This is a genomic window from Zhongshania antarctica (genome assembly GCF_014202945.1).
In the GTDB taxonomy this organism is placed as follows: Bacteria; Pseudomonadota; Gammaproteobacteria; order Pseudomonadales; family Spongiibacteraceae; genus Spongiibacter; species Spongiibacter antarcticus.
Window position 1 is genome coordinate 346030 of sequence record NZ_JACHHW010000005.1, and the last position, 57671, is coordinate 403700.

Sequence of the window (57671 nt, forward strand, 5' to 3'; positions counted from 1 at the left end):
GCGACCGCGAATTTCAAATACCCGCACCCCCAGCTGCTCTTCCATTTTTTGAATGGTATAGGTCACCGCCGACTGACTTTTATGCAATACCTCAGCAGCGCGGGCATAACTGCCTTCGTCCACCACGGCTAAAAAGCAGTGCCATTGCTCAAGACTGGTTCTAGGTCCGCTCATATATCAATAATCTTGATTGTTTATACCAATAAATTGCGCTTTTTAAACAACTTTATCAATAGTTTAATGAGCCCAACAGAAAGTAATTGTCCACGATCAACAGGAGTTACCCCTTTATGAAAACTATCCTTCAGATTAATAGCAGTTTATTCGGCGAGCAGGGTCAGTCCAGCAAAATGGCCAATGACTTTGTAGACAGATTACAAGCTAATAGCGAAGCCAGCGCATTAATTCGCCGCGACCTACACGCCAAGCCACTGCCGCATCTTGACGGCCAGCGCTTTACCGCATTCACCACGCCCGCAGCCGAGCGCGACGCCGCCCAACGCGCGGTGGTTGCCGAGTCCGACGCGTTAATAAATGAATTGCGCGACGCCGATATAATCGTGCTCGGCATGCCGCTTTATAATCTAGGCGTGCCGTCTACCTTTAAGGCCTACATCGACCACGTTGCCCGCGCCGGTGAAACCTTTCGCTACACCGCGAATGGCCCAGAAGGTCTGCTACAAGACAAAAAAGTGTATATTTTTGCCGCGCGTGGCGGTAAATACGAAGGTACGGCCATGGATACCCAAACCGCCTACCTGCGCCATATTCTCGGTTTAATGGGCATTAAAGATATTGAATTCGTCTATGCCGAAGGCCTAAATATGGGTGGTGATGTTGCCGAAAAGGCTCTGGCGGACGCTCAGGAACTCATCCGCCAAAAGGCGGCCTGACCCCAATATTTTATAAGCAACAAAGTAATACCCGTGTTTAAGAATGCCGCACAGCAAGCCTCTCAGGAGCAACATGATGACTACCCGCAGCGTATCTCGAATCATACCGGCCCAAGCCACCTCAGACGGCGCGGGCGTTAAGCTCAAGCGCAGTCTTGGCCAGTCGAACAGTGCCCGTCATGATCCGTTTCTCATGTTGGACGAGTTCTTTTCTGACGAGCCTGCCGACTATCTTGCAGGTTTTCCGTCGCATCCCCATCGCGGTTTTGAAACCGTGACCTATATGCTCGACGGCCACATGCTCCACGAAGACCACCTCGGTAATAAGGGCCACCTTAAAGACGGCGGTGTGCAGTGGATGACTGCCGGAAGAGGGGTGATTCATTCCGAAATGCCCCAGCAAGACGCGGGCCGGATGCGGGGTTTTCAATTGTGGATCAACCTCCCTGCGGCAGAAAAAATGCGGCCCGCTCACTACGAGGATATTCCCGCGAGCAAAATTCCCCGCCATCAACTCGCCAACGGCGGCGAGGCAATTTTGATTGCTGGTCAGTGTCAGCTCGACGGGCAAATCGTGCGCGGGTATATCAATGGCCTAGATGGCCAAAGTCTAAGTACCGATCCGATCTACATCGACCTTCGGCTTAAATCAGGGCAGCGCAGTCACATTGTCTTGCCGCCCGCGCACAATGCCTTTATTTATGTGTATGAAGGTGAAGCTGTCATCGCCGAAAAACCTGTGGCCAGCACCAGCAGTGCACTATTGAGCCTGGGCGAGGAATTAAGCATTAGCGCCAACGGCGATACCCGGCTATTGCTCTTGGCCGCCCGCCCGATAGGCGAAACCATTGTGCAATACGGCCCCTTTGTAATGAACAGCAATGAGGAAATAGAACAGGCCATGCGCGATTACCGCGACGGCGTGCTGACCAGCGGTTAAACTCGCTACAATACAAAACTGCGCGCAGCGGCTAAACTTTATAGGGCGAAACTCTGTCGTAATAGTAACAAGGAGAACGCGATAAACACTGCGCCATTGTCAAATATAAGCGTAAGCTAAACTATTGCGTTGGGCGCAGTGGCTGCATTGCGCTCACCAAGTCAGCCTTATCATAAAATAGGAGTGAATCATGACTAGCTCAATGCTCGTTAAAGACGTGATGAAATCGCCGTCGCCAGCTGTGAAACAGGGCACCGACCTTGGCGAAGTGGTGGAAACACTGCTGAAGTTTGGCGTGTTCGGTTTGCCTGTCGTAAATGATCAACGCGAGCTGGTAGGTTTCGTCTCAGAACAAGACTGCATTCACTCAGTATTAGTCAGTAGCTATCACTGCGAAGGCGCACCGATTGTTGACGACGTAATGAGCCGCGAGGTTTTAGCGGTTGATGCCGAATCGTCTATTATTGATCTTGCTCAAAAAATGGGCAAACTTAAGCCCAAATCTTACCCTGTCACCGAAGACGGCAAGCTGGTTGGACTCATAACGCGCAGTGCCATTTTGGCCTCGCTGTGGGCCAATCGCGCCAGCTGCGATATTCCCAATGACAAGCAGTAAACGCTAGCGCTACGCTCATCTCGGTGGAGCTCAGCCACATACAAGTCAACGCGACCGTGGGTGCCAATACGTACCATACCCACTCAGGAGAGGACGCTATGCAGAGCCTCAACCCGACGCCTCGCGCTTTTCTAAACGTAAGCCCACCATGCCAAATTCTGGATAGCTAATGCAGGGCGTCAGCGAAATTATAGTGTTCACCGCCGGCGCTGGCGCCTGTATTCCACTGGGGGGCTATATCGCCCGCCACACGCACTTTCATCGACAGTGGCTAGCGCGTGAATTCCGCCACGCCGTCATTGCCCTCGGTGCCGGTATTCTTCTCGGCGCCGTTGCCATGGTACTGGTGCCAGAAGCCCTATACCACCTAGGTTATGCACCTTGGGCAACGCTTTTGCTACTGGGCGGGGGCCTGCTGTTCTACAGCTTAGAGCGCTACTTGGACATCCACCGTCACAACGCACCGCAATTTACCGGCATGTTACTCGATTTCATTCCGGAATCTCTCGCCCTCGGCGGCCTCGCCGCCGCAGGAGCAGACAGCACCTTATTACTCGCCGTGCTGATTGGTTTACAAAACTTGCCCGAGGGCTTTAACGCCTACCAAGAACTGTGCGACGCCAAATACCCCGCCAAAAAAGTACTGCTGGTCATGCTCGCCCTCGTGCCGCTGGGCCCTATTTTCGGCCTAAGTGGCTATTATTTTCTCGGCGAGCTGCCCCAAGTACTCGGCGCGATTCTGCTCATTGCTAGCGGCGGTATTTTGTACCTGATTTTCCAAGACATTGCCCCGCAGGTGCCCTTGCGCAAACATCGCGGACCACCGCTGGCGGCCGTCGTTGGTTTTGCTTTGGCCATGTTAGGCAGTATGCTTAGCCATTAAATTATTCTGTACTGGTGAGTATTCGCTCAAGCCGAAAGGTCGAAGACCCATGCATCACCAGCCCCAATTAACGAGTCAATTTATGCGATTGTTTTTCCCTCTACTGGCGCTCACGTTATTTATGGCACTCAGCGCCTGCGGCACCTCAAACTACGATCAATCTCGCGAGTGGCGCCTGCAAGAGTGCGAAAAAGTGCTCGACGACCACGACCGCGCCCAGTGCAAAACCAATACCCCACACTACAATTAGTATTACCACCACCTATAGCGACCATTCCAATAAGCAATGTTGACAGTGAACAAATGGTGTTAAGCTCAAGGCTCGCAATACGCCTTCAAATAACACCCTTGGGAAAAGAACATGGCTGAATATAAATACGATATCGTGGTTTTTGGCGCCAGTAGCTTTGTTGGCGAAATACTGTGCAACTACCTCGCCGGCTGTAAAGAGGAGCCCGCACTCCGCTGGGCCATTGCTGGGCGCTCCGCCGGCAAGCTAGAAGCCGTCAAAGCCAAAATCGGCAAAACCGACCTCGATATCATTATTGCTGACGCGAGCGACGAATCCGCCTTGCGCGCGCTGTGCAGCCAAACCCGCGTAGTTACCACAACGGTAGGCCCTTACGCCTTATACGGCGAAACCCTTGTTAAAGTCTGCGCCGAAACCGGCACCGACTACTGCGACCTCACCGGCGAAGTACAGTGGATTCGTCAAATGGTAGAGCGCTACGACAGCGTCGCCAAAGCCTCTGGCGCACGCATCATCAACTGCTGCGGTTTCGACTCTATTCCCTCTGATCTTGGCGTGTTCTATACCCAGCAACAGAGCCAAGAATTATTCACCGAAAACTGCAATAAAATTCAAATGCGAGTTAAAGCAGCCAAAGGCGGCTTGTCTGGCGGCACCTTTGCCAGCCTTATCAATGTGATGAAAGAAGCCGCTGGCAACCCGGCACTGCGCAAAGAAATGGCCGATCCCTATTCGCTGTGCCCCGGTGAAACCGACAAAGCCCGCCAAATCAATCCAAACCTCGCCCAGTTTGATTCGTTATCAAACAGCTGGACCATTCCGTTTATTATGGCCGCAATAAATACCCGCGTTGTTCAACGCTCTAACTTCTTACTAAAGCAGGCCTACGCCAAACCCTTCTTGTATGACGAAGCGATGCAGGTCGGTGAAGGCTTAGGGGGCCGACTTCGGGCCGCGGCCATCGGTGGCGGTCTCGCTGGCTTTATGGTCACCGCCAGCCTCAAACCCGGGCGCTGGGTCTTAGAACGCTTACTGCCCTCGCCAGGTGAAGGCCCCAGCCCAGAAGACCAACAAAATGGCCACTACGATCTGCGCTTTTACGGCAGCACCGCCAAGGGTAAAACCCTCGTATGCAAAGTTACCGGCGACCGCGATCCAGGCTATGGCTCGACCGCCAAAATGCTTGGTCAAGCCAGTATCTGCCTCGCCCGCGATATTGATAAAAATGAAGTCGGTGGCGGCCTGCTAACCCCCGCCAGCTGCTTTGGTAACACGCTAATAGAACGCCTAAAAGCCTATTCAGGTCTGAGCTTTAGTGTTATTGAGTAAATAATACTTAGCGCTCCATATTGATTCGCAGATTTAACGGCGCCCCAGCACCTCTATGGCGGTGGGGCTTAGTCCGCGGGAAAATCATTTCCTACCTTGACCTTGCTCCCCAATTACTCTTTTTAAGATATGCTTGCTTATCCGTCAGCGCCCGGCTGTTAGGGACAAAAGAGGCTCAGATATTTATGTCAAATCAAGGAGAATTAGAGCATGAGGTTTTCTGAGTAAAACATTTGCACGTTTACGTTTTACCCTTCACTTTAATGTATGAATAAAATTTCTTTAAGAGGATAACCATGGGCTGGAAAACATTGATTAAAACCTTCCTCTTTCTAATCACAATTTTGTCCAGCGTGATGACTTACGCCGACCCAACCTGGATTGATGTGCGTAGCGAATTTGAGCATCGCTTAGACAGTATTGATGGCGACGTACGCATTTCGCACACCGAGATTGTTCAGGAGGTGAGTAAACGCTTTCCCGATAAAAGCACGGAAATTAAATTGTATTGCCTTAGCGGTGGGCGAGCAGGAAAAGCAATGTCTGCGCTAGAGCAAGCGGGCTATAACAATATTAGCAATGCAGGCGGCATTAGCGATGCGCGCGAGCAGCGCGGCCTGCAATAAGTGAGCATTCTTATAGGCCCAGCGCTGCGATCTTTGCGGTATTTAAATACAGACTGCGCGCTTAGCCGAACGTACCCGCGTCGCGCTCGCTCACCCAAAGCAGGGCTTCGTCTTTTTGCAGCGGAATGAAGTGTTCAATCTCGATATTTGGATATACCCGCTTTACTAGCTCGGTACCGCGATTAAACCAGCGCGGTTCGCCAACAATAGCGGTGCGGGTAAGACGATCTATATACTTGCTTAAGAATTTAAATTCTTTAAACAGGCCTCGTATCGTAAAGCCGTCGAAATGTTCAAGTTCGATGAGCACACCCAAATATTCTTCGCTGACGAGCTTGCGCTCGACCTCGGCTAAGATGGTTTCAATATCGGTGTGATTGACCTTGCCGGATACCCTGACGCCCACAACATGGGCGAAGGGAAGGGGTAACAACTCCAGCATTTCTATTCCTCCATAAATTCATTACTGCAAGTATAGGCTCGTTGCAGGGAAATGCGTTCCCCAAGGTGTAACTTTTACCGTTTATCCCCTACTCACCGCGCAATAACTTTCTTTTAATGGTCTTTGCGGCCTTTACCGTCGCGGGGGTCAATTAATGAAACCACGTGAATTTCATCCTCGTGGGCCAGCGCCTGCTCACCGAGGCGCGGGCTATTCACACGGGTTGTCGGCTCCTCTATTTTACCGGTGTCGTCACGAATCGATTCTTTGAATCCGCAGCGAACGCACTCACGAATTTGTTCGAGATCGGATATGCGGTACATCACGGTCTTATCCATTTCTGCGCATTTGGGGCAGACTGCACCGGCAATAAAGCGACGCTGATTAAATACAGTAGCCATGAAATTACGCTCCTTTACCGGCGGTAATACCGGCGTGACGCAAGAGTGCGTCATTGGCTGGCGCCCGGCCCCGGAAATTTTTAAACAATACTGCGGCCTCTTCGGAGCCGCCGCGCTCAAGTATTTCACGACGGAATTTTTCGCCGACCTCCCGGTTCATTACGCCTTGTTCTTCGAACAGCGAGAACGCGTCGGCAGACAATACTTCTGCCCATTTATAGCTGTAGTAACCCGCTGCGTAGCCGCCCGCAAAAATGTGGGAAAAACTATTTTGGAAACGGTTGAACTCCGGTGGCTGACTCACGGCCACCTGCCTGCGAATACCATTGAGCACGGTATCCACTTCCGCCTCGGCGTGGATTTCAGACTGCATGTGCAGGCTAAAATCAAAGAGCGAAAATTCAATCTGCCTAAGCATCTGCATGCCTGACTGGAAGTTTTTAGCCGCGAGCAGCTTATCGAGCATGTCGACAGGGAGCGCCTCGCCACTCTGGTAATGAGCGGAGATATCGGGAATGACCGATTTCTCCCAGCACCAGTTCTCTAGGAACTGGCTAGGCAGCTCTACCGCGTCCCAAGCCACGCCACTAATACCCGACACACTTAAACAATCAATTTGAGTCAGCATGTGATGCAGACCATGACCAAACTCGTGAAAGAGGGTGGTCACTTCATTGTGGGTCAGTAGTGAAGGACGCTCGCTGGTTGGCGGTGAAAAATTACACACCAAAAACGCGACTGGCTGCTGCACTGTGCCGTCGTCTAGGCTGCGACGGCCGCGCGCATTGGCCATCCAAGCGCCGCCGCGCTTATTATTGCGGGCGTAGAGATCTAAATAGAAGTGCGCCAGTACCTCACCACCCCGAGAGATGCGATAGCACTGACCGTCCTTGTGCCACAGGTCTACGCCGTCAACCGCCGCGATGTCGATATCAAACAGCTGGCCGGTGATGTTGAATAAACCGCCAATGACTTTCTCGGCGGGGAAGTAAGGGCGCAACTCTTCTTGGGAGATCGCAAACGAGACTTCTTTTAATTTTTCACTAAAATACGGCACATCCCAGGCTTGCATATCTTCAACGCCACGGCTCGCAGCAAAGGCTTTTAACTCTGCGTATTCACGCTCGGCCATTCGTTTGCTGGCAACCGCCAGCTCCTCTAAAAATGCGATTACCTGGCTATTGGACTCCGCCATTTTACTGGCCAGCGAATAAGCCGCGTAATTTTCAAAGCCCAGCAGTTTTGCCTGCTCTTGACGCAACTGCAGAATCTCTAGCATCAACGGGCCGTTGTCCCACTTACCCGCGTGGGGGCCAAGTGCCGAGGCGCGAGTAACATAAGCTTGGTATAACTCTGCCCGCAGCTCGCGATTGTCGGCGTATTGCATAATGGGCAAGTAGCTAGGGATGTCTAGGCTCAGGCGGTAACCGCTAACACCTTTTGCGGTAGCCGCTTCGCGCAGATTATCCAACACCGTGGTCGGCACCCCAGCTAAGTCGTCGGCGGATTCAATGAGTTTTTCCCAGCCGTCGGTGGCATCGAGCACGTTGTTTGAAAACGCCGTCGACAGTTCGCTGAGCCGCTGGGCTATGGCCGAAAAGCGCGCAGCGGCATCGCCCTCTAGCGCTACTCCCGACAGCGTAAAGTCGCGGAGCATATGGCGAATAGCCTGCTGACGGGGGCCGCTCAAGCTGGCAAACTCAGCGCTTTCTGCCAAGGCTTTAACCCGTTCAAATAAGGGTCTGTTCTGACCCATTTCGCTATTATACGCGGTAAGTAACGGCAGGCAGGCACTGTAAGCACTACGCCAGGCATCGCCACTGAGTACGCTGTGGCAGTGACTGAGAGGTGCCCAGAAACGGCCAATTTTGTCGTCTACCTCTTCTAGCGGCGCCATTAAGTTCTGCCAGTTAGGCGCTGCCTCGCAAGCAACCACCGCTGCCACCGCTTGGCGCGAGGTATTTAATAGCTGCTCGCAGTCGGCGGCTAATTGCTGGGGGTCGAGACTGGAGAACAACGGTAAACTATTGGCAGTCATAACAACTGAAACCCTGTAATAATGGTAGTGAATACGACCAGTGTAACAAATCAACCGGCCGCTTAGCGCTTGTATTAGCGGTGATAGCTTAAATAATAGATGGAGATCATTTGATGATTTACAAGGCCGAAAATTACCTGCGCCGCTTTGAAGAGCACACACCTAAACTTGGCGATAAGGTATTCGTCGACCCCAGTGCAGTGGTGATCGGTGATGTTGAAATTGGCGCCGACAGCTCAATTTGGCCCAATACCACAGTGCGCGGCGACATGCACCGCATCCGCATTGGCGCCCGCAGTAGCATTCAAGACAACAGTATTTTGCATATTACCCACGCTGGCCCCTATAACCCCGAGGGTTACCCGCTGACGATTGGCGACGAGGTGACTGTCGCCCACAGCGTTACCTTGCACGGGTGTACGATTGGCAACCGGGTATTGATCGGCATGGGCAGTATCGTGATGGATGGCGCGGTAATTGAAGACAATGTGGTACTGGGCGCCAATTCTTTAGTGCCACCGGGTAAACGCTTAGCCAGCGGCTGGCTATATGTGGGCAGCCCCGCCAAAGCGGTGCGCGAACTTAGCGAGGGCGAACTCAACTATTTTAGTTATAGCGCCAGCAATTACGCCAATCTCAAAGACCGTCATATTGCTGAGCTATCTCGACCTAAATGATAGCGCGACAAGTTCTAGTCTGAACGAGGGGTGTTAGAACACCCCTGCGTCGTAAGCCAAGTAGGCAATATAGGCAACGTAGATACACAGCAGACCACCGCCTTCGAGGCGCGAGATGCGGCGCGCCTTGCTCGGCCCTCGGGCCACTAAAAAGAAGATACCCGTTAGCAATAGCATTACTGGGTAGTCTCGGCTCATAACGGCCGCGTCTATTGGACCGGGCGCCAAAACACCGGGAATCGCCATTACCCCAAGGAGGTTGAATAGGTTGGAGCCAACCACATTCCCAATGGCGATATCGTGTTCGTTTTTACGCGCTGCCGCCACCGAAGCCGCCAGCTCGGGCAGACTGGTACCAATGGCCACCACGGTCAGACCAATAATTAAATCGCTCAAACCAAAGAAGTGGGCGATATCCACCGCCGACCAGACCAATAAGCGCGCGGAACCAATCAACAGAATGAGCCCGAGCAATAACCAACCCAGCGCCGCTTTGATACCCATGTCTTTGGGTATCTCCGCCTCAAATTCCGCCTCGATACTGTCACCGCTGCTGTGCTTTGCCTCCCACAACTGACGCAGGATCACCGCCGCAAAGCCAAACAGTAAGATGGTGCCATCCATGACGCCAAGGTCGCCGTCACGCATTAAAAAGTAACCCGCAAGCATGACGATGATGAGTAGTGGAATCTCTCTGCTAATCAGTTTCGACTGGACGTTTAGGGGAATAAGCAGGGCGGTCAGACCTAAGATCAACGCGATATTGGTAATATTAGAGCCCAGTGCATTACCCACCGCCAAACCAGCCTGACCGTCGCTCGACGCGATGGCCGACACCAACATTTCTGGTGCCGAGGTGCCAATACCCACCACCAAAATACCGATAACCAACGGCGATATGCCAAGAATATTAGCGGTTGCTGAGGCGCCAATAACAAAACGGTCTGCACTCCAAACCAACAAAACCAACCCAATAATCAGGGCGACTACAGTAACTAACATAAAACGATTTCCAGAATTTACTTCGTTGCCGCGCTTACGCCGACAGGGATTGACGAATTAACTCAATAACCGGTTTGGTGTCCGGCCGCACACCGCGCCAAATACAAAAAGACTCGGCGGCCTGCTCAACCAACATACCCAGACCATCGGACACCGCCCACGCCGTTTCACCCGCTGCCCAGCGCATGAAAGGCGTTGGTGCGGCGCCGTACATCATGTCGTAGGCGCAGCCATCGTTGCTGAGAATATGGGAGGGCAGGGGCGGTAGGTCACCGCTCATACTGGCACTGGTACCATTAATGATTAAATCAAACTGTGCACTGGCAAGCCCTGCGTAACTGCCGCCGGCAATTTTGCCCAGTTTTTCAAACTGTTGCGCCAATTTTTGGGCTTTTTCTTCGGTTCGATTCGCGATTAAAACATGGCTTGGCCCCTGCTTTAATAGCGGTCCCAGAATGCCTCGCACCGCGCCGCCCGCGCCCAGCACCAAAATTCGGCGGTCTTGCATGTCCCAGCCTAAGTTGTCGTGAATATCACGCACCAAGCCAACACCGTCGGTATTGTCGCCATAGATGGTGCCGTCTTCTTGAATGGCCAGGGTGTTCACCGCGCCCGCGCGGCGAGCGCGGCCACTGAGCTGGTCGGCAAACTCAAAGGCGTCGAGCTTAAAGGGTACGGTAATATTTAAGCCCTTGCCGCCGTGCTCAAAAAACTGGGTGGCTACTTCAGCAAATCGCCCCAACTCAACTTTGTGGGCGCGATAATGCAATTGCTGGCCGGTTTGCTCAGCAAAGGCCGCGTGGATCTGCGGCGATTTGCTGTGCTTAACGGGATTTCCGTACACGGCGTAATGATCTATTTTATCCATAAAAAAAGGTACTGCCTTTTATTTTTGGCTTCGAATTTTTAAGCTGGCACTGCCAAATACCGCTATTGTGGAGTTAGCCAATCTCGCACGGGCAAAAACTGCGACGTCAGCGCCGCTTCGGGGCTGCTGTCTTCGGGCTGCCAATTATACTCCCATCTCACCAAGGGTGGCAGCGACATCAAGATTGACTCCGTACGACCGCCGCTTTGCAGGCCAAATAAGGTGCCGCGATCACACACCAAATTAAATTCAACATAGCGGCCACGACGATACAACTGGAAGTCGCGCTGACGCTCTCCCCACGGCGTGTCTTTACGACGCTCTACAATAGGCACATAGGCCGCAGTGTAGGCATTGCCGACCGCCTGCATAAATTCAAAGCAACGCTGAAAGCCACCTTCGTTTAGATCGTCAAAGAACAGGCCGCCGACGCCGCGCGCCTCTTGGCGGTGGGGCATATAAAAATACTCATCGCACCATTTTTTATAGCGCGGATACACGTCCTCACCAAAGGGCGCACAGGCGTCGAAAGCCGTCTGGTGCCAATGCTGGCAGTCATCCTCGTTACCGTAGTAAGGGGTTAAGTCAAAACCGCCGCCAAACCACCACACCGGTGCCTCACCGGGCTTTTCGGCAACAAAGAAACGCACATTGGCATGACTGGTCGGCACATGGGGATTGAGCGGGTGCATCACTAGAGATACGCCCATGGCCTGATAGCTGCGCCCCGCCAGCTCTGGCCGGTGGGCGCTAGCGCTACCGGGCATGGCATCACCCTGCACATGGGAGAAATTCACACCGCCTTTTTCAAACACGGCGCCGTTGGTAATCACCCGGCTACGACCGCGCCCCCAGTCGTCTTCAACGAAATCAGCCTCGCCGTCGAGGGCACTCAACTGCGCGCAAATGCGGTCTTGTAACGACAAAAAAAACTGCTTTACTGCTTCAATATCAACGTCTTGCATTACTGCTCCCCAGCGACTCAGCTAATCGCCATATTCTCAGCCACCACGTAAAACCTGCCCAGTAAGCGCATCGCGAATACCGGTGGGTTGGGCTAGGCCGCCAGTGCGGCCGGGTAAATAATAATCTACTGCCGAACGGAAGTAGCGCTGCACCGCTGTTTGGCTGCGGGCAGGCTCTAAGCCAGCAGGATTAGCCGACGTAGAAACCAAACAGGTATTGGCCGCCTGACAAAGCGCCACCGTGAGAGGATGATTACTCACCCGAATGGCTACACTGTGATGATTGCCGCGAATCCACTCAGGTGCCCAGCCCGCATCAGGCACCACCCAAGTATTTGGCCCAGGCCAACTGGCCATTAACATTTCTTGTACGTCGTCAGGCAGCAACGGGATGACACCCTGGAACCGTGAAACATGGTCAGCAACCAATACCATGCCCTTGGCCGGATCGCGCTGTTTTAATTGCAATATCCGCGCCACGGCAGACTGACTCCAGGGCACGCAGGCCAGACCCCACACCGCTTCAGTCGGGTGGGTAATCACTTTTCCCGCGCGCAGCAAAGCCGCAGCGCGACGCAGACGATATTGGGCAGGCAGAGGTGTCATGATTAATCCGCAATAAAGGCAATAAGAGAGAATAACGGCGCTGTAATGCGGCGAAAGTATACAGGTTTTTCGGCCAGGCATTTTGAATAAATGATGACCGCCTAATTGGGCTAACTAGCGGCTGCGCTGCCAAGCACCCCGAAATTGCTCTACCCAGCCTTCAACTTCTAGGTCACTTAGTAAACTCAGTAATTCCGAAATTGGCAGACCTAGATTGTGGGCGAGGGTGTCAATGTCGACAGGCTCAAAGCCCAGCGCTTGGTATACTGGTGAGCTGGTTTCAATATCGACAGCACTGGCATTTGCGGTATGACCACTCGCTGATGACGGCGCGCTTTCGAGCCAGCCAGCAAACTCTTCTAAGATATCGTCAAGTTGCTCTACCAGCTTTGCACCCTGCTTAATCAGGCTATTGCAGCCACGACTGGCGGGGTTGTGGATAGAACCCGGTATCGCGAAAACCTCACGGTTTTGCTCCAGCGCCTGTCGCGCGGTAATTAACGAGCCGCTGCGCAACGCTGCCTCGACCACTAAAACACCCAAACTCATACCGCTAATAATGCGATTGCGGCGAGGAAACTGGTGCCGCATAGGCGGGCTACCCAGTGGCAACTCGCTAATTAACAAACCCTCATGAGCAATCCGCTCATACAAGCTGGCGTTGCTGCGCGGGTAACACTGATCCACTCCCGTTCCCAAAACCGCAATAGTAGAACCAGCGCCAGCCAAGGCGCCACAGTGGGCGGCGCCGTCGACGCCCAGCGCCATACCGCTCACAACGGTCATGCCCACGTCGCTCAAGGCTCTGGCAAAGGCCTCGGCATCGCTGCGGCCTGTGCGGCTAGGACGGCGACTACCCACCAGCGCAAACAGCGGATTTTTTAACAACTCACTGCGGCCCCTAAAATACAATAAAGGCGGGGCGTCGTAGATTTCATTTAATAGTGGCGGGTAGTTGTCACTGTGCCTGCACAAGATACTGACCTTAGCGCGCTGTAAATCAGACTGCAGATCTTGCCCCGCTTGGCGCCGCGCCAAAACGCGATTGAGTTTATCGAGATGCTGATTGCTTAATGACAGAGAGATGCGCGCGTCTGGCGGTAAATTTAATAGGTCACGGGGGTTTGCGGTGTGCGCAATGACACGTCGAAAGGCCGCAGGGGGCAGTTTGAGGGTTTGCTGAGTGAGCAACCACAGGCAGGCAAGATCATCCACTGTCGCATCCTTGCGATCTAAAGCTTGAGCAGCGCACGCCGCCCAAGCACTTCACATTACGGGTTTTTGACTTTATCACCCACTTTGAGCGGCTCTTCTGCTTTTAAGACCAAGCCATAGCTAACTTTATCAAAGCTGCGGAACACCATCAGCAAGCCAGCGCGCACGTCTGGCGCTTTGACTCGCTCGTTGGTCACTGGGTCAGTTACCACCACGCCGGTGGTGTAAATTGCCATCACATCGCCGGGCACAATTTGATTGCGCTCGCCTAAGTTCAAGGTCACCACGTCCATGCTGCCGATCTGCGTTAAGCCACCTTCAACCGCAATGATAAAGCCATTGCTGTTATCAACCGGTGCTTTTGGCTCAAAACGGGCATGCAACTGGCGAACCTCAAGGGGCATAAAGCGGTCGGCGCGGCGAATTTCTTGGGTGCTGCGGTTTAGGGTGAGGGTAGCCACGTCTTTTTCCGTTGCCAGTAGATTCGCCGTGCCGATATCCGTCGCCTCAACACCAAGGATCTCGCCAGTTTGCGGGTCGATATAAACTTGACCACGACGATAGATACCGTAGGTATCGTCACCACTGAAATCACCTCGTCCTAGCACTTGGTCGCCAGCACCCGCCACAATATTGCCGCGTTTACCCGCCAGTACATAGGGCGCTGCAGCGAGTTCCTCATCAGTCACCACCCGGCTACGGGTGAGGAAAGGGGCGATAACATCCAGCGGAATAGCCGGAATAGCATCTTTAATATCAGCAATCCGCATTTGCGGCGTCAGCTTAACAATGCCATCGTCCGGCCCAGGATTGCGCACCAGCACCGGTTTGCCATCGATCCACATCAGTTTTAACACGTCGCCAGGGTAGATAAGATGCGGGTTTTTAACCTGGGGGTTGTAGTGCCAGAGCTCCGGCCAATACCAGGGGTCGTTCAAAAACATCGCCGAAATATCCCACAGGGTATCGCCCTTAACCACTACATAGGTTTGTGGATGCCCGGCCTTTAAGGAAAGCACGTCTCCAGCCTGGGCAAACGCCATCATCAGGCCAAGACAGACTCCCAATACCGTGTTCTTCATAATCGCTTCCTATAGCACTCTAGATCTGGTCGCCAATCAGCCCGCAAAATCGCAAGTATCAGGCATTTATTAAACGCTCGCTGTATAATATAGAGGATACTCTGCAACAGGCGAATGATTTGTGGAGTGTAATGTGCACTCAATCATCATCTTAGCAATACTTACACAACTTACACGAGAAATGGTCACAAACTGTTATGGCTGTACTTGAAATCCTCGAATTTCCCGATCCAAGACTGAGAACTGTCGCAAAACCGGTTAAAACGGTCGATGATCGCATCCGCAAGCTGATCGACGATATGTTCGACACCATGTACGAAGCGCCCGGCATTGGCCTCGCGGCCAGCCAAGTCAATGTACATGAGCAAATCGTTGTTATCGACACCAGCGAAGACCGCAGTGAGCCTCTGGTGTTTATTAACCCAGAGATTAGCGTATTGGATCACGACACCTTCCAATACGACGAAGGCTGTTTGTCGGTACCCGGTTTTTATGAGACCGTCGAGCGCCCTCAGCACATTCGGGTCAAAGCCCTAGATCGCAATGGCGACGCCTTTGAGATGACGCCAGAGGGCTTGCTCGCGGTGTGTATTCAGCACGAAAACGACCACCTGCTGGGCAAGCTGTTTGTCGATTATATATCGCCGCTCAAGCGCAACCGCATTCGCGGAAAGATGGTCAAGCTCCAAAAGCAAAAAGCCGCGGACAAAGCATGAGTACACCGTCGTTACGACTGGTGTTTGCCGGCACCCCCGAGTTTGCCGCCCGTCACCTGCAGGCCTTGATTGATGACGGCCACCACCACATTGTGGCCGCATACACCCAACCTGATCGGCCTTCTGGGCGCGGTAAAAAGACCCAGCCCAGCGCCGTGAAGCAGTGCGCCGCGGCCGCTGGGATTCCGGTGCTGCAACCCGCCAATTTCCGCGACGCGCAAGACCGCGACTTACTTGCCAGTCACAATGCCGACCTTATGATTGTGGTCGCCTATGGCCTATTGCTCCCCCAAAGTGTGCTCGATATACCAAGACTAGGCTGCGTGAATGTTCACGGTTCACTGCTACCCCGCTGGCGGGGCGCAGCGCCTATTCAGCGCGCCATTGAGGCGGGTGACGTCGAGACCGGCGTGACCATTATGCAAATGGACGCCGGTCTCGATACCGGCGCCATGCTCAGTAAAATCAGTTGCGCCATTAACCCTCAAGACAGCGCCGCCGATTTGCTTGAGCGCCTTGCCGATTTGGGTGGCCCAGGTCTTGTCGCCACCATTACAGCACTCGCTGAGGGCCGCGCCAAACCTGAGGCCCAAGATGATAGCCTGAGTAATTACGCCGCCAAAATAAGCAAGGCCGAAGCGGAGATTAACTGGCAGCTCGACGCCCTGAGTATAGACCGTAAAATACGCGCCTTTAATCCGTTTCCCATCTGCTATACACGCTTCGCTACCAGCCAACCAGATGAGCGGATAAAAATCTGGCGCGCCCAGCCAGAAAGCGTTATTCCACAAGATAAGCCTGCCGGAGCAATTATCAGCGCAGATAAAGCCGGTATCGTCGTTGCCTGCGGCGACAGCTGCCTGCGTATTCTTGAATTGCAAATGCCCGGCGGAAAAATTCTCGCCGCCAAAGATGTACTTAACTCCCGCGCCGAGCAATTCGCCCCCGGCACCTTGTTTGCCAGCCAAGGCACCCTATGAAATGTCCTAGAGTCGCGGCCGCGCGCTGCCTCGCCAGTATTGCCCAAGAGGGCAGTTCGCTGTCTCGACAATTACCGCGCGAGGAGCAAGATCTCGATCCCGGCCAGCGCTCACTCTACCGGGAGCTTTGCTACGGTACGCTGCGTCATTACTGGCGCTTAGACGCGGGGCTCAAACCGCTGTTTAGCAAGGGCCTCAAGCCCAAAGACAGCGATGTTAAAATGCTGATTTTAATCGGCGCCTATCAGCTTTTTTACACGCGAATCCCCCCTCACGCCGCCATTAACAGCGCAGTAGAAGGTTGTCGCAGCCTCGGCAAAAAATGGGCTGCGGGCATGACCAACGCCATACTGCGCCGCTGTCAGCGCGAAAAAGACACGCTGTTTACGGACTTAAAGCCCGCGGCCAACGCCGCTTTTCCGGCGTGGCTCTACCAGGCACTTGCCCAAGCATGGCCAGACCAGCTGGCCGACATCATCAGCGCCAGCAATGCCCACCCGCCGTTTTGCCTGCGCCTCAATCGCCAGCATCAAGAGCGCGACGCCTACCTGCTTGAGTTAGCCGCACTCGACATGACCGCCAGCCCCTGTGAGTTTGCGCCCTACGGCATTCGTCTGGAGCAAGCCTGCGGCGTGGACAAATTACCCGGCTTTTTTGATGGTCATATCAGCGTCCAAGACGAAGCGGCCCAGCTCTGTACCGAGTTACTCGATTTACAGGCCGGTCAGCGCGTCTTAGACGCCTGCGCTGCCCCCGGCGGCAAAACCGGCGCAATACTCGAAGCCCAGCCCGCATTGAGCGAAGTCCTCGCCCTTGATATAGACGAGCAGCGCTTAAGCCGCATAAGCGAAAATTTAGCCCGCCTGCAGCTCAACGCAACCTTGGTAGCCGCCGATGCCGCCAACCTCGACCACTGGTGGGATGGCAAGCACTTCGATCGCATCTTACTGGACGCGCCGTGCTCTGCGGTCGGGGTTATTCGTCGCAACCCTGACATCAAGTTGAATCGCATGGTTAGCGATATAGCACCGCTGTGCCGCCTGCAGGCGAGCTTGCTCGACAGTTTGTGGCAGTGTTTAAGCCCCGGCGGCTTATTTCTTTACGCCACGTGCTCATTGCTACCCGCAGAAAATGAAGAGCAAATTAGCGCGTTTCTCAGCCGGGAGCCCAGCGCTGAACTCGTTCCGCTTAACGTTAATTGGGGCGTAGATCGCAATGGTTGCCGACAGCTGTTCCCTCAGGATCAGGGCCACGACGGATTTTTCTACGCCCTATTGCGGAAAAAACTGTAAACACGGCTATTGAGTGCCACACTAGAAGAACACACAATTAGTGCATAACAGCGACAGCGCAGGCGATAGCGAACAATGAAAATCATCATACTTGGGGCAGGGCAGGTCGGCGCAACTCTGGCCGCAAACTTGGCCAGTGAACACAATGACATTACCGTGGTAGATAAAGACCCGGATCGCCTGCGTGAACTGCAAGACCGCCTCGATATTGGCACAGTAACCGGCCAAGCTTCGCACCCCGATGTACTGGAGCGCGCCGGTGCCGCCGACGCGGATTTATTGATTGCCGTCACCAACAGCGACGAGATCAATATGATCGCCTGCCAGGTTGCCTACACCTTGTTTCGCACCCCCACCAAGATTTCGCGAATTCGCTCCAACTCCTATACCAGCGTAGAAAAATTGTTTGGCAACGATGCAATTCCGATCGACGTTTTTATCAGCCCAGAAGAGCTGGTCACCCAGTACATCAAGCGCCTATTGCAGTATCCCGGTTCCCTCCAGGTGCTGGACTTCGCCGATGGACTCGTTCAGCTTGTCGCCGTTAAAGCCTATTACGGCGGCCCAATGGTCGGCAATGAACTGGCCGCCATTCGGGAGCATATGCCCACCGTCGACACTCGCGTAGCCGCTATTTTCCGTCGCGGCACCGCCATTATGCCCAGTGGCGATACCGTGGTTGAAGCGGGTGATGAAGTGTTTTTTATTGCCGCTAAAAAGAACATTATGCCAGTGATGAGCGAGCTGCGCCGCCTCGATACGCCGTATAAACGTTTGGTGATTGCCGGTGGCGGTAATATCGGTGAGCGCCTGGCCAGAGCAGTCGAGAGCCGCTACCACGTTAAAATTATTGAGCGCAGCTACGATCGCTGCCGCGCCTTGTCTGAACAATTATCTAAGGCCATTGTGCTGCACGGCAGCGCCTCTGATCACGACTTACTCGCGCAAGAAAATATTGAAGAAACCGATGTCTTTCTCGCGCTAACCAATGATGATGAAGCCAATATCATGTCATCACTGCTGGCAAAGCGGATGGGCGCGAAAAAAGTGATTACGCTTATCACCAATCCCGCCTACGTCGATTTAGTGCAGGGCGGCGATATTGATATTGCGATTTCACCTCAGCAAATCACCATTGGTAGCCTGCTCACCCATGTGCGACGAGGCGACATATACAATGTGCACGCGCTGCGCCGCGGCGCTGCTGAGGCCCTAGAGATCATTGCTCACGGCGATAGCCGCTCCTCAAAAGTGGTCGGTCGCCGACTCGATGAAATAGTGCTGCCCGAAGGTGTGAGTATTGGTGCCTTGGTGCGCGGCGAAGAAGTACTTATTGCTCACAGCCACCTGCAAGTGGAACCCGAGGATCACTTAATTCTGTTCTTAGTCGACAAAAGTAAAATTAAGTTAGTCGAAAAACTTTTCCAAGTCGGGTTTAGTTTCTTCTAATGATTACGCGCCCCCTCAAAGCCCTATTAGGCAAAGGCAGCTCATGCATCTGAGTATTATTTGCCGAATTATTGGCATGTTGCTAATGATATTCAGCCTGACAATGGCCGTGCCCGCGCTGCTGTCTATTGTGTTTAGCGACGGCGCATTGAACGCCTTTGTTTGGGCTTTTACACTGACCTTCTGCTCTGGGCTGCTGCTCTGGGTTGGCAATTTAAAACAACGCCAAGAACTCAGTATCCGCGACGGCTTTTTAGTGGTGTCGCTATTCTGGACCGTACTGGGTTTGTTTGGGGCATTACCGTTTTACCTCGCCGACAACCCCGGTCTGTCGATTAGCGAGTCGGTGTTCGAATCAATTTCTGGTCTTACTACCACTGGCGCTACGGTAATTACCGGGCTCGATGAATTGCCAATTTCTATTTTATTTTATCGGCAATTTTTGCAGTGGCTGGGGGGCATCGGCATTATTGTTATTGCCGTTGCCATTCTCCCTATACTGGGCATTGGTGGCATGCAGTTATACCGAGCTGAAACCCCTGGCCCAGTCAAAGACAATAAACTCACGCCGCGCATAACCGGTACCGCCAAAGTATTATTCTTAATGTACTTAGCCCTAACCGGCGTGTGTGCGCTGGCCTACTGGCTGGCGGGAATGAGTATTTTTGACGCAATAAGCCACTCTTTTTCAACCGTGGCAATAGGCGGGTTTTCTACCCACGACGCCAGTATGGGCTATTTTAACAGTCCACTTATTTTGATGATTTGCAGCGCCTTTATGCTCTTTGCCGGGATGAGCTTTACCATTCATTTTCACGCCTGGCGGGGCCGCTCTTTAAAACAGTATTTTCAAGATTCTGAAACCAAGTTTTATCTATCGGTGATCGGTATAGCCATTCTCACGATTTCGGTTTATCTGTTTTTTAGCGGCACATATTCTTTAAGCGACAGCATTGTGCATGGTATTTTTCATACCGTTTCAGTGGCGACCACTGCCGGTTTTGGCGCTGAAGATTTTTCAATATGGCCCAGCTTTTTACCGGTCGCGGTCATTATGTTGTCGTTTATGGGCGGTTGCGCAGGCTCAACTGGCGGCGGCATGAAAGCGGTTCGCGTCATGTTAGTTGCCAAACAGGGCATCCGCGAAATGAACCAGCTTATTCATCCCAGTGCAGTAATACCGCTAAAAATAGGTACTCACCGCGTTGAATCGAAAGTCGTTAGCGCGGTATGGAGTTTTGTCGGGGTATATATGATTTCGTTTATCATTATTACCTTGGCCATGATGGCTTGCGGGCTAGACTCCCTCACCGCATTTTCGGCAACGGCTGCCGCCATCAATAATATGGGGCCTGGCTTGGGCGAGGTTGCAGCAAGTTACCGCAGCGTGAACGATGCCGGAAAATGGATTCTGTGCTACGCCATGTTGCTTGGTCGCTTAGAAATATTCACCTTACTGGTATTATTAATGCCGGCATTTTGGCGGCGTTAGTGAATGGCTGAATACCGCGATGCACTAACAAGCAAAACGAAGTGGAATTTACGCCATCAACAGCGCAGTATGCCCGCATCCGCATGCAGCGTGTTAGAACAACATCGCAACCTACTTCCCGCTACGGGGCGAGCGCTAGACATTGCCTGTGGTTTAGGCGGCAATGCGGTTCTCCTCGCCCAAGCTGGGCTGCTATGCGACGCCATGGATATTTCAGATATCGCTGTTTCACGCTTAAACGCTTATGCGCAAAACCATTCATTAGCAATATCAGCCAGCCTCGCCGATATTGAAAACGATGACTTTACCTTAGCGGCCGAACAATACGATGTTATTGTGGTGAGCTACTTTCTGTATCGGCCACTGTTTTCAATCATTGCTACTGCACTAAAACCCGGCGGTTTATTATTTTATCAAACCTTTTCCAACACCGCTGACCGGCTTCAATGTGGTCCCAAAACCCCCGATTTTTACTTGCAAGAAAGGGAATTGCTATCACAGTTTAAGGGCCTAGAAATACAGTATTATCATGAGGGTGAAAATACCAATAGTGCAAAAACCAGTTTTGAAGCAGCCCTCGTCGCGCGCAAACCGCGCACAAAAATATCTATTTAATGAGTAATTGTTTTTTTACTAGGTGAATCATGGGGTATCTTGTTTTAACCATAAGCTTGTTAGTGTCGGTCGCCTTAGCGGCAGCGAGCTATTTTGGTTTAAAAACTGCTTATCAACCTGCATTGCTCGCGCTTGCGGTTCTTACTACCTGCACTTTACTGTTAAGCGCAGCACTTAGTGTTTACGTCGAAATATTGCGGCGCCGCGCAGCGACACTTCACACCGAAAACCACAAATTGACTGTCCTCCTTGAGCATGGTTCTTCGGCGATGCTGCTCCTCAACACCGACTTCTTGCCCGAATATATAAATTATCGCCACCCCACTTTAGAAAAACTGAATGCGGAGCATTCCGGTGACCTCATTAACGTCCAAAAGTGGAAAAAATACCTCGCCTCAGAAACACGACAACGAATTCGCGAGGCTATAGCAGAAGGAGTAGTTTGGCAGGGCGAATTACGTTTCGACAATTCAGAGCAAGATCATTATCTATCGACAAGTATTTCGCCGGTCTTAAATCGCGCAGGTGAACTCAGTAAAATTGTCGTGTGCTGTGAAGACATTTCTGAACACAAGGCCATTGCTGACCGCCTGTTTATTCGCGAACACTACAATGTATTAACCGGCTTACCGAATCGTCAATTTGCGCTGCGCAGTCTGCATGCGGCAATTGATAAATGTGCTGCGCAACAGCAAGAATTTATCTTAATTTATATTGATTTAGATCGAATTCGTTACATCAACGAATCCTTAGGTCACCACGTTGTCGACAAGATTCTTATTGAGACCGCCGAGCGCCTGCGACGCAGTGTGCGCGACGAACATATTCTTGCCCACCTCGGGGCAGATGAATTTTTAATTATTCTCGACGCTGACAGCTGCAAAGATGAAGCCAGCATCCAGGTCGATAGCCTGCTGGATCGCTGCCGTGCGCCTTTTTATGTGCAGCAACACGAAGTCACTATCTCGGCGAGTATCGGCCTCAGCCAGTACCCAAAAGATGGCAGCGATGCCAACACCCTCATGCGCCGCGCGGAAGCCGCCATGTTCGACGCGAAAAATCAGGGCGGCGGTCGCTTCAGTTTTTACAGTGAAAGCATGAGTGACCAGGCTGACCGACGCTTAGAGATGGAGCACCAGCTACGCCATGCCATCGCCCGAAATGAGTTTGAACTGTATTATCAGCCCGTCATTAATCTTCGCGACAATCAGTTAGTCGGCGTTGAGGTATTGCTGCGCTGGAATAATGAAAATCTGGGGCAGCCAGGCCCCGATGAGTTCATCCTTATTGCCGAGCACAGTGGCCAAATAGTGACTATAGGCAATTGGGTGCTAGAGCAGGCCTGCCAGCAAATCATGGCGTGGTCACGGGCGGGCTTCCCAGCCCTGAGTGTCGCAGTAAATATCTCGAGTAAGCAATTTATCGACGGCGATATTTTAGCGAGTGTCGGTCACGCGCTAAAACAAAGTGGCTTGCCGGCTGCACAACTTGAACTGGAGATCACCGAAGGTTTATTACTCAACGACACACCGACTATTCGCGAAATATTCAAACAACTAAAAATGCTCGGCGTGCATTTATCTCTAGACGATTTTGGCACCGGTTACGCCTCCTTGAGCTACCTCAAGCGCTATCCCTTCGACACGCTTAAAATTGATCGCAGCTTTGTTAAAGATATTGATAACTGCCAAGACAGCATTACCCTGACCAACGCCATAGTCGCGATGGCTCACAGTTTTGGTATGCGGGTGATTGCGGAGGGGGTCGAAAATTTAAATCAGCGCCGTATTCTTCGCGATCGGCATTGCGATATGGTACAGGGCTACCTGTATTCACCCGCCTTACCGGCCGATGACTTTCTAGATTGGGCAAAACGCTATAGCGAAATGCAGCATAGCAAGCATATATAAGCGCAGCGACCGGGCTGGTAAATTCAACGTACTTGCATCAACAGCTGTATTTATATACAGTATCAAATAACCGATAAATACCGTTCAACAAGTAAACGAGGTGGAGTATGGCGGTAGTAGCGAAGTGGATGTGTGATAGGGACAATAGTATGTTTGACAACAAAAAAGACGCTGACGCCTATGACAAAATGCTGGAATTGGCAGAAGGTTTCGCCGCCTTACTGCAACAGCATATACCGAGTGTTGATGAGGCCCAGGCAGAAGAGTTTGGTATTTTTCTGTCCAAAAACAAAGAGGCGGTAATGCAAGCGTGTAAAGGTAGGGTAGAGGCGCTGAGCGAAATCGACAGCGACGCCACCCCCAGCAATGTTAGCCCACTTGCGGCCCAAGCTTAAATATCAGCCTGTAGCGCAGCTAAATTAGCTGCGCTTTGTCTTTGTCGCTAGTGCTTGCGGCTGTCTTTAATCAGCTCGTAAGCCGCCTGAATCTCTTGGGCTTTTTCAGTCGCAATTTTCATCATATCTTCCGGCACGCCCTTGGCAATCAATTTGTCAGGATGGTGCTGGCTCATCAATTTTCGGTAGGCGCGCTTTATTTCAGCATCGGTCATTACCTCCGTTACCCCAATCGCCTTGTAAGCCGCCTGTAATTCACTGGCGCTGCTGCGCGCCGATTGCTGACCACCAGCGCCACGACCGTGAAACTGACGCTGGGCCATCGCCATATCCAGTAAACGCTGAAAGTCCCGTGCTGACACGCCGAGATAGCCAGCAACCCGCAATAAAATTGTTTTTTCAGCTGAATCAACTTCGCCGTCAGCCAAGGCCATCGTCAATAAGGCTTCCAGCAACATTTGCCGCAGCAAAGGCTGGGTTCTCGCCACCAACATAAAATCGGATATTTGCGGTTCTAATTCAAATTCGTCGGCGCTGCCTTCTTTAAATAGGGTAATCGCCTCCTGACGCCGTGCCCCAGTCAAGCCAAACTGGGCGATAATGGCTTCAGCCTGAGCCACTTCAGATTCACACACTCGGCCATCGGCCTTTGCCACATGGCCCATCACCCTAAAGACGGTTTCAAACAACACGCCCTGTATACGTTCACGTTCGGCGCCATAATTAAAGCCCATGGCTTGTTTCAGGCCGCGATCAAACATCACCCCGACACCAAAGCCCAAGAGCGCAAACAGTGGGCCGCCCATTAAAAAGCCCAAAAATGCGCCTATAAATTTTGCCATTGCCATCATTCCTATTAAATCTAAGGGCCGATCATAACAAGTCGGTATGGCCGTCGGCTAGAATCATCCTTAGCCTTAGCCCACAGCCTCGCAACTCTGTATAATTCCTGTCTTTGTTTATTTAATGGGGAAGACCGTGAGCAAGGCAGACGTCAGCACCTTTCAAGGGCTAATCTTGGCATTGCAACAATACTGGGCCGAGCATGGCTGTGTGTTATTACAGCCGCTGGACATGGAAGTCGGTGCGGGCACCTTTCATCCCGCCACCTTTTTACGCGCTATTGGCCCTGAGACATGGAATGCCGCCTATGTTCAGCCCTGTCGTCGTCCCACAGACGGCCGTTACGGCACCAACCCCAATCGCCTGCAGCACTATTATCAGTTCCAGGTGATTATGAAACCCTCGCCAGCCAATATTCAGGATTTGTATTTAGACTCCCTGAAAATGCTTGGCATAGACCCCCAAGTGCACGACATTCGCTTTGTTGAAGACAACTGGGAATCGCCAACCCTCGGTGCCTGGGGCTTGGGTTGGGAAGTGTGGCTAAACGGTATGGAAGTCACCCAGTTTACCTATTTCCAACAAGTTGGCGGTCTCGAGTGCTATCCCGTCAGCGGCGAGATCACCTATGGCCTAGAGCGCATTGCTATGTACCTGCAGGGCGTGGACAGTATTTACGATTTGGTATGGACCAAAGGGCCTGCGGGGGACGTTACCTACGGTGATGTTTTCCACCAAAACGAAGTGGAGATGTCGCACTTTAATTTTGAAGAGGCCGATGTAGAACAGTTGTTTGCGCAATTTGACCACTGTGAAGCCGAAAGCGAGCGCCTGATAGAAAAAGGGCTGCCCTTACCGGCATATGAAATGGTTATGAAAGCTTCCCATGCCTTTAACCTCTTAGATGCCCGCCATGCAATTTCTGTTACCGAGCGCCAGCGTTTCATCCTAAGAGTGCGAAGCTTAGCCCGCGCCGTTGCCCAAGCTTATTTTGATGCTCGTCAAAAACTTGGTTTCCCACTTGCCCCGGCGCATCTGCGCGACGAAGTACTAGCTGCCGCCGAGGAGAAAAAATAATGAGCGCACGCGATCTATTAATCGAAATTGGTACAGAAGAACTGCCGCCAAAAGCTTTAAAAACCCTGTCCGCGGCGTTCAGCGAGAGTATTTCTACGCAGCTCGCCAGTAAAGAATTAGGCTTTACACATTTAAAGAGCTTCGCCACACCACGTCGTTTGGCCGTGTTAATTAGCGACTTGGCAGAGCGCGCGCCGGACCGTGAAATTGAGATTTGGGGGCCACCGGCGAAAGTCGCCTTTGACGCAGCCGGCAAGCCAACCAATGCCGCAATTGCCTTCGCAAAGAAAAATCAGCTCAATAGTGATGAGCTGCAAAGCCATATTGCCAATGATGGTAAACAGGACAAGCTTTGCTATCGCAGTCGCGTTAGCGGTGCTATGAGTAAAGACATTCTTGGCGAACTCATCAGCACCGCGCTGGCGAGCCTGCCTATTGCGAAGCGCATGCGCTGGGGTTCTTCACGTGCCGAGTTTGTTAGGCCTATCCACTGGCTGTGTATTGTTTACGGTGACGAGGCTATCGCGGAAACTATTTTTGACTTGCACGCCGACAGACTCACCCGTGGGCATCGCTTCCATTGCAATGAAGCGTTATATATCAACAACGCGGCCGACTATGAAACTATTTTGCGCGAGCAGGGTAAAGTCATTGCTGATTACGATGTTCGTCAACAAGGCATCCGCCAACAAGTCATTGCCTTGGGTGAGAGCTTGGGCGGTAACGCCGTCATCGACCCCAAACTCTTAGATGAAGTAACCTCCCTAGTTGAATGGCCAGTGGCCTTAGCGGGAAGCTTTGAAGATCGCTTTTTGAAAGTGCCACCAGAAGCGCTTATCTCCTCGATGAAAGAGCACCAAAAATATTTTCATGTTGTAAATACTAACGGCGACCTTATGCCGAACTTTATAACCGTGGCGAATATTGAAAGCCGCGATCCGCAGAAGGTTATTGACGGCAACGAACGTGTTATACGTCCCCGTCTAAGCGACGCCGCTTTCTTCTTTGAAACAGATTGTAAAATCAGCCTTGAAAGTCGTCGCGAGCGTCTGCGCAATATTGTTTTTCAAGCAAAGCTCGGTACGATCTTTGATAAAACTGAACGTGTTGCCGCATTGAGCGCAGCGATAGCCAAACTCCTTAACAAAGATCCCAGTAACGCGGTGCGGGCAGCCACGCTGTGCAAAAGCGATCTTGTCACCGAGATGGTACTTGAGTTCGACGACCTGCAAGGTATCGCCGGCTACTACTACGCACGGAACGACGGTGAAGCCAACGACGTTGCCCTAGCAATGAACGAGCAGTATATGCCGCGCTTTGCCGGCGACACCTTACCAACAACGCTCACGGGTACTGTTGTAGCCCTCGCAGACCGGCTTGATACCATCTGCGGTATTTTTGGTATTGGTCAAATTCCCACTGGCTCCAAAGACCCCTTTGCACTGCGACGCGCATCGCTCGGCGTCTTAAGACTGATTACTGAAAATCAACACGATCTCGATTTAAAGCACTTAATCGATCTAGCCATTGCACAACACCAAACGATTAGCGCCAGCGATAAGCTCAGCGCTACCGTTCTCAATTATATTCTCGAGCGCTTAAAAGCGGGCTACGAAGACAACGGCATCACCGCCGAAGTGTTTATGGCGGTCAGCGCAAAGCAACTGAGCAAGCCTCTGGATATTGATCAGCGTGTTAATGCGGTGCAGGCCTTCACCAAACTACCCGAGGCCGCTGCACTTGCCGCCGCCAACAAACGCGTGTCCAATATCTTGGCCAAGGCGGAAGGGCAGCTGCCAGGCCAAATCGACACCAAATTATTGGTGGAGGCGGCGGAGCAAACTCTCGCGCAGCAGCTCAATGAACAGCATGCCATTGTCGCGCCACTCTTTGCTGCGGCACGCTTTGAGGAAGGCTTAAAGTCGCTCGCTGGCTTACAAGCCGCCGTCGATGACTTTTTTGACAAAGTTATGGTGAACGCTGAGGACCCCGCCTTAAAAAATAACCGTTTAGCGTTGCTCACGCAGCTACAGGGCTTATTTCTTGAGGTGGCAGATATATCCCAGCTAGTCGCAAGTAAGTAAAACGTGTAGCCCCGTTATTTTCTTGGGTGGGGGGCTAGTCGAACCGGGTATTTTGCAGCTTAAGGACAGAATTTTTAATGACGCTTTTAGCAAATGCACTCTGCGCGATACGTTCGGCGCTGTTTTTTCTTGGCTTAGGCTTAGTCACTATTTTTATAAGCCTGAGCGGTATACTTTTTACATGGTTTTTACCCTTCCACATACGCGGTCGCTATTTTGTTTTAGGAAATGCCGCCATTATCTTTTTACTGAGGGTCTGCTGCGGTGTAAAAACCGAAGTACATGGCAGCTTACCGTCAGATCGCCCATTCGTCGCCATGGCCAAACACCAAAGCCAGTGGGAGACGTTTTACCTACAGTGGTGCCTATTCCCCGTTGCTACCGTGGTGAAGCGCGAACTCTTGAGCATTCCTTTTTTTGGTTGGGCACTGCGCTTTATGAATGCCATAGGCATAGATCGCAGCAATCCGCGCTCCGCTATGAGGGAACTTAACGCCAAGGGTTTAAGCCGCCTAAGAAACAATTATAGCCTGCTAATTTTTCCTGAAGGCACCCGCACCTTGCCCGGAGTTCGCGGCCACTACGCCCGCAGTGGCGCTAGTATAGCTATTGCCGCTGGTGTACCGGTTTTACCGATCGCACATAACGGTGGCTTGGTTTGGCCTACCAAAAGCCTGCTAATTCGCCCGGGGACAGTCACACTAGTGATTGGCGACGCAATTCCCAGTACAGATCGCGAAAGCCGCGAACTCACTCTAGAAGTAGAGAACTGGATTGAGGGCCAATGCGCAAAAATGCCGCCGCGGTGACAAGCTTAAACGTCACCCTTCTAAAAAAACGACAAGGGATTCAATAGCGAATAAAGGGAAGTAAATGAGAAAGGGCTAGCGCTAAAGCCCAACCTAAGAACAGGTTGGGCTTTAAGACGGTTTTATATATCGAGGTTAGCCACCTTTAAGGCATTGGTTTCGATAAACTCACGACGTGGCTCAACATGGTCACCCATAAGGGTCGTAAATATCTGATCTGCTGCAACAGCATCTTCAATAGTCACCCGCAACATACGCCGCGCATCCGGGTCCATGGTAGTTTCCCACAATTGCTCGGGGTTCATTTCACCCAAGCCTTTATAGCGTTGAACATTGAGTCCGCGTTCAGCCTGCGCCATAAGCCACGTTATCACCTCATCAAACTCGGTGACTTCAAGACGCTTTTCACCACGCTGAATATAGGCACCTTCTTCGAGTAGACCATTAATACTTTCTCCCAAGCCAAGAATCGCTTGATAGTCGGCGGACTTGAAGAAATCACGCCCCAAGAGATAGTGATCACTTACACCATGAGAAATAATATCCACACCTGGCAAGAAGATATGCAGCTCTGGATCCTCCATGATTCGAACATCATAGCGGTGCTGCTGGTCTTTCTGCTCCAGTTCAACCGTCACTTCGGCCAAACCCTCGCACCATTTTGCGACCACTGCGCGATCAGCTAAATCTTCAACAGCTAAACGGGGGAGATAGGTAAGTTCTCGCAATATACCAGCTGGATACAAACGTGATAGACGCTTAATAATGCCATCGATTTTACGATACTGTGTAATTAGCTCCTCTAAGCCTGCGCCGCCAATGGGCGCTGCCTCGGGGTTCACATAAAGGGCCGCGCCTTCAAGTGCATTCTGTGTTAAATAATTTGCGAATGCCGGCTCATCTTTTAAATATTGATGCTGTTTTCCCCGACCAATTTTAAATAGCGGTGGCTGAGCAATAAAGATATGGCCATTTTCTATTAAAGACGGCATTTGTCTAAAAAAGAACGTAAGCAAGAGGGTACGGATGTGAGACCCATCGACGTCAGCGTCGGTCATGATAATAATACTGTGGTAACGCAGCTTCTCGAGATTAAACTCGTCCTTGCCGATACCGCAGCCCAATGCGGTAACGATAGTACCGACTTCGACAGAAGAGATCATTTTATCGAAACGCGCTTTTTCTACGTTCAATATCTTACCTTTAAGCGGTAATATCGCCTGGGTGCGGCGATCACGCCCCTGTTTTGCTGAGCCACCCGCCGAATCACCCTCGACCAGATACAGTTCGGAGAGGGCAGGGTCTTTTTCTTGGCAGTCTGCCAATTTACCCGGTAAGCCTGCGATATCCAGTGCGCCCTTACGACGCGTCATTTCACGTGCCTTACGCGCAGCTTCGCGAGCCCGTGCGGCGTCCATCATTTTCTGTACAATCAATTTGGCTTCGTTGGGGCTTTCCATAAGGAAATCACCAAATTTAGCCGTCATCGCTTGCTCAACAATGGTTTTTACTTCGCTGGACACGAGCTTGTCTTTGGTTTGTGACGAAAACTTAGGATCAGGAACTTTAACTGACACAACAGCGGTAAGGCCTTCACGTGCATCATCACCAGTAGTCGCAACTTTAGCCTTTTTAGCCAAGCCTTCGCGTTCAATATAGGTGTTCAAGTTTCTGGTTAAACCCGCGCGAAAGCCCGCCAAATGGGTGCCACCATCACGCTGGGGAATGTTGTTGGTAAAGCAGTAGAGGTTTTCCTGGAAGCCATCATTCCACTGTAACGCCACTTCTACCACGACGCCGTCTTGCTCTGTAGTGAAGTGGAATACTTTATTAACAGGTGTTTTATTCGTATTCAGGTATTCCACAAAGGCGCTTAGTCCGCCCTCATAGCAAAAGCTTTCTGTCTTACCGTCCCGCTCATCAAGTAACTCTATCTTAATGCCAGAGTTAAGGAAGGCCAGCTCTCGAATTCGTTTAGCCAAAATATCAAAATGGAATTCAATATTCGTAAAGGTAGCGGCCGATGGTTTAAAGCGAATTTCAGTACCGGTTCTTTCCGTATCACCAATAACTTTCAGTGGCTCTTGGGGAACACCGTGCTTATACAGCTGCTCATGTACTTTTCCGCCACGACGAATCGTCAGCATCAGCTCTTCAGAGAGCGCATTTACAACGGAGACACCCACACCGTGCAAACCACCAGAGACTTTATAGGTGTTATCGTCAAATTTACCACCGGCATGAAGCACCGTCATGATGACTTCTGCGGCGGTAACGCCTTCATCGTGCATCTCCGTGGGAATTCCACGGCCGTCATCCGATACCGAGATAGACTCATCGGCATGAATTACCACGCGAATTTTACTGCAATGACCCGCTAACGCTTCATCAATTGAGTTATCCACGACCTCAAACACCATGTGGTGCAAGCCTGACCCGTCGTCTGTGTCCCCGATATACATACCAGGGCGTTTCCTTACTGCATCCAAGCCTTTAAGTACTTTGATACTTGAAGAATCGTAAGCTTTATTCTCAGTCATTTATAAAACCTCTTACGCCTGACGAGCAGGCGAGAACTTATTGTTGTACTGCAGCACAGACTGCCAATTTCTTTCACCAAGCTAAACACCATCTGTATTTAACCTGACACACCTCGATTAACGAACTTATAACCTTAATTACATTAACGGCGTTACAACGCCATGTTCCACGTGAAACCTTTTCAAGGGCTTGTCGCGACACCAATCATTATGCAGGTCTGACTTCTTTACAGCTGTCGCAAACACCTGAACATCTAAATCTACCAGCTCGGAAAAAACGGCTCTACACCGCCCCTCATCGAGCTCTGCCGCCAAGTCGTCAATCAAAAACACTGTTGAAATACCTTGATCCAACAGTACTTTTGATTGCGCCAACTTTAGCGCACAAACGATGGTCTTAATCTGCCCTCGAGACAAAACCTCCCCAGCCCTGAGTTTGCCGCACTTTAAATCGATATCTGCGCGATGTGGTCCATTACGAGTAAAACCCGCGCGGAGGTCTTGAGCCACTTCCTCTTTCAATACCTCGGTATAGCCACGTACTTCACAATCCTTCCATCCGCCAAAGAACTCTAAACTCAGCGCGGGCATTGAATCTGGCATCAAATCATCCAGACCTGAAAAGATCGCACTGTTACGCAAAAGTTGGCGATATACGCCATCAAAGGCTATCGCTAACTCATCAAAATGACGCAGCCGCGCAGCCGTGATAAGCGCCGCTGTCGTCGACAGCTCAGCATCCCAAGGCGCAAGTGCTGCAGCATCTATATTACCACGTCTGAGCAGAGAATTACGCTGTTGTAGCGCCTTCCTATACCGCGGCCACAACTCAAAAAACCCTGAATGTTTCACGTGGAACACACCCCAGTCTAGGAATTGTCGCCGCACACCGGGACTCCCTTCGAGTAACTCAAAACTCCCGGGATTAATAACTTGAACAGGAAGCACCCCGGCCAACTGACCTACCGACCCAAGCCTCTCTCCATTAACCTTAACAAGAACTAAATCCTGTCGAGATCGCCGCACACCTATCGAGGAGATACCTTCTGCCGGTTGTTGAGCACTATTAAGACTACGCCCAACTGCATCAAATTCCCCGCGAACTGTTAAGGCGTCTTGATCAAATGAAATAACGGTTTGCATCTTTCGAGAACGAAAGGAGCGAGTGAGCGCCAAGGTGTGTATGGCCTCCAATATACTCGTCTTCCCACTACCATTTAGACCGTGTATAAAATTGAAATCCTGGAAATCGATCAAACTGGTCGATTTTAAATTTCTAAAACTATGAATGTTGAGTTTACGTATACGCACTTAAATCAACACCAAAGACGAGAATTTCATACGAAAGGGAAGGGTAGGGCGCTTACAGCGCCCCTTTTTAATGAAAGCGGCAGATAAAATATCACGGTGCAACGAGAGAACAATAGGCCTCACTTAAAGCCGCATAGGCATCACAACGTACTGACAATCGCTGCCATCGGACTCCTCAACCAACGCCGAGCTATTAGCGTCAGAAAGCGAGAACTGGGCGGTCTCCCCGTGAATTGCCGACAGCACATCCAGCAAATAGCTTACGTTAAAGCCAATTTCAAGATTTTCACCTTGATAGTCAACTGCAACGGTTTCCTCAGCCTCCTCTTGCTCAGGGTTATTGGCAACGATCCGAAGCTCACCATTGCTTAGCAACATCCGAATACCACGGTACTTCTCATTTGAAAGTATCGCCGTTCTTGCAAACGCCTGACGCAGATCCGCGCGCGAACCCAAGACCACCTTAGTACTACCGCGAGGCAAAACTCGCTCATAATCTGGAAACTTGCCGTCAATAAGCTTAGAGGTAAAGGTAAAATCTTTCGTAATAACACGAATATGATTACTACCGACGATAACTTCAGCCTCTTCCTCTTCATTAATCAATAAACGCGCTAATTCCACTACCCCCTTGCGCGGAACAATAACCTGGGCGCCTTGCTCTACGTTAATATCGCCGACATAGGTCGCCATCGCCAAGCGGTGGCCATCGGTAGCAACTAAGCGCAACTGTCCATTGGTGAGCTCGAATAACATGCCGTTTAAATAATAACGGACGTCCTGCTGTGCCATTGCGAAGCTAGTGCGCTCAATTAAACGCTTTAACTCCCCTTGTTTTAACTTAAATACCTGACCACCCTTCGCTTGATCTACACTGGGAAAGTCATTTGCGGGGAGGGTAGAGAGCTGAAAACGGCTACGCCCGGACTTTATAATTAACTTTTGATCGTCTAGCTGCAGACTAATATCAGAGCCGTCGGGGAGCGCTTTACAAATATCTACCAGCTTTTTCGCTGGTATGGTGATTTCACCAAGGCTTTGTATCGCGCCTTCAGGCAACTGAACCCGACCAATAAGCTCAACCTCGAGATCGGTCCCCGTAAGCGCCAACTCTTGACCCGCTAAAACCAGCTGAACATTCGCCAGAATGGGTAGTGTTTGACGGCGTTCAACTACACCAGCAACTAAATTTAGGGGCTTAATCAACGCTTCCCGCGAAATCGAAAATTTCATGCTTTCGGTTCCTGTTCTTTATAATAAATCTCAAGGTTGGTGGCCTTAAAACGACTTCCCACCAAAAACACCCGACCATTGTATTACTTTATTATATAAAGCCACTTTAAGACATCAGCTTGTAAGCAGGCGGATCAAATTTTGATAATCTTCTCTCATATCGCCGTCGGTTTCCCGAAGTTCTTTGATCTTTCTGCATGCATGCAAGACGGTCGTGTGATCCCGACCACCAAAGCCCTCACCAATTTCAGGAAGACTGTGGTTTGTTAATTCTTTAGACAGCGCCATAGCAACCTGCCTAGGCCGCGCAACCGAGCGACTCCGACGCTTGGACATTAAGTCCGCCATTTTAATTTTGTAATACTCAGCGACGGTGCGCTGAATATTATCCAAGCTCACTTGCTTGTCTTGCAGCGCCAATAAATCTTTCAACGATTCTTTGATTAAAGGAATATCAATAGGCTTAGCCATAAATCGCGAACTCGCGATAACGCGCTTAAGCACGCCCTCGAGCTCCCGCACATTAGACCTTACGCGCTGGGCAATAAAAAACGCGGCGTCTGACGGCAAGTCAGTCTTATCCTGTTCCGCCTTTTTCATTAGTATCGCCACACGGGTTTCTAATTCAGGCGGCTCTACCGCCACCGTAAGCCCCCAGCCAAAACGAGATTTAAGGCGTTCCTCTAGGCCCTTAATCTCTTTGGGGTAACGGTCGCAGGTCAATATCATTTGCTGACCACCTTCTAACAAGGCGTTAAACGTGTGGAAAAACTCTTCTTGCGAGCGGTCTTTGCCGGAAAAAAACTGAATATCGTCTATTAATAATGCATCTACCGAACGGTAATAACGTTTAAATTCATTTATTGCATTCAATTGCAGGGCCTTCACCATATCGGCCACAAAGCGCTCCGAATGCAAATAAACGACCTTGGCATTCGGGTTTTGCTGCATCAGCGAGTTACCAACCGCATGCATCAAATGGGTTTTCCCTAAACCCACACCGCCATACAGGAACAATGGGTTATAGCCCCGACCAGGGTTACTAGCTACTTGGCTGGCTGCTGCTCGAGCCAATTGATTCGACTTACCCTCAACAAACGTATCGAAGGTATAACCCTCCATTAGCGAGCTCTGGTGCCGTATACCGCCCTCAACTTCTACTTGCCGCTGACCACCTATATTTTGCGACGAAGTAATAATCGCCGGCGCTTGAGGTCTCGCTATACTGGAGTCTGGCTGTTGATGCTGCTGATGCGCAGAAACACTCGGGGGGCTTTGTCGCGAATCTGGCGAATAACCGCCGACAACGTGGGCGCCCTGGATAAACGGCTGAGCAGATAACGGCGCATTTTGACGAACGGCCGTATTGCGTGACTGGGCGGACTGACGATCTATAACCCCCAGCTCAACGCCCATTTTACGATCAGCGGGGGACAATTCTGCGACTAGCTCAATAATGCGCGCAAAAAAACGGTCGTTCACCCAATCTCTGACAAAGCGGTTAGGCGCAGAGAGCGAAATCAGATCGCCAGCAAGCTCAACCTGTAATGGCCTAATCCAGGTGTTAAATTGCTGCGCTGGCAATTCGTCTTGCAAATGTGCAATACATTTCTGCCAAGTAGCTTCCGACAACGCTGTTCTCCAAAATAGTATAGAAAAGGCAAAAAACCGCTTTTAGGTTTTTATTAGCAGCAAATATCTAGGTGCATCGGCATTGTACAGGCTTAGCTATTGCAACAAATAAAGCGAATTTTATGAGCTGGTATTCTACCCCTCACAAACAAAGTTATCCACACAATATCATAAATATTATTTCGCACCTCAAGAAAAACTCCTTCCTATTCAATACGATAAGTAGCAAGCAAGGCACTTCCAACAAAAAACCACCCAATTACCCACTCTGTGGATAACTACACAAAACCACTGTGGATAAACTCTGAACAAGTTGTGCTCAACTATTAAAACAATAAATATCCAAAAGCATCGCGCCAACCACGACAAAGCATTGCTATTAAGTCTAATGTCCACTAAAATTCGCGATCCGATTTTTCGCTGTATTGGGCTTACAAACTCAAACAGCGCCGACTGCGTAAGTCGGCTAATTTAGTCAAGGTCAGAGATCATGAGCAAAAGAACATTTCAACCAAGCAATCTGAAAAAAGCCCGTAACCACGGTTTTCGTGCACGCATGGCTACCAAAAACGGCCGTAAGCTGATCAACCGCCGTCGCGCTAAAGGCCGCGCGGTACTGTCAGCTTAAATTTTAGACCTGTAATATCACTGGCAACGCAGTGAATTTTCAATTTGAAAAAGCACTGCGCCTGCTAAACGCCAGCGAATACCAAGCGGTGTTTGATGAGTCGCGCCTGAAAGTTTCTTCTGCTGAAATATTGTTTTTAGCGCGGAAGAACAATCTGGATCGACCGCGACTGGGTTTAGTGATTGCGAAGAAAAATGTGCGCTTGTCCGTTCAGCGCAACAGGGTAAAGCGCAACGTCAGAGAAACCTTCAGGCATAATCAAGCTAATTTGAAGGGTATAGATGTCATCGTGCTAGCTCGACGTGGTCTTGACCAGCTTGATAACACCCAAATGCAAGAAATCTGTAATCAGCTTTGGCTGCAATTAGAAAAACGAGCTGAAAAGCGCTTCCGTCAGCGAGAGGGTTAAATACTATGCAGCGGTTGCTTATCGCCTGCATTTCGTTCTACCGCCGGTTTATCAGTCCGCTGATGGCTCCGCACTGTCGTTTTTATCCCAGCTGCTCCAGTTACGCCATCGACGCGATAAAGCACCACGGCGCACTCCGTGGGGGCTATTTAGGTATTAAACGTCTGCTTCGCTGCCACCCCTTTAGCCGCGGCGGCTACGATCCTGTACCATCCTGCCACTGTCATCCAACCGAACTCAAACTTTCAAGGCATTCAAGCAATGATTGATATTCAGCGCTATCTCCTTATCGCCGCCATCGCTGCCCTCTCTTTTATGTTATTGATTGAGTGGAAAAATTTTGAGGGGCCAGAAACCGTAATTGCCAGCTCCGCCGCGGCGAATAAGACCGCATCACCGGTAACGAGCACTGGTGATAGCGATCTACCGATTCTCAATCAAAATACCGAAAACAACAGCTTAGCGCCAACCGCCAACAACAGCAGCGGTTTCATAACAGTCAGCACTGACGTCCTAAATATTAAGATCGATCTGCATGGCGGCGATATTGTCTACGCTGGTTTACCTGCTTACACGGCTAATCTGGAATCAGACGAGCCTTTTGTTATTCTCGAAAGCAATGACACCCGCGATTACATCGCGCAAAGCGGCTTAATTGGTCAAAATGCGACGGATACTTCTAAGGGCCGTCCACAATTTATTGCCAACACCGACAGCTACCAGTTAGCAGACGGTGGTGAATCCATTAATGTTGATCTTCATTATCAATACAGCGATCAAATCAACATCGTCAAGCGCTTCCATTTCAAGCGTGGTGAATACCTGATTAAAATTGAATACCTGATCGACAACCAAAGCGATTCAGCATTTCAGGCAAGCTTCTTCGGTCAGTTAAAGCGGGGCAATAGCACCGACCCTAGCGTTGACGGTGAAGGCGGCATGTTTGCGATGAAGCCCTTTATGGGCGTCGCTTATGCCGACAATGAAGACAAATACACCAAATTGGCCTTCGGTAAAATGCAAGACAAGCCATTGAAGACCGCTGTTAATGGCGGTTGGATCGGCATTATCCAACACTATTTCTTAAGTGCATGGGTACCCAACCCTGAAAGCGTTAACGAACTCAGCACCATTGTCACCAAACAGGGTATAAACATCGCTCGGGTTACCAGCGCTGCAGTTACCGTTGAAGCCCACAGCCAAGGCAGTGTCGCCGCGTCTTTTTATACTGGCCCAAAAGATCAGTATCGCTTAGAAGAAATCTCACCCGGCTTAGAGTTAACCGTAGACTACGGCTTCCTGTGGTGGATTGCGCAGCCCTTATTCTGGCTACTTACCAAAATTCACGGTGTGCTTGGCAACTGGGGTTTCGCTATTATTGGCTTAACCATGTTAGTAAAAGCCGCCTTTTTCCAGCTTAATGCCAAAGCCTTTACCTCAATGGCCAATATGCGCAAAGTTCAGCCAAAGCTGGTAGAACTTAAAGAGCGCTATGCCGACGATCGCCAAAAGCAGTCGCAGGCCATGATGGAGCTTTATAAAACTGAGAAAATAAACCCTCTTGGCGGCTGCTTACCAATGGTCGTGCAAATGCCGGTATTTATGGCCCTATACTGGGTCTTAATGGAAAGCATTGAGCTCCGCCACGCGCCGTTCATTTTGTGGATTGACGATTTATCGGCAATGGACCCTTATTTCATTTTGCCTTTAGTGATGGGCGTGTCCATGTTCATTCAGCAGCGCCTCAATCCGCCGCCACCAGACCCAATGCAAGCTAAAATCATGCAGTGGATGCCGGTGGTATTTACCTTTTTCTTCCTCTTCTTCCCCGCAGGCTTAGTCTTGTACTGGGTGGTTAACAACACCTTATCGATTATTCAGCAGTATTTTATTACCAAACGTATTGAGAAGAGTGGGCTACCCACCCGCTGATAGCCGCTATGCAAACGAGCTATCAAGATACGATTGCCGCAATCGCCACGCCGCCCGGAAAGGGTGGTGTGGGCATTGTTAGGGTATCTGGCCCTCAAGCCCAAGAAATTGGCCACCGCCTACTTGGCAAAGCAGACCTAAAACCGCGCTACGCCCACTACGGTAGTTTTTATGAAGCTAGCGATGACGGCCCGCGCAGTCTAGATCAAGGCATCGCGCTTTATTTCCCTGGCCCAAACTCCTTTACTGGCGAAGACGTGCTTGAGCTGCAAGGTCACGGTGGCCCAATTATTCTTGATTGCCTGCTGCGTGAAGTCATCAAAGCTGGCGCCAGAATGGCAAGGCCGGGCGAGTTTTCAGAGCGAGCGTTCCTCAATAACAAAATTGACCTCGCCCAGGCAGAAGCAATCGCCGACTTAATCGACAGCGCATCAGAACAAGCGGCCCGTCAGGCCGTACGGTCCTTAGAAGGTGAATTCAGCAAAGAGATAAACCAGCTAGTAGAGGCCATTACCCAGCTTCGTATCTATGTTGAAGCCGCAATCGACTTCCCTGAAGAGGAAATCGATTTCATTAGCGATGGCCGAGTCGCCAACGAACTCAGCAACATAAAACATAATCTTGAGCGCGTTTTCGCCTCAGCCAAACAAGGCAGCATCCTCCGCGAAGGCATGACGGTTGTCATCGCCGGCAGGCCCAATGCCGGTAAATCCAGCCTTTTAAATGCGCTCGCTGGCAGAGAATCAGCTATCGTCACCAATATCGCGGGCACCACTCGAGATGTTCTCAGAGAAAACATCCTCATAGATGGCATGCCCCTGCACATCATTGATACCGCTGGTTTGCGCGACAGCGAAGATTTAGTAGAACAAGAGGGCATCAAGCGAGCCTGGACCGAAATAGCCAATGCAGACCGCATCCTACTCGTTATAGATAGCCAAACTGCTGAAGATGAAAGCGACGCTATACCCAGCGAATTACAGCCTTTTATCGACCAACAAAAACTCAGTATCATCTACAATAAGTGCGACCTATCAGGCCATCAAGTAGCAATCGATAATAGTGAAATAGCACGGATATACCTATCAGCAAAACACGCCAAAGGTATTGATCTCCTTCGTGAGCACCTAAAATCCTGCGTTGGCTATAACGACGGCGATACACCGTTTATCGCTCGACGGCGCCACATAGAAGCCCTAAACCTCGGTCGTGAGCATATACATACGGGAGAGCAGCAACTGCTTAATTACAATGCGGGGGAATTATTGGCTGAAGAACTAAGAATAGCCCAACAAGCCCTGGCAGAGATCACTGGCGAATTTAGTTCGGACGATCTACTCGGTCGAATCTTTTCCAGCTTTTGTATTGGCAAATAAACGCCTGATCAGCGACAAGCAATAGTCAAAATCCCCCTATTAACGCTACACTGAATACCGTCTAAAAAAACTAAGGTTAGCGGATGTACAGTGCACGTAAATATCAGTATGCCCTGCTCGGTATCGTAATACTAAGCCTAGCAATGCCCCTACAAGCAAGCTTCCTGAAAAATGAAGAATTGCCAATCGTGTTGACTCCTGCGCGCCTGAAGCAAAATCGCAGCGATGTGCCAGCCAGCGTGAGTGTTATTGACCGCGACATGATAGAAGCATCGGGCCTACGGGAAATACCCGAATTATTCCGACTTATTCCCGGCACCTCTGTCGGTGCGCGCGACGGTTGGAATTATGTCGTTAGTTATCACGGCAGCAATTACCGCGACTCAAGGCGCATGCAAGTATTAATCGATGGTCGCTCAGTCTATCAAGCTGGATTGGCAACCGTTGATTGGAACGATATTCCTATCACAATAAAAGACATTGAACGCATCGAGGTCGTGCGCGGTCCGGCAACCGCTAGTTACGGCGCCAATGCCTTTCTCGGTGTCATAAATATTATTACACGCCACCCAGCGGATATTGCGCACTTAGAAGCTACCGCCGAACGAGGTTCAGAACATACCGAAAACTACCGAGTCAGTCACGCAGGCGAATACCACGGTGGCCATTACCGCGTTACCGTAGCAAGTCGCCATGACGACGGCTTTGATATAAAAAGTAACGGCCAAGAACGATTAGACAGCAAAACCCTGCAGCTCATTAATACACGCTACGAGCGCCAGATAAATAGCACCAGCTACAGTCTAAACCTAGGTTATAAGGAAGGGCGTGTTACCGATGACTATTCTGATGTCGATGTAACATCACCAGATACCCTTGTTGATGATTACTATTTTTCGACAAGAATCGACAATGAGCTCTCGGTATTCCATCAACTTAAATTCCAATATGATTTTTCTGGTCAACAGAAAATCCATCGCTGGACCGCAGAAATTCCGCCTTACTATACTAACTTAAATCAAAATCCAGCCGATTTAATACTTGTCGATGCCAACGAAGACGTGCAAGTTAATCGCCACGATATTGACTTTCAAGATACCTATATATGGAACAAAAGCCTAACGAGCGTTGCGGGAGTCCACCTAAAACAATCGAGAGTAAGCTCAGAAACATACTACGGTGGAACGCTTAAAAGTAATAACTATCAATTTTTTTATAATTTAGAGAAGAAATTATCCGAAAAATTTACGATAAACAGCGGCGGGTCTTATGAATACCAGGAAGACATAGGAAAAAATTTCTCTCCACGTGTGTCCTTTCACTATCACGTAAATAAAAACAATAGCCTACGATTTATTTACTCCGAAGCGATAAGAACCCCAGATCTATTAGAAACCTCAGCCAACTGGACCTACACCGGCCGCAATGTAAGACCCAATAATGGCGGTCCTACCACAGCAACTTTACTTCAAACGGCGAAAGGAAACCAAAACCTAAAACCCGAGTTAATACAATCAAGGGAAATAGGCTATTACGGAAATTTTAACACCATACACTTACAATGGGACGTAAAAATCTTTAGCGACCAATTAGACCAGCTAATATCTAATTCTATATCGCTCGCTCGATTCAACCCCGTTAATGATAGCTACCTAAAGCAACGCGGAATCGAAACAGAGATCGATTACCGGCCGCACCACCAATGGCTTATTCACGCCAATTACGCGTATATCACCGACGAGTCAAATACCAATACAGAAACCAGCTTCACACCTAGAAATTCTGCGAGCCTCCTCCTGAGCTACAAATACAAGCCAGACCTGCAAATTTCAATATCAAAATATTTTTCGAAAGAAATAGGAACATCAGGTAATAAATACTCCAGAACCGATATTATGGTTAAAAAAATTATAAACCTTCGAAAAAGTGAAATCGAATTACGCTATGCAGGACAATATCGTCACGACGACGACAGTGAATTACTCAGCGATAATATTTACAGTAATAAATTTCGACAATTAGTATCTTTAACATTGCGTTACTAATTAAAACAAGGGTAAAGGATACCTCTTGAAAAAGTTACTCTATGGAATTTTATTTTTATTTATTTTAATACCACAGGCCTTTAGTCAAATTAACAAGCCAGTGGTTGACCTAATATTGCCTACAGAAACAGCAGAACTTGAATACATCTCTAAAAAATTATCGAAAAGTAACTCATTTAATATAAAAACCTACATAAACGTATTACCTCGAGAAGATAATCGCGGCGACCTACTTATTATAGTTTCCGACAAACTGCTACCTCTTATGGATACTGACAGCTACTCAGCAAAGTTCGCTTTTTACGTAAACTCGCTAAACTTTAAAAATAAAAATTTTAAAAAAAGCACAGCGTTATTTTCAGATCAGCCAATTCATAGACAGCTACTACTTTTATCTCACATATTTGACAAAAAAATAATTATTGGCATACCTTACCACAACGAATTTTATAAAATATTATTAATGAACGAATCTAAAAATTTTAATAATTTGGAATTTTTAATCGTAAAAACCGAAAGCAATGATATTAGAGCTGTAAATAAAATAATCCAAAATAGCGACGTACTACTCGCCACTCCCGAAAGTAAAATTTACAACTCGCAAACTATTCGCTCTATTTTACTAAGTAGTTATCGACATCAAACTGCCGTGATTGGCCCTAATGAAGGTTTTGTAACTGCTGGGGCATTAGCATCCGTGGCAACTAGTTCAGATCAATATATTGATGAGTTAATGATTATGATGGAGGAATATATTGAAACCAATAGCCTACCGGAGTCTAAATACCCTAAAAACTTCATCGTTAAAATAAATAAAAATGTTGCAGAATCATTGGGCATAATGATTTCCAGCGAACAGCAGCTTCTCAAAGAAATGAAGGATGACTGAAAAAATGAATATCAGTCATTATTTCAAAACAAATACAATATTTAAGCAAATACTTATTGCTGTTCTCAGCCCAGCACTCATTCTCTTTTTGGCGCTATTTGGCTATTCCTTATTCGCACGACTAAATGACGCCGTTCAAAGCCAAAATGAATTGGCTACACGTATCGCAGAAAATATTGCAGCGGTGAGTGAACTCGCAATTATCAGCGGAAACGACTCTCAGCTATTGGATATTATGGCCTCAGCCTTAGACAGCGACATCACCTCTATTACAATATTTAATGCCGAATCAGGACATCATCTCGTTCTAAATAACAACCAAAATAATAGTAGTGAACACAAGGAAATAACTGTTCCTATTATCCAGCATAGCATTCCTTTAGAGGACTCAATAACAGGAGAAAATATTAGCGATATAACAGAAAAACAAATTGGAACAGTTAGTATCAAGCAATCCCGCGACAAGCTACAAAAGCTACAAAAGCAAATCATCAAGGTATCGAGCTTTATTGCATTCATTTCCATCTTAGTATGCATTTGCTTTGCGTGGTTCATCAGTCGACGATTTTCACGACCACTAGCAGAAATAAATACCCTCACAAAAAATATTACAGCAGGGAATTTCTATAAGCAGATCAGAAATATAAAGCCCGGTGAGCTAGGAGAATTGCAGAGTCATGTAAATAACATGGCTAAAAGTATAGAAAAGCAGCAACAGGAACTAAAAGACAATTTACAAAATCTATTCCTGGCAAAAGAGGAGGCAGATAAAGCCAACTCAGCAAAAAGCCAATTCTTAGCCACTATGACCCATGAATTGCGAACGCCACTAAATGGCGCTCTCGGAATGATGCAATTACTCTCTAATACCAAGTTAAACGGCGAACAAAACCATTACTTGCTTATTGCAAGGGAATCGAGCGAGCTGCTACTAAACATCGTCAATAATATTCTCGATTTTTCTGAAATTGAAAAAGGCGAACTACAGCTTCAGGAAAATTACTTTGATATTAGCGCTATTTTCAACAATCTCCTCACACCGCTCAGTTATGAGGCAAAAAAGAAGGGGCTAGAGTTCACAACATATATAGACCCCCAGTTAAACGGTATTAGCGTGTTAGGCGATGACGTTCGCATTCGGCAAATACTGCTCAATCTGGTCGCTAACGCCGTTAAATTTACCCAGCAAGGAAATGTCGCTATTACCTTAAACGCCAAGGAGCTCAGTTCCAACCGGGCTATTTTGGAGTTGAACGTGAGCGACACTGGGATAGGTATTAGTGAAAAAGATCAGCAGATCATCTTTGATAGCTTCCGCCAGGCCGATGGTAGCCACCGTAGACGCTACGGCGGTTCAGGGCTCGGCCTAGCCATCGTCCGCCGACTCTGCGACTTAATGAACGCCGACATACTCCTAACAAGCGCTGAAAATACAGGCTCTACATTTACTGTCCGATGGTCATGCACCTACCAAGTAGGCTGTAATTTAGAGCACCACACGCAGCAAGACGAAACGATATTGGTCGGTAAAGCAGTGCTTATAGTAGAAGATAACCCCGTTAACCAACTCCTTGTCAGCAAGATCCTACGGCGCTGGGGCATGACCACTGTTACTGCGAATAATGGCGTTGAAGCGCTCATTGCTGTCGAAAAACAGCACTTTGACATCATCTTAATGGATCTCCAAATGCCGATCATGGACGGTTTTGAGGCAACTCAAGCAATTAGAAACCTTAGCCAACATCGTCAAACCCCCATTATAGCCCTCACAGCGAATAATTTTAAGGACGATAGTGACTACTGTTTTCGTGTTGGGATGAACGATTTCCTTAGTAAACCGGTATCGCTGACAAATTTAAAAGAAAAAATATCCTTCTGGCTGAGCAAAAGCCTTGGGACAAGCCTATCTGAGAGTGTGGATAAAAGACCTGAATAAGCGTCATTATTCACAGGCTCCCAAAAAAGGGAAAGTTATCCACATTTCACCCACAAGCCCTCCCCATGATCCTGACAAGCTCTCTGTGGATAAAACACCTACTTATCATCTATTAATATTCTTCAATATCAGTAAGTTACAATAGTTATCAACAAAATAGCGCTTCTTAATAACAGTATTTAGAATAAAGAACATAAGATATATGACATATATATATACATAAATATTTATTAACTAATGCATTGATTAAATATTCACCAATTCATTGCAGGTCTCAGGGATACCCGTATAATTTCGCCTCTTCTCATTTTCTTGGAATTAGGTGTTTCGTGGATTATCCGCAACGTTTCGATGTCATTGTCATAGGTGGTGGTCACGCTGGCACAGAGGCTGCCCTTGCCGCAGCACGTATGGGCTCAACTACACTACTACTGACTCACAACATTGAAACTCTGGGCCAAATGTCATGTAACCCCGCAATTGGCGGCATTGGCAAAAGTCATCTCGTCAAAGAGATTGATGCCCTCGGTGGTGCAATGGCAAAAGCGACCGACCTTGGCGGCATACAATTTCGGGTTTTAAATGCCCGTAAAGGACCTGCGGTACGAGCAACTCGCGCGCAAGCAGATCGGGTTTTATACAAAGCCGCGATACGCACCATTTTAGAAAACCAAGAAAATCTCGCTATTTTCCAGCAAGCTGTAGACGATCTTATTGTTGAAAATGACCAAGTTCAGGGTGTAGTCACCAATATTGGCCTGCGCTTTTTCGCTAACAGCGTTGTACTGACTGCAGGTACATTCCTAGGCGGAAAAATTCATATTGGCCTCGATAACCACAGTGGTGGTCGTGCTGGCGACCCGCCATCTTTAGCCCTGGCGTCACGTTTGCGGGAATTGCCATTTCGAGTTGATCGCCTGAAAACCGGCACACCTCCTCGAATTGATGCAAAAACCGTTAATTTTGAGGGCCTTGAAGCCCAGTGGGGCGACAACCCGCGACCAGTCATGTCCTATCTGGGTAATCGCAATCAACACCCTGAGCAAGTGTGTTGTTGGATAAGCCACACCAACGAGCGCACCCATGAAATCATTCGCGGTGGTTTAGATCGCTCGCCTATGTACACTGGGGTTATTGAAGGTATTGGTCCGCGTTATTGCCCTTCAATTGAAGACAAAGTACATCGCTTTGCTGACAAAACCGGACATCAGATATTTATAGAGCCTGAAGGTTTAAACACTCACGAACTCTACCCAAATGGCATATCCACCAGTTTGCCTTTTGACGTCCAATTAAATTTAGTTCGTTCAATCAAGGGCTTTGAAAATGCCCACATGACCCGGCCTGGTTACGCGATTGAATACGATTATTTTGAGCCACGGGATTTAAAATATTCCCTGGAAACCAAGTTTGTTAAAGGCTTATTTTTTGCCGGTCAAATCAATGGCACTACCGGTTACGAAGAAGCGGCCGCACAAGGACTATTGGCAGGCGCCAATGCATCGCTTCTCGCGCAAGGCAAAGACGCCTGGTGTCCCCGTCGCGATGAGGCTTATATCGGCGTTTTAGTCGATGATTTAATCACCATGGGTACCAAAGAACCCTACCGAATGTTCACCTCACGCGCCGAATACCGTTTGTTATTACGGGAAGATAACGCAGATCTTCGTTTAACCGAGAAGGGCCGTGAACTCGGCTTGGTCGATGACACCCGCTGGGCCGCATTTTCTGCAAAACGCGAAAATATTGAGATAGAGCGTCAGCGCTTGGCAGATTGCTGGGTACAACCAGGCAGCAGCGAAGCAGCCATTTTGGCCGAAAAAATCGATAAGCCTTTAAGTCACGAATACAACTTGCTTGATTTACTCAAGCGGCCGGAATTGAAATACGTCGATCTCGCCCCCTTTGCGCACGGAACAATAGGAATTGTTGACGAGCAAATTGCGGAACAAATTGAAATTGGTGTGAAATACGCCGGTTATATCGACCGCCAACAGCTAGAAATTGATCGCTTGCGCCGTTACGAAGACACGTGTTTACCGCTGGACTTTGATTACAGCATCATCGAAGGGCTCTCGAACGAAGTGAAGCAGAAGCTAGGCAATACTCGGCCGCAAACCCTGGCTCAGGCATCGCGGATACCTGGTGTAACGCCAGCTGCTGTGTCTTTGCTATTAATTTATTTAAAGAAACGTGGATTGTTGGACAGGAAATCAGCCTGAGTGGATGTTTTAGAAAAGACCCTGGCAGCAGGTATTGATACCCTCGGTTTGACCGTTACTGACTCACAGCAAGCATTGCTGTTACGCTATGTCGCCTTACTCCACAAATGGAATAAGGCCTATAACTTAACGGCCATACGTGATCCAGAGCAGATGGTTATTCGCCATATTCTCGATAGCTTGAGTATCGCTCCATACATGGCGGCAACACATTGTTTGGATGTGGGTACCGGTGCCGGTTTACCGGGCATCCCACTAGCCATCTTGTTTCCAGACAAGCAATTTTCGCTACTCGACAGCAATGGCAAAAAAACCCGGTTTCTTATTGAAGCCCAAATGCAGCTGAAATTGACAAACATCAGTGTTCATACCGAGCGCGTCGAACAATTTAAGAGTGATAGGCTATTTGATGGTATCGTCTCGCGTGCCTTTGCCTCGCTAAAAGATATGGTAACGGGCTGCGAAGCTTTGCTCAGTTCAGACGGCAAGCTCTACGCCATGAAAGGGATTTTTCCTGAAGCGGAGTTGAGTCAGCTTCCAAAACACTTTATCGTCGAACATTCGCACACACTATCAGTGCCCTCAGTCGAGGAAGCCAGGCATTTACTGCTTATTGGCCGGCATTGATTACTCAGCCTATTACGCTAAATTTACAGGACAATTCCGTGGCCAAGGTATATGCAATCACCAACCAGAAAGGTGGCGTCGGCAAAACCACTACCACGGTGAATTTGGCTGCCTCTCTGGCGGCGACCAAGCGTAAGATATTATTAATCGACCTCGACCCCCAAGGTAACGCTACCATGGGTTGTGGTATTAACAAGGCCGAGTTAGCCCATTCTGTTTACGATGTTTTGGTGGCGGGGCGCAGCATTGCTGATACCGTCGTTGCGGCGCCGGACTGCGGCTTTATGGTCTTGCCAGCGAATCAGGATCTCACCGCTGCCGAAGTAGAATTATTGAATGAAATTGGTCGCGAGTTTCGCTTGCGCGAAGCGCTGGCGCCAATACTAGGTGATTACGATTATATTCTTATCGACTGCCCGCCATCGCTGAATATGCTCACAATCAACGCCTTGGCAGGCGCAACTGGGGTCATTATCCCAATGCAGTGCGAATACTATGCATTGGAAGGTTTGAGTGCGCTGATTACCACCATCAATCGGGTAAAGCAGCTGATTAACCCCAAATTGGAAATTGAAGGTATTCTGCGCACGATGTTCGACGGTCGTAACAGCCTAACCAATCAGGTGACCGACGAGTTGCGGCGGCATTTTGGTGAAAAATTGTATAGCACCGTCATTCCACGTAATGTTCGCTTGGCTGAAGCGCCGAGTCATGGTCTGCCTATTTTATTTTACGATAAGCAATCTAAAGGCTCCTTGGCGTATTTGGCCTTGGCCGGCGAAATGTTACGGCGCGCGGGTAAAACAACAGAAGTCTCCAGCGATTTAAGTGCAAACGAACAGCTTGGACATAGTCATGGTTAAAAAACGAGGTTTGGGTCGTGGCTTGGATGCCCTATTGGGTGAAGCAGCGACACCGGTAAGTATTCAGCCAAAACAAAATAACGACGAAAAACCCGCCATAGCGGCGGTTGAATCCGACACGCCAATAGCCCTTGACGGTAGTTTACGCAATTTGCCAATTGAGTTTATGCAGCGCGGCCGCTATCAGCCGCGCCGGGACATGCAGCCCGAAGCCTTAGAGGAGTTGGCGAGCTCTATTCGTTCGCAAGGGATTATGCAGCCCATTGTGGTTCGCCCTATCGAAGGAGGCCGCTACGAAATTATTGCCGGTGAACGCCGCTGGCGGGCCTGCCAATTAGCGGGCCTAGATACTGTTCCTGCGCTTATTCGCGAGGTCCCCGACGAGTCTGCAGCGGCGATGGCCCTGATAGAAAACCTCCAGCGCGAAGACTTAAATCCCATGGAAGAAGCTTTGGCCATGGTGCGTCTGCAGAAAGAATTTGAGCTAACTCACGCCGAAATAGCGCAATTAGTCGGGAAATCTCGGACCACTATCACCAATTTGTTGCGCTTAACTGGCCTTCGCGAAGAAGTGCAGACCTTATTGGAAAACGGCGATATTGAAATGGGCCACGGGCGTGCGCTTTTAGGTTTGCCTCAAGAAGAGCAATCCGCTGCCGCATCGACGGTAGTCAGCCGCGGGCTGTCAGTAAGACAAACCGAGGCATTGGTCCGCCGCCTTGTTGAAGAAAAAACCAGCAGCAAGCCACAAAAATCATTGGACCCCGACATCAAGCAATTGCAAGAAAGCTTGTCAGAGCGCTTGGGTTCGCCAGTGGCAATTCAGCACAGTGCCAAAGGTCGGGGAACCCTGAGTATTAAATACAGCAGCCTCGACGAGCTAGACGGCATTCTAAACCATATTAAATAGCGTATTTTGTGCTTGTGGGTACAGGGTCCTACATTATGTAGTGTGTTTTTATAGTGCGCCGTGGGCATTAGAAGATAAATTCTTGATTTTAGTAGTTAAAATAGATTTCGTGAATATATGACTTTAGTACCATAAGCGCTGAAATCGGTTGAACATTAACCATATAGCCCATATAATTCGCCCCGCTTTTTGGACAAGCAGAGCAGGCATAAAATCAGCCTATTTTGGGCAGAAGTGGTGGCTATATGACAGCAGATCGACAGCGGAAAACCCCGCGCACTGCTCATCAAATTGCCAGACCACCGCTGCTGAAGATATACGGCTTACAAATTGCAGTTGTGCTTTTGGCCAGTGTTACAGCACTACCCCTGGATATGGTCGCGGCCTATTCGATAGCAATTGGGGGAATGATTTCCGTGATACCCAATGCGTATTTTGCGCGTCAGGTATTCCGATTTACCGGCGCGGCTTACGCACGCCAAGTAGCCCAGGGTTTTTACCGGGGTGAATCGGGGAAATTTATAACGACACTGGGGTTGTTTGCTAGCGCATTTGTATTTGTAAAACCTTTGCAGGTGTTTGTCTTATTTTTGGCATATCTAATCGTTATGCTGCTGAACGCCGTACTACTTGCCACGCTTAAGCGCGGTATATAGAAAACGTCGGATTAGCTCAACGCGTTAACATTTACGAGAGAGACACATGGCAGCTGAATCACAGTCTACCGTTGGTTATATCCAGCACCATCTTACTAACCTAACCTACGGTAAACTTCCCGCCGGTTACGAGCGTTTAGATGACACCGGTCATGTACACGAAGTTTTAACGACTGACACCTGGACCTTGGCCCACAGCGGCGCCGAAGCTTCAGATATGGGTTTCATGGCAATCCATGTTGACTCCATGTTGTGGTCAATTGGGCTTGGCTTTTTATTCTTGCTGATTTTTGCCCGGATCGCGAAGCGTGCCCACAGCGGTGTACCGCGCGGCGCTCAAAACTTGCTTGAAATGATTATTGGCTTTATTGATCAAACCGTTAAAGACGGTTTCCATCATAAAAATGCCATGATCGCACCAATGGCACTAACTATTTTCATGTGGATTATTCTGATGAATGCCATGGATTTGGTGCCAGTCGACTGGATTCCCGCCTTTATGGCTTGGGCAACCGGCAATCCGCATTTCTTCTTTAAAGTTGTGCCGACCACCGACCCGAATGTGACCTTGGGTATGGGCTTTACAGTATTTGGACTGATGGTGTACTTCACTATTGTCAAAAAAGGCTTTATGGGATTTGTAAAGGAGCTTACCCTGCATCCTTTCCATAGCCCCAAGTGGTACGTCAATATATTATTAGTGCCAATTAACTTTGCACTAGAAGCAATTTCTTGGATCTCAAAACCAATTTCATTGGGCCTGCGACTGTTCGGTAACATGTACGCCGGTGAGATGATCTTTATCCTTATTGCGACTATGTTTGGTGCGGGTTTAGTACTAGGTATATTTGCAGGTGTGTTGCAGTGGGCGTGGGCAGTATTCCACATCCTTGTAATCACCCTACAAGCATTCGTCTTCATGGTGTTAACCATTGTTTATATGGCAACGGCACATCAAATTGAAGAAGAAGACCAGTTTCACTGATTACCATTTTTATTAACTTAAAGTTGAAAGTAGGAGAACTACCATGGGTTTAGCACTGATCGCTGTTGCTTTGATGATTGGTTTTGGCGCACTGGGTACGGCCATTGGCTTCGCTATCCTCGGCGGAAAATTGCTTGAAGGTTCAGCTCGCCAGCCAGAATTGGCACCAATGCTACAAGGTAAAATGTTCCTGATCGCTGGTCTGCTCGACGCAGTACCTATGATTGGTGTTGGTATCGCGATGTACGTCCTGTTTGTTGTTGTTCCTGGTCTGCCTGCTTAATTGCTCGCTACGACAAAACATAGACAGCAAATTCATACAGCAGAGGTATCGGCGTGAATATTAATCTCACACTGATTGGACAATCGATCAGCTTTCTGTTCTTTGTATGGTTCTGCCACGCATTTGTGTGGAGTTACCTTCGCAAAGCAATGGAAGAGCGTGAAAAGCAAATCGCTGATGGTTTGGATGCCGCAGACCGCGCTGGCCGTGATCTTGAGTTAGCTCAAGAAAAAGCCGCCAAGCAACTGCGCGAAGCGAAAGGCGAAGCAGCAGCTATTATTGATGCTGCTAATAAGCGCGCTAGCCAAATCGTTGAAGAAGCTAAAGACGTGGCACGTGTTGAAGGCGAACGCCTGAAAGCAGCCGCCGAAGCCCAGATTGAGCAAGATGTGAACCGCGCCAAAGAACAACTGCGCTCACAGGTTGCTAAATTGGCCTTGGTAGGCGCGAGCAAAGTGCTGGAAGCATCTATCGATGAGTCTGTTCATAAAGACATGGTCGACAAGCTGGCAGCAAGCCTGTAAGCGGAGTTGATCATGGCGGAATTAAGCACAACAGCTAGACCCTATGCCAAGGCAGCTTTCGAGCATGCTTTGGCAGCTTCAGCATTGGCCGAATGGTCAAAAATGCTGAATACCGCAGCAGCAGTTGCTCAGCAAGCGGGCGTTCAGAAAGTTCTGGGCTCCCCTGCACTGACAACCGCTCAGCAGGCGCAGGCATTTATCGATATCTGCGGCGATACATTTAATGCTGGCGGCGAAAATTTCATCAAGATACTCGCAGAGAACAAGCGACTGAGCCTGCTTCCAACAATCAGTGAATTGTTTGAAGCGCAGAAGGCGATTCAAGAGAAAACTGTGGATGTCGAAATCGCCACCGCGTTTGCCTTGGACACAGCCTCTGAGCAGCGTCTTGCCGAAGTTTTGACTAAGAAATTGGCTCGCCAAGTGAATGTTCACTCCCATGTAGATGCCCAGTTAATAGGCGGCGTGGTGATTAAAGCAGGTGACTTGGTGATAGATGGCTCGGTGCGCGGTCGCTTAGCGAAACTCGCTGAAGCATTAAATTCCTGAGCGTTTAAAGAATAGGATTGAGGAACAGAGCATGCAGCAACTGAATCCATCCGAGATTAGCGATATTATCAAACAGCGCATCGACAATTTAGATGTGTCTGCCCAGGCCCAGAACGAGGGCACGGTAGTATCGGTATCTGACGGTATCGTACGCATCCACGGTTTAACCGATGTGATGTACGGCGAAATGATCGAGTTTGAAGGTGGCCGTTTTGGTATGGCACTTAACCTTGAGCGCGATTCGGTCGGCGCCGTGGTTTTGGGCGACTACCTTGGTATCGCCGAAGGCCAGACCTGTAAATGTACTGGTCGTATATTAGAAGTACCGGTTGGTCCGGAATTGCTTGGCCGCGTTGTAGACGCACTGGGTAACCCGATCGACGGTAAAGGCCCTATCAACGCAAAATTAACTGACGCGATTGAAAAAGTTGCTCCCGGTGTAATTTGGCGTAAGTCGGTAGACCAGCCTGTGCAGATCGGCCTTAAAGCCGTTGATGCCATGGTGCCAATCGGTCGCGGTCAGCGCGAACTGATTATCGGTGACCGCCAGATCGGTAAAACCGCAATTGCAATCGACGCCATCATTAACCAGAAGTCTTCTGGTATTAAATGTGTGTACGTAGCAATCGGTCAGAAAGCGTCTTCTATTGCCGCCGTAGTGCGTAAATTAGAAGAGCACGGTGCAATGGACCACACCGTGGTTGTTGCTGCTACCGCATCTGATCCAGCATCTATGCAGTTCATTGCTCCTTTCACTGGCTGTACTATTGGTGAGTACTACCGTGATCGCGGCGAAGACGCACTGATTATTTATGATGACTTGACCAAGCAGGCTTGGGCCTACCGTCAAATCTCCCTGTTGTTGCGTCGTCCACCGGGTCGTGAAGCTTACCCCGGCGACGTATTCTACCTCCACTCTCGTCTGCTTGAGCGCGCGGCCCGTGTTTCAGAAGATTACGTTGAGAAATTCACCAACGGTGAAGTGAAAGGTAAAACAGGTTCATTAACAGCTCTGCCTGTTATCGAAACCCAAGCAGGTGACGTATCGGCTTTCGTACCGACCAACGTTATCTCCATCACCGACGGTCAGATCTTTGTTGAAACAGATATGTTCAACTCAGGTATACGCCCAGCGATGAACGCCGGTATTTCGGTATCGCGGGTTGGTGGTGCGGCGCAGACCAAGATCATCAAGAAATTGTCTGGTGGTATTCGTACCGCATTGGCTCAGTACCGTGAATTGGCGGCGTTCTCGCAGTTCGCATCTGATCTTGATGAAGCGACTAAAGCTCAGCTTTCACAAGGTGAGCGCGTTACCGAACTGATGAAGCAGAAACAGTACAGCCCCCTCAGCATTGCTGAAATGGGCCTATCGTTGTACTGCGCTAACGAAGGTCATCTGAAAAACGTTGACGTTGCCAAGATTCTCGATTTTGAATCAGCAATTTTATCTTTCGCCAACGCCGAATACGCTGCGGTAATGAAAGAAATCAACGACAGCGGTAACTGGAACGCAGAACTGGAAGGCAAGTTCAAAGAACTCGTTGAAAAGTTCAAGGCAACTCAGACTTGGTAAGACGTTAAGCTGCGCACAAGCGCAGCTTTTCTGCTTGAGGATTGTTGAATCATGGCAGGTGCAAAAGAGATACGCACCCAGATATCCAGCATCAAGAGCACGCAAAAAATCACTAGCGCCATGGAAATGGTTGCGGCGAGTAAAATGCGTAGAGCTCAAGATCGCATGGAATTGGGTAAACCCTACGCACGGCGCATGCGCGCGGTGGTGGGTCATATCGCCAATGCTAATCCAGAGTACCGTCATCAGTATATGACTGAGCGGGAAGTTAAGCGCGTCGGTTTTGTCATTGTTTCTTCAGACCGTGGCCTGTGTGGCGGCTTGAACACCAATGTGTTCAAAAAAGCGATCAAGGCGATGAAAGGCTGGTCTGAGCAGAACGTGGAAATTGATTTATGCTTAATCGGCAACAAGGCCGGCGCATTTTTCAAGAGCCATGGCGGCAATGTCGTTGCCGCGGCAAAGGACATGGGTGAGGCACCCAGCGTTGCTGATTTGATTGGCAGTGTAAAAACTATGCTCGACGCTTACGCCGAAGGCAATATCGACCGCCTGTATCTGGTTGGTAATGAGTTCGTGAACACTATGACTCAGAGCCCATTTGTAAGCCAGTTACTGCCTCTGGAAGCAGAGCAAGACGACAGTTTAAAGCATCACTGGGATTATATTTACGAACCCAGCCCTGAAGAATTACTGGAAGGCTTACTGACTCGCTATGTTGAGTCACAGGTTTACCAGACAGTGGTTGAGAACGGTGCCTGTGAACAAGCAGCAAGAATGATCGCGATGAAGAACGCGACTGACAATGCCGGCGATATTATCGACGGTCTGCAGCTGGTTTATAACAAAGCACGTCAGGCAGCGATTACCCAGGAACTGTCAGAAATCGTGAGTGGTGCAGCGGCGGTATCGTCGTAAGTATTTTCACCACTGAAACAGAATTTGATTATTTAAGGTTTTGAAGAGGAACCGGACATGAGTAGCGGACGTATCGTACAAGTTATCGGCGCCGTTATCGACGTGGAATTTCCACGCGATGCGGTACCACAGGTCTATGATGCACTGTTGGTTACTGACAGCGGTCTAACCCTGGAAGTACAACAGCAATTAGGAGACGGCGTAGTTCGCACCATCGCCCTCGGTTCTTCTGAAGGATTGCGTCGTGGTCTAGACGTTAGCAACACTAACGACAAGATTCGTGTACCCGTGGGCATTGAAACCCTGGGTCGGATCATGGACGTTCTTGGTAATCCCATCGACGAATGTGGCCCTATCGGCGAAAAAGAGCGTATGCCTATTCACCGTAAAGCACCTGCTTACGAAGACTTAGCGTCTTCTAATGACCTGCTCGAAACCGGTATCAAGGTTATCGACTTGGTTTGCCCGTTCGCCCGGGGTGGTAAAGTTGGTCTGTTCGGTGGTGCCGGTGTTGGTAAAACCGTAAACATGATGGAATTGATCAACAACATCGCAACCGAACACAGCGGTTTGTCTGTATTCGCCGGTGTTGGTGAGCGTACTCGTGAAGGTAACGACTTCTACCACGAGATGCAGGAAGCGGGCGTTGTAAACGTTCAAGACTTCAGCAAATCTAAAGTGGCCATGGTTTACGGTCAGATGAACGAGCCACCGGGCAACCGTTTGCGCGTTGCATTGACTGGTTTGACCATGGCTGAAAAATTCCGTGACGAAGGCCGTGACGTACTGTTGTTCGTTGACAACATCTATCGTTACACCTTGGCCGGTACCGAAGTATCTGCACTGTTGGGCCGTATGCCTTCAGCGGTAGGTTACCAGCCAACACTGGCAGAAGAGATGGGTGTTCTTCAGGAACGTATCACCTCTACTAAGACTGGCTCCATCACTTCTATCCAGGCGGTATACGTACCGGCGGATGACTTGACTGACCCATCGCCAGCAACCACCTTTGCTCACTTAGACTCAACTGTTGTACTGAGCCGTGACATCGCTGCTAAGGGTATTTACCCAGCGGTAGATCCACTGGACTCAACGTCACGTCAGTTGGATCCGCTGATCATCGGTGTTGAGCACTACGAAGTGGCTCGCGGCGTACAGAACGTATTGCAGCGTTACAAAGAACTGAAAGATATTATCGCCATTCTCGGTATGGACGAATTGTCAGAAGAAGACAAAACGACTGTTGAGCGTGCTCGTAAGATCGAACGTTTCTTGTCACAGCCTTTCCATGTTGCTGAAATCTTCACCGGTAGCCCAGGTAAGTACGTGTCTCTGAAAGACACCATTGCTGGCTTTAGCGGTATTCTGAACGGTGACTACGATCATCTGCCAGAGCAGGCTTTCTACATGGTTGGCACCATCGAAGAAGCAATCGAGAAAGCGGCTAAACTGTAAGCTCGCGCAAGCGAGCTTTACGCCTGAGAGGCTAAAATATGGCTATGACTATTCATTGTGACATCGTTAGTGCTGAAGCAGAGTTGTTTTCTGGTCGCGCGAAGCTGATCGTTGCAAACGGTACCCAGGGCGACCTGGGTGTGACTTATGGTCACGCGCCGTTGCTGACATCGCTTGAGCCCGGCCCAGTACGAATCGTGCAGGACAACGGCGAAGAGCTGATTTTTTACGTTTCTGGTGGTTTTCTAGAAGTACAGCCCAATGTGGTGAGTATTCTGGCCGACACCGCGATCCGCGCAGGCGACCTCGACGAGGCTGCGGCAATGGAAGCACAGAAACACGCTCAGCAAGCGATGCTGAATCAGAGTGGCGATATCGACTACTCAAGAGCAGCAGCGCAGTTAGCGGCAGCAACCGCTCAGCTTCGGACATTGCAACAAATCCGGAAATCACTGAGTAAATAATACAGCTCTGCTGTATTAAGGAAAGGGCGGCTCTGGCCGCCCTTTTTCGTTTCCGTTACTATTTCCGGCTACAATAAAACATGAACCGCATACCGTGCTGGGATAAGGGCTAAATAATGACATTAGAAGTGGTGATATTGGCCGCCGGGCAAGGTAGCCGGATGCGTTCAACACTCCCCAAAGTACTGCACCCTATCGCGGGCAAAAGCATGTTGGCCCATGTGCTAGCGTTGGCTAAGGCTGTTGTCAGTACTCAGACCCATGTTGTTGTCGGTCATAGCGCCGAGCAGGTAAAAGCGTCGCTAGCGGGCACCGATATCAAATGGGCGCTACAAAGCGAACAAAAAGGTACCGGTCACGCGGTAGCGCAGGCTTTGCCGGCGATTAGCGACGAGTCGCAAGTACTTATTCTCTATGGCGATGTGCCCTTAATCAGCTCTGCAACTATAGAGCAGCTGATAACTCGCGAGCCCTCGTCACTAGGAACGGAACAACTTAGTCTACTCACCGTTGAATTGCCGAACCCTAGCGGATATGGACGTATTGTTCGCAATAGCAACGCAGATGTCGTCGCTATCGTTGAGCAAAAAGACGCGAGCGCAGAACAGCTTAAAATCAAGGAAGTTAACACCGGAATTATGTGTGTTACGGCCACAGCCTTAAAGCGCTGGATGCCCAAGCTCAGTGCTGATAACGCCCAAGGCGAATATTACCTCACCGATATCATCGCCATGGCAGTCAGCGATGGTGTAATGATTAATGTTTGCCAAGCAAGCGAGCCGATGGAAGTACAAGGCGCCAATAACCGAGTTCAACTTGAAGAACTCGAGCGCTTCTACCAGCGTCGCTACGCCGAACAACTTATGCTCGGCGGTGCCAGTCTAGCCGATGCCAGTCGCATAGACGTGCGCGGCAGCCTAAACACCGGCAATGATGTTTTTATCGATATAAACTGCGTGTTTGAAGGCGAGGTTACTATTGGAGAGGGTGTGCGTATCGGCCCAAACTGCCATATTAGCGATTCCAAAATAGCAGATAACGCTGAGATAAAGGCCAATTCAGTGCTCGAAGGCGCCGTTGTTGGTGAAGCCTGCAGTATAGGGCCTTTTGCGCGCCTACGTCCGGGCACTGTATTAGCCGCAGATGTAAAAATAGGCAATTTCGTTGAAACCAAAAAAGCCAATATTGGCCTTGGCAGTAAAGTTAGTCATCT

56 protein-coding genes (2 of these 56 only partly in view) are annotated in these 57671 nt (G+C 49.6%); 41 read left to right on the plus strand and 15 right to left on the minus strand.

The genetic code is table 11. The annotated features are described in order from the left end of the window. Window positions 1–174 carry the start of a LysR family transcriptional regulator gene (locus HNQ57_RS10845; RefSeq protein ID WP_184462881.1) on the minus strand. It extends 723 nt beyond the left edge of the window, so only the first 174 of its 897 coding nucleotides appear in the window; the start codon lies at window positions 172–174; the stop codon falls past the left edge of the window. A gap of 116 nt (window positions 175–290) precedes the next feature. Here HNQ57_RS10845 and HNQ57_RS10850 point away from each other — a divergent pair, with 116 nt between their 5' ends. The 7 genes from HNQ57_RS10850 to HNQ57_RS10880 all read left to right on the plus strand — a co-directional run bounded on the left by HNQ57_RS10850 (window position 291) and on the right by HNQ57_RS10880 (window position 5537). Then, window positions 291–893, plus strand: coding sequence for an FMN-dependent NADH-azoreductase (locus HNQ57_RS10850; protein ID WP_184462883.1), 603 nt, complete (start codon window positions 291–293; stop codon window positions 891–893). Window positions 894–969: 76 nt separating this feature from the next. After that, window positions 970–1833, plus strand: a complete 864-nt coding sequence (locus HNQ57_RS10855) for a pirin family protein (RefSeq protein ID WP_184463020.1) — start codon at window positions 970–972, stop codon at window positions 1831–1833. A 190-nt stretch (window positions 1834–2023) separates the two neighbouring features. After that, window positions 2024–2449: a CBS domain-containing protein gene (locus HNQ57_RS10860; protein ID WP_008253159.1), complete on the plus strand. Its 426-nt coding sequence runs from the start codon at window positions 2024–2026 to the stop codon at window positions 2447–2449. 169 nt (window positions 2450–2618) lie between these two features. After that, complete coding sequence (locus HNQ57_RS10865) at window positions 2619–3332, plus strand: ZIP family metal transporter (protein ID WP_184462885.1); 714 nt, start codon at window positions 2619–2621, stop codon at window positions 3330–3332. 82 nt (window positions 3333–3414) lie between these two features. Next, window positions 3415–3582, plus strand: coding sequence for a hypothetical protein (locus tag HNQ57_RS10870; protein ID WP_184462887.1), 168 nt, complete (start codon window positions 3415–3417; stop codon window positions 3580–3582). Between the two features lie 111 nt (window positions 3583–3693). Next, window positions 3694–4911: a saccharopine dehydrogenase family protein gene (locus tag HNQ57_RS10875; RefSeq protein ID WP_184462889.1), complete on the plus strand. Its 1218-nt coding sequence runs from the start codon at window positions 3694–3696 to the stop codon at window positions 4909–4911. Between the two features lie 296 nt (window positions 4912–5207). Next, on the plus strand, window positions 5208–5537 hold the full coding sequence (locus tag HNQ57_RS10880) for a rhodanese-like domain-containing protein (protein WP_184462891.1): 330 nt from the start codon (window positions 5208–5210) through the stop codon (window positions 5535–5537). Window positions 5538–5598: 61 nt separating this feature from the next. Here HNQ57_RS10880 and HNQ57_RS10885 read toward each other — a convergent pair whose 3' ends face one another. The 3 genes from HNQ57_RS10885 to HNQ57_RS10895 all read right to left on the minus strand — a co-directional run bounded on the left by HNQ57_RS10885 (window position 5599) and on the right by HNQ57_RS10895 (window position 8418). Then, window positions 5599–5979 carry a SpoIIAA family protein gene (locus tag HNQ57_RS10885; protein WP_184462893.1) on the minus strand — a complete coding sequence of 127 codons (381 nt, stop codon included), beginning with the start codon at window positions 5977–5979 and terminating at the stop codon, window positions 5599–5601. Between the two features lie 113 nt (window positions 5980–6092). Beyond that, window positions 6093–6380 carry a YheV family putative zinc ribbon protein gene (locus tag HNQ57_RS10890; RefSeq protein ID WP_184462895.1) on the minus strand — a complete coding sequence of 96 codons (288 nt, stop codon included), beginning with the start codon at window positions 6378–6380 and terminating at the stop codon, window positions 6093–6095. A 4-nt stretch (window positions 6381–6384) separates the two neighbouring features. Next, window positions 6385–8418, minus strand: coding sequence for a M3 family metallopeptidase (locus tag HNQ57_RS10895; protein WP_184462896.1), 2034 nt, complete (start codon window positions 8416–8418; stop codon window positions 6385–6387). Window positions 8419–8531: 113 nt separating this feature from the next. Here HNQ57_RS10895 and HNQ57_RS10900 point away from each other — a divergent pair, with 113 nt between their 5' ends. After that, entirely contained in the window at window positions 8532–9095 is a 564-nt protein-coding gene (locus HNQ57_RS10900; RefSeq protein ID WP_184462897.1) for a gamma carbonic anhydrase family protein, read from the plus strand. A gap of 33 nt (window positions 9096–9128) precedes the next feature. Here the strand turns inward: HNQ57_RS10900 and HNQ57_RS10905 are convergent, their stop codons facing one another. The 6 genes from HNQ57_RS10905 to HNQ57_RS10930 form a co-directional block, all read right to left on the minus strand. Next, window positions 9129–10097 (minus strand): calcium/sodium antiporter, encoded by a 969-nt coding sequence (locus tag HNQ57_RS10905; RefSeq protein WP_184462899.1) that lies wholly within the window; start codon window positions 10095–10097, stop codon window positions 9129–9131. Window positions 10098–10131: 34 nt separating this feature from the next. Next, entirely contained in the window at window positions 10132–10965 is an 834-nt protein-coding gene (aroE, locus tag HNQ57_RS10910) for a shikimate dehydrogenase (protein WP_184462901.1), read from the minus strand. A gap of 62 nt (window positions 10966–11027) precedes the next feature. Next, a complete protein-coding gene (gene hemF / locus HNQ57_RS10915; protein WP_184462903.1) occupies window positions 11028–11930 on the minus strand; it encodes an oxygen-dependent coproporphyrinogen oxidase in 903 nt (300 codons plus the stop codon). A gap of 36 nt (window positions 11931–11966) precedes the next feature. Continuing rightward, complete coding sequence (gene tsaC / locus HNQ57_RS10920) at window positions 11967–12536, minus strand: L-threonylcarbamoyladenylate synthase type 1 TsaC (protein ID WP_184462905.1); 570 nt, start codon at window positions 12534–12536, stop codon at window positions 11967–11969. A 114-nt stretch (window positions 12537–12650) separates the two neighbouring features. Then, window positions 12651–13751, minus strand: a complete 1101-nt coding sequence (gene dprA, locus HNQ57_RS10925) for a DNA-processing protein DprA (protein ID WP_184462907.1) — start codon at window positions 13749–13751, stop codon at window positions 12651–12653. A 56-nt stretch (window positions 13752–13807) separates the two neighbouring features. Further along, a complete protein-coding gene (locus tag HNQ57_RS10930; protein WP_184462909.1) occupies window positions 13808–14833 on the minus strand; it encodes a LysM peptidoglycan-binding domain-containing protein in 1026 nt (341 codons plus the stop codon). 197 nt (window positions 14834–15030) lie between these two features. Between HNQ57_RS10930 and def the strand changes: the two genes are divergently transcribed. The 8 genes from def (at window position 15031) to HNQ57_RS10970 (ending at window position 23682) form a co-directional block, all read left to right on the plus strand. Further along, window positions 15031–15549, plus strand: a complete 519-nt coding sequence (gene def, locus HNQ57_RS10935; protein WP_184462911.1) for a peptide deformylase — start codon at window positions 15031–15033, stop codon at window positions 15547–15549. Then, window positions 15546–16529: a methionyl-tRNA formyltransferase gene (fmt, locus tag HNQ57_RS10940; RefSeq protein WP_184462913.1), complete on the plus strand. Its 984-nt coding sequence runs from the start codon at window positions 15546–15548 to the stop codon at window positions 16527–16529. The genes def and fmt overlap by 4 nt, the downstream gene beginning before the upstream one ends. Further along, entirely contained in the window at window positions 16526–17821 is a 1296-nt protein-coding gene (gene rsmB, locus HNQ57_RS10945; RefSeq protein WP_184462915.1) for a 16S rRNA (cytosine(967)-C(5))-methyltransferase RsmB, read from the plus strand. The genes fmt and rsmB overlap by 4 nt, the downstream gene beginning before the upstream one ends. Before the next feature lie 75 nt (window positions 17822–17896). After that, entirely contained in the window at window positions 17897–19270 is a 1374-nt protein-coding gene (trkA, locus tag HNQ57_RS10950; protein ID WP_184462917.1) for a Trk system potassium transporter TrkA, read from the plus strand. 43 nt (window positions 19271–19313) lie between these two features. Beyond that, on the plus strand, window positions 19314–20762 hold the full coding sequence (locus HNQ57_RS10955; RefSeq protein WP_184462919.1) for a TrkH family potassium uptake protein: 1449 nt from the start codon (window positions 19314–19316) through the stop codon (window positions 20760–20762). Window positions 20763–20765: 3 nt separating this feature from the next. Continuing rightward, window positions 20766–21377: a class I SAM-dependent methyltransferase gene (locus tag HNQ57_RS10960; protein ID WP_184462920.1), complete on the plus strand. Its 612-nt coding sequence runs from the start codon at window positions 20766–20768 to the stop codon at window positions 21375–21377. Between the two features lie 29 nt (window positions 21378–21406). Beyond that, on the plus strand, window positions 21407–23287 hold the full coding sequence (locus HNQ57_RS10965) for a putative bifunctional diguanylate cyclase/phosphodiesterase (protein WP_184462922.1): 1881 nt from the start codon (window positions 21407–21409) through the stop codon (window positions 23285–23287). A 107-nt stretch (window positions 23288–23394) separates the two neighbouring features. Further along, entirely contained in the window at window positions 23395–23682 is a 288-nt protein-coding gene (locus tag HNQ57_RS10970) for a YebG family protein (RefSeq protein WP_184462924.1), read from the plus strand. A 47-nt stretch (window positions 23683–23729) separates the two neighbouring features. Here the strand turns inward: HNQ57_RS10970 and djlA are convergent, their stop codons facing one another. Further along, window positions 23730–24524, minus strand: coding sequence for a co-chaperone DjlA (djlA, locus tag HNQ57_RS10975; protein WP_184462926.1), 795 nt, complete (start codon window positions 24522–24524; stop codon window positions 23730–23732). Window positions 24525–24660: 136 nt separating this feature from the next. Here djlA and glyQ point away from each other — a divergent pair, with 136 nt between their 5' ends. The 3 genes from glyQ to HNQ57_RS10990 all read left to right on the plus strand — a co-directional run bounded on the left by glyQ (window position 24661) and on the right by HNQ57_RS10990 (window position 28495). Then, entirely contained in the window at window positions 24661–25602 is a 942-nt protein-coding gene (glyQ, locus tag HNQ57_RS10980; RefSeq protein WP_184462928.1) for a glycine--tRNA ligase subunit alpha, read from the plus strand. Next, window positions 25602–27686, plus strand: a complete 2085-nt coding sequence (gene glyS, locus HNQ57_RS10985; protein WP_184462930.1) for a glycine--tRNA ligase subunit beta — start codon at window positions 25602–25604, stop codon at window positions 27684–27686. Before glyQ ends, glyS begins: the two co-directional genes overlap by 1 nt. 77 nt (window positions 27687–27763) lie before the next feature. Beyond that, a complete protein-coding gene (locus HNQ57_RS10990; RefSeq protein ID WP_184462932.1) occupies window positions 27764–28495 on the plus strand; it encodes a lysophospholipid acyltransferase family protein in 732 nt (243 codons plus the stop codon). Window positions 28496–28617: 122 nt separating this feature from the next. Here HNQ57_RS10990 and gyrB read toward each other — a convergent pair whose 3' ends face one another. From gyrB to dnaA, 4 genes are all read right to left on the minus strand, one after another. Beyond that, complete coding sequence (gyrB, locus tag HNQ57_RS10995; RefSeq protein WP_184462934.1) at window positions 28618–31035, minus strand: DNA topoisomerase (ATP-hydrolyzing) subunit B; 2418 nt, start codon at window positions 31033–31035, stop codon at window positions 28618–28620. 138 nt (window positions 31036–31173) lie between these two features. Next, window positions 31174–32346, minus strand: coding sequence for a DNA replication/repair protein RecF (recF, locus tag HNQ57_RS11000; protein ID WP_184462936.1), 1173 nt, complete (start codon window positions 32344–32346; stop codon window positions 31174–31176). A 123-nt stretch (window positions 32347–32469) separates the two neighbouring features. Next, entirely contained in the window at window positions 32470–33579 is a 1110-nt protein-coding gene (dnaN, locus tag HNQ57_RS11005; RefSeq protein WP_184462938.1) for a DNA polymerase III subunit beta, read from the minus strand. 114 nt (window positions 33580–33693) lie between these two features. Continuing rightward, window positions 33694–35211 (minus strand): chromosomal replication initiator protein DnaA, encoded by a 1518-nt coding sequence (gene dnaA, locus HNQ57_RS11010; protein WP_184462940.1) that lies wholly within the window; start codon window positions 35209–35211, stop codon window positions 33694–33696. Between the two features lie 490 nt (window positions 35212–35701). Here dnaA and rpmH point away from each other — a divergent pair, with 490 nt between their 5' ends. From rpmH to glmU, 22 genes are all read left to right on the plus strand, one after another. Beyond that, on the plus strand, window positions 35702–35839 hold the full coding sequence (gene rpmH / locus HNQ57_RS11015) for a 50S ribosomal protein L34 (RefSeq protein ID WP_008253103.1): 138 nt from the start codon (window positions 35702–35704) through the stop codon (window positions 35837–35839). A 31-nt stretch (window positions 35840–35870) separates the two neighbouring features. Beyond that, window positions 35871–36248, plus strand: a complete 378-nt coding sequence (rnpA, locus tag HNQ57_RS11020; protein WP_184462942.1) for a ribonuclease P protein component — start codon at window positions 35871–35873, stop codon at window positions 36246–36248. A 5-nt stretch (window positions 36249–36253) separates the two neighbouring features. Next, window positions 36254–36517 carry a membrane protein insertion efficiency factor YidD gene (gene yidD, locus HNQ57_RS11025; RefSeq protein ID WP_184462944.1) on the plus strand — a complete coding sequence of 88 codons (264 nt, stop codon included), beginning with the start codon at window positions 36254–36256 and terminating at the stop codon, window positions 36515–36517. Further along, complete coding sequence (yidC, locus tag HNQ57_RS11030) at window positions 36510–38180, plus strand: membrane protein insertase YidC (RefSeq protein WP_184462946.1); 1671 nt, start codon at window positions 36510–36512, stop codon at window positions 38178–38180. Before yidD ends, yidC begins: the two co-directional genes overlap by 8 nt. A gap of 8 nt (window positions 38181–38188) precedes the next feature. Continuing rightward, the gene (gene mnmE, locus HNQ57_RS11035) at window positions 38189–39556 is read left to right on the plus strand and encodes a tRNA uridine-5-carboxymethylaminomethyl(34) synthesis GTPase MnmE (RefSeq protein ID WP_184462948.1); all 1368 of its coding nucleotides are present in this window, start codon (window positions 38189–38191) and stop codon (window positions 39554–39556) included. 83 nt (window positions 39557–39639) lie between these two features. Next, the gene (locus HNQ57_RS11040; RefSeq protein ID WP_184462950.1) at window positions 39640–41601 is read left to right on the plus strand and encodes a TonB-dependent receptor plug domain-containing protein; all 1962 of its coding nucleotides are present in this window, start codon (window positions 39640–39642) and stop codon (window positions 41599–41601) included. 25 nt (window positions 41602–41626) lie between these two features. Beyond that, window positions 41627–42490, plus strand: coding sequence for a hypothetical protein (locus HNQ57_RS11045; RefSeq protein WP_184462952.1), 864 nt, complete (start codon window positions 41627–41629; stop codon window positions 42488–42490). Further along, window positions 42483–44426, plus strand: coding sequence for a response regulator (locus HNQ57_RS11050; RefSeq protein ID WP_184462954.1), 1944 nt, complete (start codon window positions 42483–42485; stop codon window positions 44424–44426). The genes HNQ57_RS11045 and HNQ57_RS11050 overlap by 8 nt, the downstream gene beginning before the upstream one ends. Window positions 44427–44755: 329 nt before the next feature. Then, complete coding sequence (mnmG, locus tag HNQ57_RS11055) at window positions 44756–46648, plus strand: tRNA uridine-5-carboxymethylaminomethyl(34) synthesis enzyme MnmG (RefSeq protein ID WP_184462956.1); 1893 nt, start codon at window positions 44756–44758, stop codon at window positions 46646–46648. Then, on the plus strand, window positions 46649–47275 hold the full coding sequence (rsmG, locus tag HNQ57_RS11060) for a 16S rRNA (guanine(527)-N(7))-methyltransferase RsmG (protein ID WP_184462958.1): 627 nt from the start codon (window positions 46649–46651) through the stop codon (window positions 47273–47275). It begins immediately after the preceding gene. A 38-nt stretch (window positions 47276–47313) separates the two neighbouring features. Then, window positions 47314–48138: a ParA family protein gene (locus HNQ57_RS11065; protein ID WP_184462960.1), complete on the plus strand. Its 825-nt coding sequence runs from the start codon at window positions 47314–47316 to the stop codon at window positions 48136–48138. After that, the gene (locus tag HNQ57_RS11070; RefSeq protein WP_184462962.1) at window positions 48131–49048 is read left to right on the plus strand and encodes a ParB/RepB/Spo0J family partition protein; all 918 of its coding nucleotides are present in this window, start codon (window positions 48131–48133) and stop codon (window positions 49046–49048) included. The genes HNQ57_RS11065 and HNQ57_RS11070 overlap by 8 nt, the downstream gene beginning before the upstream one ends. 245 nt (window positions 49049–49293) lie before the next feature. Continuing rightward, entirely contained in the window at window positions 49294–49704 is a 411-nt protein-coding gene (locus HNQ57_RS11075; protein ID WP_184462964.1) for an ATP synthase subunit I, read from the plus strand. Window positions 49705–49750: 46 nt separating this feature from the next. Then, window positions 49751–50689 (plus strand): F0F1 ATP synthase subunit A, encoded by a 939-nt coding sequence (atpB, locus tag HNQ57_RS11080; protein WP_184462966.1) that lies wholly within the window; start codon window positions 49751–49753, stop codon window positions 50687–50689. A 43-nt stretch (window positions 50690–50732) separates the two neighbouring features. After that, entirely contained in the window at window positions 50733–50972 is a 240-nt protein-coding gene (gene atpE, locus HNQ57_RS11085) for a F0F1 ATP synthase subunit C (protein ID WP_008253083.1), read from the plus strand. Window positions 50973–51025: 53 nt separating this feature from the next. Further along, entirely contained in the window at window positions 51026–51496 is a 471-nt protein-coding gene (locus HNQ57_RS11090; RefSeq protein ID WP_184462968.1) for a F0F1 ATP synthase subunit B, read from the plus strand. A gap of 12 nt (window positions 51497–51508) precedes the next feature. After that, window positions 51509–52045, plus strand: a complete 537-nt coding sequence (locus tag HNQ57_RS11095) for a F0F1 ATP synthase subunit delta (RefSeq protein WP_184462970.1) — start codon at window positions 51509–51511, stop codon at window positions 52043–52045. A 31-nt stretch (window positions 52046–52076) separates the two neighbouring features. Beyond that, window positions 52077–53621 carry a F0F1 ATP synthase subunit alpha gene (gene atpA / locus HNQ57_RS11100; protein WP_184462972.1) on the plus strand — a complete coding sequence of 515 codons (1545 nt, stop codon included), beginning with the start codon at window positions 52077–52079 and terminating at the stop codon, window positions 53619–53621. Window positions 53622–53672: 51 nt separating this feature from the next. Continuing rightward, complete coding sequence (gene atpG / locus HNQ57_RS11105; protein WP_184462974.1) at window positions 53673–54539, plus strand: F0F1 ATP synthase subunit gamma; 867 nt, start codon at window positions 53673–53675, stop codon at window positions 54537–54539. 57 nt (window positions 54540–54596) lie between these two features. Continuing rightward, window positions 54597–55994, plus strand: a complete 1398-nt coding sequence (gene atpD, locus HNQ57_RS11110) for a F0F1 ATP synthase subunit beta (protein WP_184462976.1) — start codon at window positions 54597–54599, stop codon at window positions 55992–55994. A gap of 38 nt (window positions 55995–56032) precedes the next feature. Further along, complete coding sequence (locus HNQ57_RS11115) at window positions 56033–56458, plus strand: F0F1 ATP synthase subunit epsilon (protein WP_184462978.1); 426 nt, start codon at window positions 56033–56035, stop codon at window positions 56456–56458. Between the two features lie 116 nt (window positions 56459–56574). Beyond that, window positions 56575–57671 carry the 5' portion of a bifunctional UDP-N-acetylglucosamine diphosphorylase/glucosamine-1-phosphate N-acetyltransferase GlmU gene (gene glmU / locus HNQ57_RS11120; RefSeq protein ID WP_221301665.1) on the plus strand. Its footprint extends 286 nt past the window's final position, so 1097 of the gene's 1383 nt are visible here — the first part of the coding sequence; its start codon is at window positions 56575–56577; its stop codon lies off the right edge, out of view.

Excerpts from the sequence above, each read along its gene's own strand:
- HNQ57_RS10850 (WP_184462883.1), top strand. The coding sequence starts at position 291 with ATGAAAACTATCCTTCAGATTAATAGCAGTTTATTCGGCGAGCAGGGT.
- HNQ57_RS10855 (WP_184463020.1), top strand. The coding sequence starts at position 970 with ATGACTACCCGCAGCGTATCTCGAATCATACCGGCCCAAGCCACCTCA.
- HNQ57_RS10860 (WP_008253159.1), top strand. The coding sequence starts at position 2,024 with ATGACTAGCTCAATGCTCGTTAAAGACGTGATGAAATCGCCGTCGCCA.
- HNQ57_RS10865 (WP_184462885.1), top strand. The coding sequence starts at position 2,619 with ATGCAGGGCGTCAGCGAAATTATAGTGTTCACCGCCGGCGCTGGCGCC.
- HNQ57_RS10870 (WP_184462887.1), top strand. The coding sequence starts at position 3,415 with ATGCGATTGTTTTTCCCTCTACTGGCGCTCACGTTATTTATGGCACTC.
- HNQ57_RS10875 (WP_184462889.1), top strand. The coding sequence starts at position 3,694 with ATGGCTGAATATAAATACGATATCGTGGTTTTTGGCGCCAGTAGCTTT.
- HNQ57_RS10880 (WP_184462891.1), top strand. The coding sequence starts at position 5,208 with ATGGGCTGGAAAACATTGATTAAAACCTTCCTCTTTCTAATCACAATT.
- HNQ57_RS10885 (WP_184462893.1), bottom strand. The coding sequence starts at position 5,979 with ATGCTGGAGTTGTTACCCCTTCCCTTCGCCCATGTTGTGGGCGTCAGG.
- HNQ57_RS10890 (WP_184462895.1), bottom strand. The coding sequence starts at position 6,380 with ATGGCTACTGTATTTAATCAGCGTCGCTTTATTGCCGGTGCAGTCTGC.
- HNQ57_RS10895 (WP_184462896.1), bottom strand. The coding sequence starts at position 8,418 with ATGACTGCCAATAGTTTACCGTTGTTCTCCAGTCTCGACCCCCAGCAA.
- HNQ57_RS10900 (WP_184462897.1), top strand. The coding sequence starts at position 8,532 with ATGATTTACAAGGCCGAAAATTACCTGCGCCGCTTTGAAGAGCACACA.
- HNQ57_RS10905 (WP_184462899.1), bottom strand. The coding sequence starts at position 10,097 with ATGTTAGTTACTGTAGTCGCCCTGATTATTGGGTTGGTTTTGTTGGTT.
- aroE (WP_184462901.1), bottom strand. The coding sequence starts at position 10,965 with ATGGATAAAATAGATCATTACGCCGTGTACGGAAATCCCGTTAAGCAC.
- hemF (WP_184462903.1), bottom strand. The coding sequence starts at position 11,930 with ATGCAAGACGTTGATATTGAAGCAGTAAAGCAGTTTTTTTTGTCGTTA.
- tsaC (WP_184462905.1), bottom strand. The coding sequence starts at position 12,536 with ATGACACCTCTGCCTGCCCAATATCGTCTGCGTCGCGCTGCGGCTTTG.
- HNQ57_RS10930 (WP_184462909.1), bottom strand. The coding sequence starts at position 14,833 with ATGAAGAACACGGTATTGGGAGTCTGTCTTGGCCTGATGATGGCGTTT.
- def (WP_184462911.1), top strand. The coding sequence starts at position 15,031 with ATGGCTGTACTTGAAATCCTCGAATTTCCCGATCCAAGACTGAGAACT.
- fmt (WP_184462913.1), top strand. The coding sequence starts at position 15,546 with ATGAGTACACCGTCGTTACGACTGGTGTTTGCCGGCACCCCCGAGTTT.
- rsmB (WP_184462915.1), top strand. The coding sequence starts at position 16,526 with ATGAAATGTCCTAGAGTCGCGGCCGCGCGCTGCCTCGCCAGTATTGCC.
- trkA (WP_184462917.1), top strand. The coding sequence starts at position 17,897 with ATGAAAATCATCATACTTGGGGCAGGGCAGGTCGGCGCAACTCTGGCC.
- HNQ57_RS10955 (WP_184462919.1), top strand. The coding sequence starts at position 19,314 with ATGCATCTGAGTATTATTTGCCGAATTATTGGCATGTTGCTAATGATA.
- HNQ57_RS10960 (WP_184462920.1), top strand. The coding sequence starts at position 20,766 with ATGGCTGAATACCGCGATGCACTAACAAGCAAAACGAAGTGGAATTTA.
- HNQ57_RS10965 (WP_184462922.1), top strand. The coding sequence starts at position 21,407 with ATGGGGTATCTTGTTTTAACCATAAGCTTGTTAGTGTCGGTCGCCTTA.
- HNQ57_RS10970 (WP_184462924.1), top strand. The coding sequence starts at position 23,395 with ATGGCGGTAGTAGCGAAGTGGATGTGTGATAGGGACAATAGTATGTTT.
- djlA (WP_184462926.1), bottom strand. The coding sequence starts at position 24,524 with ATGGCAAAATTTATAGGCGCATTTTTGGGCTTTTTAATGGGCGGCCCA.
- glyS (WP_184462930.1), top strand. The coding sequence starts at position 25,602 with ATGAGCGCACGCGATCTATTAATCGAAATTGGTACAGAAGAACTGCCG.
- HNQ57_RS10990 (WP_184462932.1), top strand. The coding sequence starts at position 27,764 with ATGACGCTTTTAGCAAATGCACTCTGCGCGATACGTTCGGCGCTGTTT.
- gyrB (WP_184462934.1), bottom strand. The coding sequence starts at position 31,035 with ATGACTGAGAATAAAGCTTACGATTCTTCAAGTATCAAAGTACTTAAA.
- dnaN (WP_184462938.1), bottom strand. The coding sequence starts at position 33,579 with ATGAAATTTTCGATTTCGCGGGAAGCGTTGATTAAGCCCCTAAATTTA.
- rpmH (WP_008253103.1), top strand. The coding sequence starts at position 35,702 with ATGAGCAAAAGAACATTTCAACCAAGCAATCTGAAAAAAGCCCGTAAC.
- yidD (WP_184462944.1), top strand. The coding sequence starts at position 36,254 with ATGCAGCGGTTGCTTATCGCCTGCATTTCGTTCTACCGCCGGTTTATC.
- yidC (WP_184462946.1), top strand. The coding sequence starts at position 36,510 with ATGATTGATATTCAGCGCTATCTCCTTATCGCCGCCATCGCTGCCCTC.
- mnmE (WP_184462948.1), top strand. The coding sequence starts at position 38,189 with ATGCAAACGAGCTATCAAGATACGATTGCCGCAATCGCCACGCCGCCC.
- HNQ57_RS11040 (WP_184462950.1), top strand. The coding sequence starts at position 39,640 with ATGTACAGTGCACGTAAATATCAGTATGCCCTGCTCGGTATCGTAATA.
- HNQ57_RS11050 (WP_184462954.1), top strand. The coding sequence starts at position 42,483 with ATGACTGAAAAAATGAATATCAGTCATTATTTCAAAACAAATACAATA.
- HNQ57_RS11070 (WP_184462962.1), top strand. The coding sequence starts at position 48,131 with ATGGTTAAAAAACGAGGTTTGGGTCGTGGCTTGGATGCCCTATTGGGT.
- HNQ57_RS11075 (WP_184462964.1), top strand. The coding sequence starts at position 49,294 with ATGACAGCAGATCGACAGCGGAAAACCCCGCGCACTGCTCATCAAATT.
- atpB (WP_184462966.1), top strand. The coding sequence starts at position 49,751 with ATGGCAGCTGAATCACAGTCTACCGTTGGTTATATCCAGCACCATCTT.
- atpE (WP_008253083.1), top strand. The coding sequence starts at position 50,733 with ATGGGTTTAGCACTGATCGCTGTTGCTTTGATGATTGGTTTTGGCGCA.
- HNQ57_RS11095 (WP_184462970.1), top strand. The coding sequence starts at position 51,509 with ATGGCGGAATTAAGCACAACAGCTAGACCCTATGCCAAGGCAGCTTTC.
- atpA (WP_184462972.1), top strand. The coding sequence starts at position 52,077 with ATGCAGCAACTGAATCCATCCGAGATTAGCGATATTATCAAACAGCGC.
- atpG (WP_184462974.1), top strand. The coding sequence starts at position 53,673 with ATGGCAGGTGCAAAAGAGATACGCACCCAGATATCCAGCATCAAGAGC.
- atpD (WP_184462976.1), top strand. The coding sequence starts at position 54,597 with ATGAGTAGCGGACGTATCGTACAAGTTATCGGCGCCGTTATCGACGTG.
- HNQ57_RS11115 (WP_184462978.1), top strand. The coding sequence starts at position 56,033 with ATGGCTATGACTATTCATTGTGACATCGTTAGTGCTGAAGCAGAGTTG.